Consider the following 55,213-nt stretch of genomic DNA (forward strand, 5'->3'; position numbering starts at 1 on the left):
GCTCGGCATGATCGGCCCGGCCATCGGTGTTTGCGGCCACGGTCTGGCTGCTCGGCAACTGGTGGACGGCGAACCTGATGTACGTCGGCCTGGCCTTGATGATTGGGGTGTCGATCTGGGACTTCGTGTCGCCGGCGCATCGCCGTTGCGGACCGGACGGCTGCGAACTCCCCGCCAAGCGCTTGTGAAAGACGGCTGACCGTGCGACACGGCGGCCACACGAATAAGGAACGATGGTATGAGCACTCTCAAAATCACCGGCATGACTTGCGACTCGTGCGCAGTGCATGTCAAGGACGCCCTGGAGAAAGTGCCCGGCGTGCAATCAGCGGATGTCTCCTACGCCAAGGGCAGCGCCAAGCTCGCCATTGAGGTCGGCACGTCACCCGACGCGCTGACGGCCGCTGTAGCTGGACTCGGTTATCGGGCACGCTGGCCGATGCCCCTCAGTTTCGACGCCGGGCGGATTGCTCGACAAGATGCGCGATCTGCTGGGCAGAAACGACAAGACGGGTAGCAGCGGCGCATTGCATATCGCCGTCATCGGCAGCGGCGCTGAAGGCCGTCGAGCAAGGCGCACGTGTCACGCTGATCGAGCGCGGCACCATCGGCGGCACCTGCGTCAATGTCGGTTGTGTGCCGTCCAAGATCATGATCCGCGCCGCCATATCGCCCATCTGCGCCGGGAAAGCCCGTTCGATGGCGGCATCGCCGCTACCACGCCGACCATCCAGCGCACGGCGCTGCTGGCCCAGCAGCAGGCCCGCGTCGATGAACTGCGCCACGCCAAGTACGAAGGCATCTTGGAGGGCAATCCGGCGATCACTGTGCTGCACGGCTCCGCCCGCTTTAAGGACAATCGCAACCTGATCGTGCAACTCAACGACGGCGGCGAGCGCGTGGTGGCATTCGACCGCTGCCTGATCGCCACCGGCGCGAGCCCGGCCGTGCCGCCGATTCCCGGCCTGAAAGACACTCCGTACTGGACTTCCACTGAAGCGCTGGTCAGCGAGACGATTCCTAAGCGCCTGGCCGTGATTGGCTCATCAGTGGTGGCGCTGGAGCTGGCGCAGGCGTTCGCCCGACTCGGAGCGAAGGTGACGATCCTGGCTCGCAGCACGCTGTTCTTCCGCGAAGACCCAGCTATAGGCGAAGCCGTCACGGCCGCATTCCGCATGGAGGGCATCGAGGTGAGGGAACACACCCAGGCCAGCCAGGTCGCGTATATCAATGGTGAAGGGGACGGCGAATTCGTGCTCACCACGGCGCACGGCGAACTGCGCGCCGACAAGCTGCTGGTCGCCACCGGCCGCGCGCCCAACACACGCAAGCTGGCACTGGATGCGACGGGCGTCACGCTCACCCCGCAAGGCGCTATCGTCATCGACCCCGGCATGCGTACAAGCGTGGAACACATCTACGCCGCAGGCGACTGCACCGACCGCCGCAGTTCGTCTATGTGGCGGCAGCGGCCGGCACTCGCGCCGCGATCAACATGACCGGGGTGACGCGGCCCTGAACCTGACCGCGATGCCGGCCGTGGTGTTCACCGACCCGCAAGTGGCGACCGTAGGCTACAGCGAGGCGGAAGCGCACCATGACGGCATCAAAACTGATAGTCGCACGCTAACGCTGGACAACGTGCCGCGCGCGCTCGCCAACTTCGACACGCGCGGCTTCATCAAACTGGTGGTTGAAGAAGGCAGCGGACGACTGATCGGCGTGCAGGCAGTGGCCCCGGAAGCGGGCGAACTGATCCAGACGGCCGCACTGGCGATTCGCAACCGGATGACGGTGCAGGAACTGGCCGACCAGTTGTTCCCCTACCTGACGATGGTCGAAGGGTTGAAGCTCGCGGCGCAGACCTTCAACAAGGATGTGAAGCAGCTTTCCTGCTGCGCCGGGTGAGGACAAGGAGGTGTGCGATGAGCGCCTACACGGTATCGCAACTGGCCCATAACGCTGGGGTGAGCGTACATATCGTGCGCGACTACCTGGTGCGCGGCTTGTTACGGCCGGTGGCCTGCACCACGGGCGGCTACGGCGTGTTGGGGTTTGGGGAGCAGTGGAACCAAAAACCAACGTAAGGCTTAGCTAGAGTTCACCGCTGCCGAAAATAGGGGCGGTTATCCAGACTTTGTTTTACTGAACGACTTTTCTGCACTGCTTTTCATGCGTTTGGACGGCCTGGCGTCAGTGCCTGCCAGGGTTCGACAAAAGGATGGTTTTCCCGAACTAACCAGACGCCACAAGGGTTTGCGGGCAGGCGCTGGGCTTAAGTGCGGATTCCACGCCATTCGGACACTCAGCCCACGCTGATCCGGACACCTGTTCCACGATCATTCGGACAGGCAGTCGGAGCGCAGCGACGCAGGGGTTGCATTGTTAGTCTGAGGCGCCCGGCGCCGTCAATTTCTTCACCCGCTTTCTCATCGACTCGCCCTTGAGGTTGATCCGGTAGGCGTTGTGCACCAGGCGGTCGAGGATGGCATCGGCCAGGGTTGGATCGCCGATCAGTTCGTGCCAGTTGTCCACGGCATTTGGCTGGTCACGAGGGTCGAGCGCTGGCCGTAGCGGTCGTCCAGTAGCTCCAGCATGTCGCGGCGCTGTTCGGCGGTGAACGGGGCCAGGCCCGAATGGCACTTACTTAATCGTTAACCGATTGATCTAGAGAAGAAAGGCTGCTCTTGGTCTACGGTGATAGTTGCGAACACACACCGAGCCCAAGGAGCAGCCCAGATGAATCCTAGGCGCCAAGCCGCCATCCTTCAACAGCGCCGTACGCATCACCTCGCATCCAATGCGGATGCCTATGCGTTCTTCAATCTGCTGACCGGCCCGAGCTGTTTGACCAGGTCGAATCGCTGCTGCCAGACCACAGAGAGCGTCTGTTTCCGCCGACCGAGACGCTATCCATGTTCATGGCTCAGGCTCTGAGCGCTGATCGGTCCTGCCAGAGGGCGGTCAATGAGTTGGCGGTCAAGCAGTTACGAGCAGGGTTGAAGCCATGCAGTACACACACCGGCGGCTACTGCCGTGCCGTCAGCGCTTGCCGGTGGAGATGGTTTCCAGTCTGGTACGTAACACCGGCAACTTGATCAGCAGCAACGCCGATCCGGGCAATGGATGGGGCCCCCGTTCGGTTGGTAGACGGCACGACAGTGGTGATGCCCGATACCCAGGCGAACCAGGATGCCTACCCGCAATCGCGAGGGCAAAAGCCTGGGCTTGGTTTTCCCATTTGCCGGATGGTCGGCATCGTCTGCCTTTCCAGCGGAGCCTTGCTGAATGCAGCCCTCGGGCGCTTCAGAGGCAAGGGTGGCGACGAGCAGACGCTGCTGCGTTCGATGCTCGACACCTTGAATACTGGGGATGTTTTGCTGGGGGACGCCTTCTACGCGACCTACTTTTTACTCTGTGAATTGCAGCGCAGAGGTATTGATGGCGTGTTCGAACAATATGGTGCTCGCCGACGGAGTACTGACTTCCGGCGAGGTACGCGTCTTGGCACGCGCGATCACCTAATCACCCTGGAAAAGCCTCGCAAACGGCCCGCCTGGATGAGCCAGGCCAGCTACGAGCAAGCGCCTGATCAGTTGGAGGTCCGGGAGCTGAAAGCGGGAAACAAGATCCTGGTTACGACGCTGGGCTGCGCTCGCGAAACCCCAAAGCGGCTTTGAAGGCGCTGTTCAAAGACAGGTGGCACGTCGAGCTGGACCTGCGCAATCTCAAGACCACGATGGGATTGGAGATGTTGAGCTGCAAAACGGCCGCCATGGCAGTGAAGGAGCTGTGGGTTTATCTATTGGCGCACAACTTGATCCGGCTGCTCATGGTGCAATCGGCATCAATCGCGGACTGTCTGCCACGCCAGCTGAGCTTCAAGCACACCCTGCAGCTGTGGCTTGCTTGGCGGCAATTTGATGGATCGGATATTGATGAGTGCTTCCATCAGCTTCTGATGCTCATTGCCCAACAACGCGTAGGTGGCCGGTCAGGCCGAATGGAGCCGAGAGCAGTAAAGCGAAGGCAGAAACCCTATCCATTGCTGACCGAGCCCGCCAAGCGGAGCGCAAGGAAATCAGGAAAAATGGACATCCAAGGAAGGGCGGCCGCGAAAACTGAGTGCAACACCTGACCTTTCCGGTACGGTGCTGCCCCTATGTCCTATTCCGAACTCAGCGTCGAAGAGCGCGCCATCATTCAACTCAGTCAAGCTCAAGGCTTCAGCCTGCGCGGCATTGCTCGCCTGATTGACAGGTCGCCCTCGACCATCAGCCGAGAGCTGAAGCGCAATCGAGGCAGTAGTGGTGCTTACTCGGCCCGCTGCGCCCAGCAACAGATGAACATTCGGCGCCAGGTTTGTCGCCCCAAGCGCAAGCTTGTGCCGGGCAGCGAGCGCTTCGAACTGGTGGCCCACATGCTGCGTAAGCGTTTGTCTCCCGAGCAGATTGCCGGCAAGCTGCGCAGCATGACCATACCCAACCTCAGAGATGCCTACGTCTGTCGTGAGACGATCTATAACGCGATCTATGCCTTGCCGGTCGGCGAGTTGCGCAAGGAGCTGATCGTCTGCCTGCGCCAAGGCAAGACGACGCGCCGGCCGCGCTCTGGTGGCGTGGATCGGCGCGGCCAGATCCCTGAGATGGTCAGCATTCATGTTCGCCCGCCAGAGATCGAAGACCGGCTGATGCCGGGGCATTGGGAGGGCGACCTGATCAAGGGTAAGGCCAACGCCTCGTCGGTAGGCACGTTGGTGGAGCGCACCAGTGGCTACCTGATGCTGATGAAGATGAACGACGCAACGGCGACCTCGGCGATGGAGGGCTTCAGTGCAGCGCTCAACAGCATGCCGCTGGCGATGCGCAAGAGCATGACCTACGACCAGGGCGGGAGATGGCGCGGCATGCTGAAATCACCCAGCAGACAGGGGTCGCTATTTACTTCTGCGACCCGCACAGCCCTGGCAGCGCGGTAGCAACGAAAACATCAACGGCCTGATCCGCCAGTACCTGCCCAAGGGGACTGACTTGTCGGTACACAGTCAAGAGCAATTGAATGCCATCGCCTTGGAGCTGAATATGCGCCCCGTAAACGCTTCGATTTCAAGTGCCCGATCGAAGTCATGGGCGAGGTGATGCAGGAAGCCATGGCTATGCGGCATCATGCTCCAGCTTCAAATCAATAACCGTGTTGCACTCAGCTTCTGCAACCGCCTACCCTTGTCTTACTTTATTTTTTAGGAGCGGTAAAAACCAATGGCCCACGAACATAACCATAACACCGAAGCCATAGGCGATAAGCGTTTAATCGCTGCCATTGGCGTTAATGCTGCGTTAACTCTGGCACAAGTTGTTGGAGGAATACTTTCTGGCAGCTTATCGCTTATAGCTGACGCGCTACATAATTTGAGCGATGCCGCATCACTGGTTATTGCGCTAATCGCGCGTAAGATCGGTCGCAGGCCGCCGGATGCTTTTAAAACCTTCGGCTACCGACGCAGTGAAACCATAGCGGCCTTAATCAACTTGGTCTCGTTGATTATCATCGGTCTCTACCTTATTTACGAGGCTATAGGTCGGTTATATTCCCCTCAGCCTATTGAGGGTTGGACAGTGGTCGTGGTGGCGGGAATAGCCTTGATTGTAGATATCGCCACGGCCTTGCTCACCTACACAATGTCTAAGGACAGCATGAATATAAAGGCGGCATTCCTGCATAATGTATCGGATGCACTAGCCTCCGTCGGCGTTGTTGTCGCCGGGACATTGATTCTTTTGTACGGCTGGTACTGGACGGATACTGTAGTGACATTGATGATTGCTGGTTACGTGCTCTGGCAGGGCTTTAGCATGCTGCCTAAAACCATTCACTTGTTGATGGAGGGCGCACCAGAAGGAGTTTCCATCGCCGATATAATCAACGTCATGGAGCAAGTAGACGATGTTGAGAGTGTTCACCACGTACATGTTTGGGAAATCGCGGAACATACAATTGCATTGGAAGCCCACGTTGTCATAAAGAAGGCTAGTCTGCCTGATATCGAACGAGTGAAGACCGATTTAAAACGAGTACTCCATGAGCAATTCAAAGTCAGCCACTCGACACTTGAAATGGAGCTAGACGGCAGTGTTTGTATCGACACCAGGCAGGCCGACAATCATCGCAGCGAAGCATAAGCCTGCTTTGCTTTTACCGCTGTCACCTGACAGTTAGCTCGATATCAACGGAGCGAATTCGCGTGCGTCACTCGTTGGCGCTATGCCCTTGACCTTAGAAATGCTAACGGCATGTGGCCAAAGTAGCTCGCCACGAGGAGATCAGGCTAGGTCGTGGCACCTTCAGCAGGCTGCCGCGACGAGTAAGCCCCGCCAGTCGCTACCGCCGCCGACGCTCAGAGCCAGCGGCGGACTCGTGCACGGTAGCGGGCGAATGATTCGCCGAACAGTGCTTCCAGCGCCCACTCTTCGGGTGTGATCTGGAAACGGTTCATGTAGGGGTTTGGGGAGCAATGGAACCAAAAACCAACGTAAGCTCTGAATCCCACCGTAAAGGGGCTTTCCGATCTCCAGCTCACCCGCCAGGCATTACTCTCTGATCAGTGCCTCGATGATCGGGCAGATCGTTCCGCCGTCTCCCGCATCACATTGCTGCACCAGTTCGCCTAACAGTTGCTGCATGACGACCAAGTCGGCCATCTTCTGCTCGATCAACGCGAGCTTGCGTGCAGCCCGTGCTCGCGTTTCGGCACAGGCGCACGACTCATCCAGCGTCAGCAGTCCACCGACTTCCGAGAGCGTGAAACCCAGCGCCTGAGCCCGCTTGATGAAACGCAGTCGCTTCACCATGTCCACCGGATAGCGCCGATGGCCACCCAAGGGTTTGGCTGGTTCATCCAGCAGCCCGCGTCGCTGGTAGTAGCGGATCGTCTCGACGTTCACCCCGGCGGCGTCTGCCAGCTTGCCAATGGTCAGCTCTGTGGCCATCACTTTCTCCTTGATTCCGTACTTTGGTACGGAGTTTAGAATAGCACCTAGGCAATCAGGCTCAGGAGATGGGAATGGGGATGCAACTCACCGGGAAAGGCTCGCTGGTCGCGAGTTCGCTGACCGCCATCGGTGCGTCGGTGTGCTGTGTCGGGCCACTGGTGCTGTTGGCACTCGGTGTCGGCGGTACGTGGGTGGGCGCTCTGACCATGATGGAGCCACTACGCCCCCTCTTCATCGGGTTGACTCTACTGTTCCTGGGATTGGCATTCCGCAAGCTCTACCTGGTGCCACAGGTTTGTACGCCAGGTACACCCTGCGCCGATCCGCGCACGCTCGTGCGACAGCGACTCGTGTTCTGGATCGTCAGCGTGCTGCTGCTCGGCCTATTGGCCGTGCCGTGGCTCGCCCCGCTGTTCTACTGAAGGAGATTAACCATGCGCAAACTGCTGATCGCCGTGCTTTTCGCCTTGCCCTTCGTGGCGCTGGCGGCTCCCCCGAAAACCGTCACGCTCGACGTGCAGAACATGACGTGCGGACTCTGTCCGATCACGGTCAAGAAGTCGCTGGAGAAGGTGTCCGGCGTGAGTGACGTCCAGGTCAATTTCGACCAGAAGACGGCGACCGTCACCTACGATCCCGATAAGGCCCAGCCCGAGGCACTGACTGAGGCGACCGCGAACGCGGGATACCCCTCCACAGTGCAGAAGTGAGGTCACGATGAGCGCCATTGTCCTTGAGTCCGTGCTGACTTGCCCGCGCTGCGGCTTCGCCAAGCCGGAAACCATGCCCACGGACGCCTGCCAGTTCTATTACGAGTGCAGCAACTGCAAGGCGCTGCTGCGCCCAACCCAGGGGATTGCTGCGTTTTCTGTTCGTTCGGCTCGGTGAAGTGCCCGCCGATCCAGCAGCAGCTTGGGTGTTGCTCATAGCGTTTAGGGGGATCACAGGTCGTCGTCTGGATTACGCAGTGGCCGCAGCTCGCCGCGCGCAACTTCTTCCGGTACCGCAAAGGAATACCGCCCGAGCATGTTGATGTGCTCGTAGATCAGCGGCGATAGCCGGGCCAAATCCTCTTCCAGCACTGGATAGCCGTGCTGCTTGAGCCGTTCCACGGCCGCCGTCATGTAGAGGGTGTTCCACAGCACGATGATGTTCACCACCAGGCCCAGAGCACCGAGCTGGTCTTCCTGGCCTTCGCGGTAGCGCTGGCGGAGCTCGCCGCGTTTGCCGTGGAACACGGCGCGGGCCAGGCTGTGCCGGCCTTCGCCTCGGTTCAACTGGGTCAGGGTGGCGCGGCGCTTGGACTCGTCGTCGATATAGGTCAACGTGTGCAGAGTCTTTTCGATCCGCCCGAATTCGGCCAGCGCCTGGGCCAGCCGGGTGGGTCTATCTCCCGTTTGCAGCGTGCGCATGATGCCAGTCGCCGGCACCCGGCCGAGTTTGAGCGAGCCGGCCAGGCGCAGCAGGTCGTCCCAGTGCTCGGCGATCAGGTCGAGTTTGACCGACTGGCGGGCCAGCCCGTTGAGCTTGCCGTAGTCCGCGTCCGGGCGCGTGCGCCAGAAGCGGGTACCGCCGACATCGGCCAGCCGCGGACTGAAGTGGTAGCCAAGTAGGCGGAAGAGCCCGAACACCACATCGCTGTAGGCCCCGGTGTCGGTCATGATTTGCGTCGGCTGCAACTCGGTCTGCTGTTCCAGCACGACCGCCAGCAACACCAGGCTGTCGCGCAGCGTGCCGGGCACGGTGATGGCGTTGAGGCCGGAGAATTGGTCGGAAATCAGGTTGTACCAGGTGACACCCCGGCCGGTGCCGAAATACTTCGGATTGGGGCCGGCATGCACGGTGCGCACCGGTACGACGAAGCGCATGCCATCGGCGGAGGCGACCTCGCCGCCACCCCAGACTTGGGCCAGTTCCAGTTGGCTTTGCGCTCCGACCAGGATGGCGTTAGCCGCTGACAGGGTGTCGTCGCGGATATAATTCTGGCTGACCCAGGACAGCCGGTCACGGCGCAGCGCCGGGTTGTCGGTGCGGATCAAGGGCTCCAGGCCGGTGTTGCAGGCCCCGCCCAACAGCACCGCGCAGAGGCTGGTGACCAGGTTGTCGGCGCGTGCATTGCGTTCGGAGACATGGGTGAAGGCCTCGGAAAAGCCAGTGCGGGCGGCGATTTCCAAGAGGATTTCCGGCAGATCGACACGCGGCATCAGGTCAGACACGGCCGCCCGCAGTTGCAGCAACGAGCAGGGCTCGTCCAGCTTGTCCAGCGCCCCGAGCGACAGTTCGGTCTTGCCCTCGGTGTTCTCGCTCAGTTGAATCGCCGGGTTGTCGGGCAGGCGCGCGGCTACTGCCAGCCAGGTTGCATCCAGCTCGACGGACAAGGCGTCCAGGGTGGTTTTGGCGTCGATGGTCAGGCCCAGTGACCGGCAGATGATCGGTCGCGCCGCCAGCCATTCGGCACCGTCGAGCAGGCCAAGGCGCGGGTCGGCATAGCGCCAACTGGGCGAGACGAAGACATCGCGGCGGCGCAGGGCCGTGCGCAGCGCATCGAGCGTGCAGAACACATAGGCACCCATGTCGAGGGAGCCATCTTCGCGGGTGATGTGCTTCTGCCAAGCCTTGGCCACGATCTCCTGCGGCGCGTCATCCTCTGGCTTCCGGCGCGGCAGGTTCAGTTGCAGCCACTCCAGACTAGCCGCCACGCCCTTGCCGGCCGGGCTGAAGCCGAAGCGGATGTGCTTGAGCAGGTCGGGCAGGAAGCGGCGCACGCTGCGGTAGCGCGCTTCCAATGCAAGAAAATAGACGTCATCTACCGGGCGGATCAGCGCGTTGACCTCTTCCAGGGCCTTTTCCAGGGTGGTCCTCGGCAGGTCGTTGAACAGCCGGGCGCGCACGTTGTCATCGCTGATCGAGCTGTCCAGCACGACCTTGCACGCGGCGGCGAGCGTCGCGGCCGACCGATCCAGGTCTTTCAGGCTGCGCATGCGGGCTTTCTTGTCGGCCTTCTCCGCGTTGCTGAACAGGTCGCGCAGCAAGGCCTCCAGGACTTCCAGTGCGTCGTCGTGCGCAGTCGCCTCCAGGCAGAGTGCGAAGGCCACCAGTGTCGCCATCCGCCGCGACGCCGGCAGCCGATTAATCGCGGTGACCTTGGCCGTGTTGGCGAAGCGGGCCAGGGCGGCGATACGGCTGGGAGGGATGTGCGCCGCCGCCGGCAAGGTGATGCCGATGCCGCGCACGTCATCGAGCCGGCGCAGTGCCCGAATCAACGCGGGGCCACTGACCATGACCGGGCCGGAGCGCAATTGATCCAGCCGGGAGCTGCGGTTGCCTTCGGCCACCGTCAGCAAGTCTTGCAGTTGCAATCGCTGTTCCTCAGTCACGCTGCGGCCCAGCGTAAACCAGAGGCGTTCTTCGACCCGACTGCGCAACTGGGCGATAAAGCGCTCTAGTTGAGACACACCAGGCAGGAGGACTTTCTGTGTGAACAGCCACGAGGTGGCTCGCTCAAACAGCACTCCCGGCCGGTCGGTGCCCGTCCAGCAGAGGGCATACAGCCAGCGGCTCAAGCGAAAGCCGATGCCCGGATCGGTGAAATGACGATAGCCAAAGCGGTTCTGAATATCGGTGGCATGTATCCAGCGGCGATGATCGCTATAGCGCTGGAGGCAGTCGGGGTCTGGAATCGCCAGTTGTCGGCAAAGCACCTGCAGGACTTCCACCGGCACGGCGGCGGGCTTGTCCGGCAGAACGCCAACGAAGCGGACGGTGGTCAGCAGAACGGCATAACCCAGACGGTTATGGTTACCCCGCAGCACCTGGATGGCTTCACGGTCTTCATCGCTCAGGTGGAAGTAACGTTCCAGCTCTTCACGGCTGGGCGAATCAACATAGCGGCCAAAACCGTCGCGTTGCTCTTGAGTCAGAAAACCGACCGGCATTGATCACAGCACCTCGACGCAGAACACGGCGGGCGTGACGATCCGCGTGCGTTCGATGTGCCCGCGTTGCAGCAGGCCGGCGCGGCGATCACCGGTTACCAGGTAGTCCGCATCGCCCGCCAAGGCCATGGCCAGCAAAAACGAGTCATCCGGATCATCGGCTTCGACCTCGATGGTCAGGCGCTCCAGTACCACAGCCCGTTGCAGGTTATTGATCATGGCGCCCACCTTGGCGGGCTGTAGGATGGCCTGAAGCTTGGGATAGCGGCTGGCTCGACGAATTTCATCGAGTTGCATCCGCGAGGTCACCACCTCGAAACGCGCCGCCCGCCAGGCACGGTAGATCGCATCGGGCGCGCCATGTGGCGAGATCAGGGCGCTGAACAGGATGTTGGTATCCAACACGACCCGCATCAGCGCTTACGTGCCCAGTCGAGCGCTTCGTCAACCGCGTTGGTCAATTCTGCCTCACTCAGATGGGCGTTAGCGGCCTTGGCCTGCTCAGCGCTCAGCTCCAGGATGTGTGCCCGTACCGCTTCTTCGATGAAGCGCGACAGGTCGCCCTTACGGCCGCCGCCCTGGCTGGCCAGAAACATCCGAAGCGACTGGTCGGTGTCGGCCGAGACGGCGACATTCCAGCGAATGGTATTCATAGCGTTCTCCGCTAATAGGTGTTTGTGTGTTTATACGCCAATCACAAAGGGCGATGCAATGGTTCGACAAAACGAAGGTTTTGCCGAACTCTATCGAGGAATGGCTCGGTTCGTTAAGCTCCCCGCGCTACGGTTCAAATAACTGGTACGCTTAATCAAAGTTCAACTATTACTAACGTAGTCGAGTAAACAGTACTTTTGATGAAGATCGGTTATGCGCGAGTGAGCACTCGGGATCAGAAAGCCGACCTACAAGTCGATGCCCTGAAACAGGCCGGGTGCGAACGCATCTACCAAGACATCGCCAGCGGCGCGAAAAGCGCCCGGCCGGAGTTGGACAAACTGCTGGCCAACGTGCGGCCGGGTGATGCCGTGGTGATCTGGAAGCTGGATCGCCTTGGGCGTTCCCTCAAGCACCTGGTCGAGTTGGTCGGCGAGCTGGCAGAGCGCAAGGTCGGCTTACAGAGCCTGAATGACCCCATCGACACCACCCACGCCCAAGGCCGCCTGGTGTTCAACCTGTTCGCCTCGCTGGCGGAGTTCGAGCGCGAGCTGATCCGCGAGCGGACTCAGGCGGGTCTGTCGGCCGCACGGGCGCGTGGCCGGATCGGTGGCCGTCCCAAGGGCCTGCCAGCCAAGGCTGAGGCCACCGCCATGGCGGCCGAAACCCTCTACCGCGAAGGTCGCCTGAGCGTCAGCGCGATCGGCGAGAAGCTGCACATCTCCAAGAGCACGCTGTACAGCTACCTGCGCCACCGTGGTGTCGAGATCGGCGCGTACCAGAAGAGCGCCAGGTCACGCGACCAGCAGCCTTCGGCCGCGTCGCCGGCAGAGCCGCCCGCCGCCGAGCGGGTGGCCACCGTCACCCTGCGCCTCGCGGTGGTGAATAACAGCAAGTTCGTGCGCGGCCGGAAGCGGGCCACGGAGAACATTGAGCGCTACTGCCTGGAGCCCTATGGCATGAAGCGGCTGGATGCCGGCCACTATGAGTTGACCATTCCGTATCGGAGCGACGATGAGCTGGACAAGAGCGTGCATGACCTGCTGACCGAGATCAGCCAGGAGGCCGACATGCGCAACTGTTTTGTCGAGATGGGCGCCTGGGAAGAAGACACCGAAAAGCGTTGGTAGGGCTTACGTTGGTTTTTGGTTCCATTGCTCCCCAAACCCCGTGTTCGACGATGCGGCCTTGCAACGGCTGTGCTTCGTGCGCGCGGCCTTCGAGGCGGGTATCGGCCTGGATGCCCTGGCGCGGCTGTGCCGTGCGCTCGACGCAGCGGACGGCGCACAAGCCGCAGCGCAGCTTGCCGTGCTGCGCCAGTTGGTCGAGCGGCGGCGCGCGGCGTTGGCCCATCTGGACGCGCAACTGGCCTCCATGCCAGCCGAGCGGGCGCACGAGGAGGCATTGCCGTGAACGCCCCTGACAAACTGCCGCCCGAGACGCGCCAACCCGTTTCCGGCTACCTGTGGGTGCGCTGGCCGTGTTGACCTGCCCCTGCCATCTGCCGATTCTCGCCGCCGTGCTGGCCGGGACGACCGCCGGTGCCTTCCTTGGCGAGCATTGGGGTGTTGCCGCGCTCGCGCTGACCGGCTTGTTCGTTCTGGCCGTAACGCGGCTGCTGCGCGCCTTCCGGGGCGGATCATGACGAGTTCGCAGCCCGCCGGATGGACGGCGGCCGAGTTGGCGCAGGCGGCGGCGCGCGGACAGCTTGACCTGCATTACCAGCCGCTGGTCGATCTGCGCGATCACCGGATCGCTGGCGCGGAAGCGTTGATGCGCTGGCGGCATCCGAGGCTTGGCCTGTTGCCGCCCGGCCAGTTCCTGCCGCTGGCCGAGTCGTTCGGCCTGATGCCGGAAATAGGCGCGTGGGTGCTGGGCGAGGCCTGTCGCCAGATGCACAAGTGGCAAGGACCGGCATGGCAACCGTTCCGTCTTGCCGTCAATGTGTCCGCCAGCCAGGTTGGGCCAACGTTCGACGACGAGGTAAAGCGGGTGCTGGCCGATATGGCCCTGCCCGCCGAGCTTCTGGAGATCGAACTGACCGAATCGGTCGCATTCGGCAATCCAGCCCTGTTCGCCAGTTTCGACGCCTTGCGCGCCATCGGCGTGCGCTTCGCCGCCGACGACTTCGGCACCGGCTATTCCTGCCTGCAACATCTGAAATGCTGCCCCATCACCACATTGAAAATCGACCAATCCTTTGTCGCCAGGCTCCCGGATGATGCCCGTGACCAAACTATCGTGCGGGCGGTGATGGGGTCATGCCGAGATAAGGCAAAAATTAGGACATTCGTTCTCTAAATTATTGTATTTAAACGAATATTAGAATCCCTTCTCAGCAAAGACTGCTTCGCGCCCAATCGCTTCAGCCATCCATGGAGGAAGCTTGGATCTATGCGATTTCAAGACCTGCCAATCGCTATTCGACAGGCACGTGCGCAGCTTCGCGACTGCCTCTTGGGCGTGGGGTTTGCCCAACCAGGCAAGTGCACGTACAGCGTCGCCAGCAATGGTCGCTCCGAGGGCGACCTGCCACTGTGGCGCATGTTCGATTCTCACCTGAATTTTGCCTAATTGCAGGGTTCTCGGCCGTCCGCTGGTGATAAATACTTCCTTAATCGACACCTGCTGCGTCAGCCCTAGAAGGGGTCATGCCGAGATAAAGGGAAAATTCACTCACTTCCCTCCTATCCGCATGTTTTATAAAGACTTTTCAGGACGTAACTGAGTCTTGCCGAGATAAGGCAAAATTAGGACATTCGTTCTCTAAATTATTGTATTTAAACGAGCATCAGAAGCCCTGCTCAGCAAAGACTGCTTCGCGCCCAATCGCTTCAGCCATCCATTGAGGAAGGTTTGATCTATGCGATATCAAAATCTGCCAATCGTTACTCGACAGGCACGTGCGCAGCTTGGCGACTGCCTCTGGGGCGTGGGGTTTCCCCAGCCAGGCAAGCGCACGTACAGCGTCGCCAGCAATGGTTGTTCCGAGGGCGATTTGCCAATGCGGCGCATGCTCGATTCTCACCTGAGCCTTGCCTAGCTGCAGGGTTCTCGGCCGTCCGCCGGTAACAAATACCTCCCTAATCGACACCTGTTGCGTTAGCCCTAGAAGGTTCGCTGCGCGGGCACCGCTTAACGCGATTACCTGATGGCTTTTCGAAGCTATCGCACTGATAACCTTCTCCGTCGCCGGCGCGCGTTTGCCGAAGCGCCCGGTGACCGGCGCCACATAGAGGCCGCGTGAAATCCGCATTAACTCCCCGCCCTTGGCTAATCGAGAGAATGCTTGGTCCACCGAAGCACGGTCAGCCAAGTGAAGGAATTCGTTTGGTGCAAGGATGCCTCCTTCAGGAAGAAGCCTGCTGTGTTCGATGATTGCCGCGGAAAGGGATTTCATGGATGGCTGGTTTTTGAAATATGTCAGAAACCTAGCAACAATCCTGACACTGATCAACGAACTGCGGCGCGGCAATCGGCAGTCGGAATAGGATTCGCGCCCAATCGCTACAGCCATCCAGAGAGAAAGGACGGATCAGTCGCTTGGTTGCACTCGCAGAAGAGCGTCGAACACGATTCGCAACCCGCCTGGGCGGTTAATAATTGATCAATTATCTATGTCGAGATAATTGCAGATAATTCCCGCAATCCGTGGCCGACTCGAGATCGAAAAATTGGAAAAAAGGACGAATTAGAGGGCCTGCGGAGGCTGCCAGCTAGCCGACAGGCACCGGCTCTGAATAGCCCGTCTTCACGCCCTGAGTGGCGGCGTAATGGCGGGTTTGGAAAGCCAGGACATCCTGCATCTGCTTGCTGACGTCCTCCTCCAACCCCCACTCATAGGCTAGCTTGTCGAGCTTGTAGCGAGAGACTAACTGGGTCGCCCGCGGCGAGCGTTCAGCCGGTTTCAGGTTCGACCAGCTGCTGACAAAGCCTTTTAGGCGCGCGGCTTTTTCCGTTGATACACAGGGAAAGCGACGCAGCAGGTCGACCAGATAGAGGGCTCGCAGCTTCTGTTCAGGCTTGCGCAGCTTGCCCGCCACTTCACGCTGCAGTACCGGCACGAGGTCGCGCTCTTCGTACCACAACTGTTTGGCGAGCTCCACAAGAGCATCGGACGCAACTTGGCTAAGGCGCTGCTGGGTGACAGTCTCCAGGAGCGCGCCAAAGCTTTGTTTACGATCCAGACGTGGCATCTCGCCCATCCTCCAGGTACTTCGCTGTGACCAGCTTCAGGCAGCCTAGCATTGCGCTTCGGTTGCCCACGGCATAATCGATTGCCTCTGTTGCCAGTGTAACAAACTGGCCGACATCGACACGGCCACATTCGATGAGCTGTTGGATATCAAATTGATCGTTTTCCGTAAAGCGGCCGAGTTTGGATATTGCTAGATCCACGCCGGCGGCAACGAAGATATGCAGCGGCTGCTCACCCTCGAAACCCTCCATGGGGATGGCGCGCTCGCGGTAGTCCTCGTGCAGTGGCCCGAGGGCATTGGTGTAGTTCTGATCCAGATAAACCTGCAAGTCGCGGCCGTCTCTGTCCTCATAACCCTCTGGCGGTGTGTAGACGGCCATGATCTCGTCCTTGCGCAGCACGCGGGCAGCCTCGATCTCCGCATCGATGTCCGCACTACCACGCGCATGGGTGAGCAGGTGCACCGCGCAGCCGCCGAAGACGAAGACCTTGAGCGAGCCTGGTGGGTTGCCATCCAGTAGCGGCAAGGCCCGGGCGAACAGATTACCAATGGCCTGGCCTAGCGGTGTAGTCAAACGGACAGGTTCGGCGGCCCCTCATTGGCAGTCTCAAGTAGTGTCATCTTCACCTCCACTCAGCACATGGACTCAGTGTGCCGGTTCATGTGCTCGGTGCGCTATCGCTGTTCGCAAGCGGCGCCCCGAGTAGCTTCAACTGTGCATTGGCTTCGATCAGGTGCTCCTGCAGGCCCTGCGCCTGCTGCGTCTGGATCACAGAGGCTGTGCCCAGCCGGGATACCTCCTCCTGCAATGTGCAACAACGCTGTTCCAGGGTTTCATTCGAGCGCTCGGCACCGGCCAGCGCGTTCTGCGAGGCATCCAGGGCCTGAGTTTTCTGCGCCAGTAGCTGTTGCTGCGCATGTTGCTCTTTTTGCAGTTGCCGCGCCTCAGCTAGCAGACGCGCATTGTCGCGGTTCAATTGGGTCAGCTCGTCCTGCTTGATTATCAAGGTCTGCTGCAATTGCCGCAGTTCCAATTGCAGCTGCTGTACCTGCGTCTCGTGTCGACGTTGTTCCTGCTCGCGCTGCTCCTTGCTGGCCTGGCGATAGTGCTCCAAGGCGTCGCGTGCGTGCTGATGCTTTTCCTCCAGCGAGCGAATCTGCCCATCGCGGTCCTGCAGGCGCTCCTCCAGGTCGCGGTTGGCCTGCAGCAAGCGGGCATTCTCGATCTGGGCCTGTTGGCGTTGCTGCTGCTCCTGCTGTAGTGCTTGCTGGGCAGTCCGGAGCTGTTCCGTGAGCCCGCTGCTCAGGCTTTCCAACTGCTGGATTCGGCCTTCGGCCAGCCGAGCCTGGTTCTGGAAATCGAGCCGTTCGCGTGCCAGATGTTCGCGCTCCTGGGCCACGGTGGCCTGCGCATCCTCCTCTAGCTGATCTGCCAGTTGGCCGACCAGGTTGGCCAACTGTTCGCTGAGCGGGATTGAGCCCGCATCCCGGCCGCGCTCGGCGTCTTCGAGCTCTTTCAGGTAGCGGTGAATGGTGGTTTTCGAGCCGGTATTGCCCAGCTCGATGCGCACCGCATCAATACTGGGGTGAATGCCGCGGGCGAGGAGGGCATTCCTGGCTTTCTGCACGACAGCTTTGTTGATGCCACCGCGGGCCATAAGTGGGACTCCTGACGATTTCGTTCTGTGGTACGTACCATGTAAATACATAGCACTTTATCAAAAATTTCCTATCTATTCTCTTCGTATTCTAGAATTGGGTAATCATGAATTATCAAGTGTCAGAGCGTTTTGGGTCATGATTTGTGTCCAAAGCCAGTACACCCAGGGGCGGCAGCGTGAATGACAAGGTAGAGCGCTATCTGCAGGCCGGCACACGGGCCAATACCCGGCGCAGCTATCAGCAGGCCATTGAGCATTTTGAGGTCAACTGGGGTGGCTTCCTGCCTGCCACCAGCGATGCTGTCGTTCGCTACCTGGTGGATCACGCCGGCACCTTGTCGAGTAATACGCTCAAGTTGCGCCTCGCAGCACTGGCTCAATGGCACGTCAGCCAGGGCTTCCCCGATCCCACCAAGACGCCGCTGGTACGGCAGGTATTGAAAGGCATCCGCACGCTGCATCCGCGCCAGGAGAAGCAAGCTGAACCCTTACAACTGCGTCAGCTTGAGCAATGCGTCGCTTGGCTGGAGCAGTCCGGCGAGCAAGCGCGAGCGGACCATGATTTGCCGCGCTTGATGCGGTGCTGGCGGGATCGTGCATTGCTGCTGATGGGCTTCTGGCGAGCCTTTCGCAGTGATGATCTTTGCCGCCTGCGGGTTGAGTTCATCCAGGTTCGGACCGGGGAGGGGATGGAGCTGTTTTTACCCAGCAGTAAAGGGGACCGTGATAGCCAAGGGCAGACCTTCCGTGCGCCGGCGTTAGCCAGGCTTTGTCCGGTACACGCCTATGTCGATTGGATCAGTGTGGCCGGGATCGCTCACGGCCCGGTGTTCCGCAGTATTGACCGTTGGGGACGGCTGGGTGACATCGGGTTGCACCCGAACAGCGTGATTCCTATATTACGATCAGTGCTGGCAGGCGCTGGGCTTCCCGCCGAACTTTATAGCAGTCACTCTCTACGCCGGGCTTTGCGACCTGGGCTACCCGTAGTGGCTGGGATCTTAAAGCTCTAATGGCGCATGTCGGCTGGACAGATGGGCAATCTGCAATGCGTTACATTGAGAGCGTTGGAGTGTTCCCTGGGCAACTGAGTCCGGCGGCGGGGTTAGCTGGTGATACGGCGAGTCTGCCTGAGAAGCTCCAACCAGTGGGTCAGCGACAGGTGGGAGTACCGAGCCACTAGCGACTCAACCTATTGCTGCGCGTTAGCGGTGCTCCGTCATTCTGGTTAGGTGACTAGTGTCTCGCTAGTTCTGCTCTTAGCGCTGACTGAAGAAAGGGAGTATTATTCTCGCGCTTGCTCCGAGAATTAGTTGGCCCATGGCCTCCCCTTGGAGACACCCGAAGACCCGCCCATCAAAGGCGGGTTTTTCATTTTATGGCCCATAACGGCTATAAATGGACACTGCCCGGTCTTGATTAAGCGGATCTACATCGGCTTGGCAATTCTGGTCGTCCTGGGTGCGGCGTTGTTTTTCGCCCTGGTCTGGCGGCCGACCATCGCCCCCATCGCTCCGGGCTCGGTTGCGGGCTTCCCCGCCGAGCTGGTTGCCAAGGGTGAAGCCTTGGCCGGCGCAGGCTACTGCGCGACCTGCCACACGGTGAAGGGCGGACAGCCCTATGCCGGCGGCTATGGAATGCCTACCCCCTTCGGTGTCATCTATTCGACCAACATCACACCCGACCCGGATAGCGGAATCGGCCGCTGGTCCGAGGCGGCATTCATGCGTGCGATGCACGAAGGCGTCTCTCGCGATGGTTCGCATCTTTATCCCGCATTCCCCTACGACCACTTCACCAAGGTCGCCGACGAGGATGTGAGGGCACTCTATGCCTTCCTCATGACGCGTGAGCCGGTGAGCGCGCCGGCGCAGCGCAATACCCTGCCGTTCCCCTTCAACATCCGCGTCCTGCAAGCCGGCTGGAAGCTGCTGTTTATGGACCAGGGCCGCTATCGGCCGGTCGCCGGCAAGAGCGAAGCATGGAACCGCGGCGCCTATCTCGCCGAGGGCTTGAGCCATTGCGCCGCCTGCCACACGCCACGCAACGTGCTGGGCGCCGAGAAAGCCGCTGACGACAGCTACGCGGGCGCGATGATCGAAGGCTGGTTCGCGCCGGCACTGACGGCTGCCAATACCACACCGCTACCCTGGACCCAAGACGAGCTGTTCACCTACCTGCGCAGCGGAGCGACTGCCCTGCACGGCGTTGCCGCGGGCAAGATGTCGGACGTCGTGCACGACCTGGGCAGGCTTCCCGACGCCGATATCCAGGCAATAGCCGTCTATTTTGCCGACCTCAACGGCTCCTCCGCACTGAAGACAGGCAGCGATGAAGCGCTGGCCAAAGCGCTGGCGACCTCTGCTCTCGGCAGCCGCCTGGAACCCGACGCCGGAGCCGTCCTGTACTGGGCAGCCTGCGGGTCATGCCACTACAAAAGCGCAACGACGCCTCTCAGCGTGCGACCGGAGCTTGCCCTCAACAGTGCGCTCACCGCGGCCACCCCCGACACGTTCATCCATATCGTGATGGCTGGAATAGGTCTGGAAGAAGGCATCCCCAACGTGCTCATGCCGGCTTTCTCGCAGGCGCTGAACGATGGCGCTGGATTACTGTGCGATCCGCCATGGCAGCATTTTCTACCGGTACCAGTGTGGACAACGGATGCTCCGAAATAACGAACCCCCAGGGTGCTGAGACAGATGACGAGGAAACCCAACAAGGAGGTCAGTTAGGATGAGCACCATCCGGATGGTCTGATTGTCTGGGTCAAAGCCCGCTTCTCGAAGCCTTTCCGGTGGCGGCATCTGATCGCTCCAGGCACCGCAGCATTTTGCTAACGCATCCACCTGGTCAGGCGGAAGGCCAATCGCCTTGCCGATATCTCTGATAGCGCCCGCAAAATGGTAGGTCGAGGCTACGCAGGTCAGCGCTGCACGCTCCCGTCCGTAGCGATTCCTGATAATTTTTTCTAGCGCTCGACGTCAGGCGCACGCGCCCTTTTTCGAAAATCCGCACTGCCTCAGGTCGACTAGCTGAAGCCAATAGAAAGGCCAGCCTCACCAGGGCCCCGGTATTCCAAAAAAATCGTATGGACGGTCGGCGATCAGCAGGCCAGAGCCGGCATTGCATCGAGCATCTGGTTCGAAGGCCTTCGTTCCGGATTACTCCGGCGGTAGTAAGACCAATCGCCACGGGGTCGGGAAAAATTCCCGGCAGCACCGGGAATTTTTCCCTGTCGGCGGTGCGCGGAAGCTCTCGATAATCAGTTCTGGCAGTTTGCCAGCCGACATCGGCCAGCATGGAGAGTCGCCCGCAAACCCGCCCCGGCACGATCCGCCAAACAAGAACAAGGAATGCCCATGCAATATCAGATCTGCCGCAGCTGGACGCCCCGTCGCACGCTGCTTTCGCTCGCCGTTGCCGGCTTGTTGCCTGGTTTCGCCCAGGCTGAGGAGCCACTCGAGCTCAAGAGTGATGAGGTTGTCGCCACGACTCCGCTGCCCGGCATCGATCTGCCGAAGGATCGGGTTCCGGCCAACATTCAAACCCTGGACGACGAGCGCCTGCGCAAGCTGGGAGGGCAGTCTCTGGCAGAAAACTGCAGCGCGGTCTGCCGAGCGTCAACCTCAACGAGACCCAGGGCAACCCCTATCAGGCAGACCTGAATTACCGGGGCTTCACCGCTTCGCCGCTACTGGGCACGGCCCAAGGCCTATCGGTGTTTCTCGACGGCGTGCGCATCAATGAAGCGTTCGGCGACGTGGTGCACTGGGACCTTATTCCCCAGACCGCCATCGCTGGGGCGGCTCTGGTGCCTGGCTCCAACCCACTGTACGGCCTCAACACACTCGGCGGCGCCCTGGCGCTGGAAACCAAGCGGGGCGACACTCATCCTGGCGGCGCGGCGCAACTCTACGGCGGCTCCTTTGGCCGCTACGGTGGCTCAGTGGAGCATGGCGGCCAACATGAGGAGTTTTCCTGGTACTTGGCGGCCGAAGGGATGGATGAAGACGGCTGGCGCGACCATTCGCCGTCTGAGGTAGGCCAGCTGTTCGGCAAATTCGCCTGGACCACAGACAGCACGGACCTGGCCCTGACGCTGGCTCATGCTGACAACGATCTGATTGGTAACGGACTGATCCCGAAAGCATGCATGAGCAGGACCGCGACGCGATTTTTACCTATCCCGACCAGACTGAGAACCGTAGCCACCTAATGGCGTTTTCCGGCAGTCACTGGCTGAGCGATAGCGACCGGCTGTCCGGCACCGTCTATTTGCGGCGCACCCGCACAGCGACCCTTAACGGTGACGGAAACGATGAGTACGAAGACGAATATGAAGAGTGGGAAGACGACGGCTTCCTGGCCGGCGAGGGTCCGGAAACCGGCGTGCTGAACCGCACCCGTACTAGCCAGCGCGCCTACGGCCTGGCCCTGCAGTGGTCCCGTCATGCCGGGGCCCACCAGTTCGCCTTTGGCCTGTCCCACGACAACACCCGCGCTAGCTTTCACCAGAGCGAGCAAGGCGGTGAGCTGACCGATAAGCGCGGCATTCTTGCCACCGAGGCCGAAGACCCAGCCAATAGCCTGTTGGGTCGCACCCGCACTTCCAGTCTCTACGCCACCGACACATGGTCGCTAACCGACGCGCTGCAGCTGACCGGCTCGCTACGCTACAACCGCACCCGGGTAGTCAACACCGATCGCATGGGAGATGACCTCAATGGCGATTTCACCTATCGCAAGCTGAACCCGGCGCTGGGGTTCGCCTGGCAGTTACAGCCCGCGGTGACCCTCTACGGAGGTTACTCCCAAGGCAATCGGGCGCCGACGCCGATCGAACTGGGTTGTGCCGATCCGGAAAATCCCTGCAGCCTGCCCAACGCCATGGCCGCCGATCCATTCCTGGAACAGGTCGTCACTCGCACCCTGGAATTTGGCGTGCGCGGCCAGCTGGCCAGCGGCACCGAATGGAACGTCACGGCCTTCCGCAGCCTTAACCACGATGATCTGCTGTTCGTCGGAACCGGTGGTAGCAAGGGTTACTTCACCAACTTCGGCCGCACAAGGCGCCAAGGTATCGAGCTGGGCCTGGCCGGCGAGCAAGGGCCGGTCGATTGGCGGGTGGATTACACCTACTTGCACGCCACGTTACAGTCCTCTGCATGCATCCTGGCCGAGAACAACAGCACCGAGGGCGAGGGCGGCTGCCCGGATGACGAGATTTACATCTCCCGTGGCGACTACCTGCCAGGGTTGCCGAAACACAACCTCAAGCTCGGCTTGGACTGGAATCTGAACGATCGGCTTCGTATCGGTACAACTGTGCTGGCGTATTCCGAGCAGTATGTGCGGGGCAATGAGAACAATCGTCATCAGTCCAACGACGAGGTCGAGGGCAGCGGCACACTGCCGGGTTATGCGGTGGTCAATCTGAGTGCCGATTACCGCTTCGCTCGTGACTGGACTCTGTTCGGTCGGGTCGACAACCTGTTCGACAAGCGCTATGCCACGAGCGGCGCCTTGGCCGAAAACCCTTTCGTAGGCGCTGGCAATGCCTTCGAAACCGACCCGGAGGAGTGGCGCCACGAGCAGTTCATCGCGCCCGGTGCGCCGCGTGCTGGCTGGTTGGGCGTACGTTACGTTTGGGATGCGTTGTAAGCGTAAAAAACGACGGCACAGGGAGGTGCGTGTCGACGATAAAATCATTGGCCGGACCTCTCAGCAGTCGCGGAGAGGTCAGCCAGATCTCGGTTCAAGCTGCAACACAACGTGCGAAAGGACATCCAGCGCCGGATAGACGTTGGGGCAGGGATGGCGAAAGGAACCCGGCAATCCTTCGTTGAGTATGCATTTCAGGCCGGACGGTCCGTCGTCCAGGCCGAGCCTCATATCACTCGATCCAGTAGCAACGCTCGCGACTGCGCATCCAATGCAAGAAATACCATCAGCGCGGCATAGGCATCGTTGGCGGCATAACGCTGCTGCGCTTCGGCCAGATTTTTGTTAGCCCAGTTGGAAGTCGACACGCTGCGTGACTTGCTTATACCGGCACCCAGTACCGCCGCCACCGCACCGCGAAGCCCGACCTGACCCTTCTTGCCGTGATATCTCAGCGCCGAACCAAGATCGACGCTGTGCCGCAATTCGATCCCCAACCGGGTGCGTAGACGGCTGCGATCGGACGCCAGACCGAATCCGACTTTCAATACTTGGTCCGTCTCCAGCACCCGCTTAGCGGCCTCGACGCAACCGGGTATTCCGATCTGAAAAAGATAGGCTTTTGTTGGCGTTGCGAACTGAATGAGGTGAGGCCCGCTGGACAGCTCGCCTACTGTGAAGGTGGGTTTGGATTCGGTATCGAACCCGATCTGTGCAAAGGTCAGGATGTCGTCGACGGCCTGGGCGAATTCCTCGGGCGTCGACGGCGTGACGATACGGTCGAGGGCGAGACCGTCGAAGCGGGGCAGGCGCTCGAGGTCGGTCAACTGGGGAATGCGGATATCGATAGGGCCTCCACTTCAAGCCGCTGAATCGTCGCCCTGGGAACGGGCGCGCACCTGCCATTAAAGCGCATGGCGCGCTGGTTCGATGCACCCGTCGTATTACTTCTCCCAGTCCACTGGGCAATCGAAGCAACCGTCCATATTGCTGCCTTGAAAGGTTGCATAGTGTCGGCGTGCGCCAGTCAGGGTCGCGTTGCCGAGATTGGCATCGTTGAGCTTGCCTTCCTGCAAATTAGCGTCGGTCAGATTCGCATGGTCGAGGTCGGCCTTGCTTAGCCAGGTCATTTCCAGGTTGGCGGCGGTGAGGTTGGCACCATGCAACTTCGCACCGCTCAAACGAGCGAATTCGAGATTGGCCGCAGTCAGGTTGGCCCCATTGAATCGCGCGGCCTGCGCGAACAGTCCCCAACCCTGAATGGCCACCAACGCGCAGGTTGGCTTGTTGAAGACTGGCGCGGGTGAGGGTGGCGCCGGTCAAGTTGGCCTTCTCCAGATTGGCCAGGTCGAGATTGGCATGCCTCAGGTTGGCCCCGGTGAGATCGGCGCCGGTCAGATCCATCTTGCGCATGTCCTGGTTGCTCAGGTCGGCGCCGCGAAGATCGGCGTTGGCACATTTGCTTTCTGGCTGGATGACACAGCCATTGATGGTGGGCGGCTGGTCGTCAGCGTGCAGCGGCGCGCTGAGGATCACTGCGATGGGCAGCAGATAGCGGGATATGTTCATGGCGGTTCCCATGTTCGATAGGTGAAGAAAGAGCAGCCGGCTCAGGCGAGGACCGTCAGGCCAGGAGAGCGCCAACTCTGTAGGCCAATCCAGTTCATGTCCCGCCAGCTGTTCCGTGTGCGGCTGTGCTCGCTCATCGAGCACAGCCGGCGTCTTATCGTTTGGCGGTCTGGTTTTCCCAACTAGGGATTCGAAACGCCCAGAACGAGCCGCCTTGAGCAACCGGCTTGGTCAGCACAGCCATGTCGCCGCCCCACAGCGGCACAGCGCCGCCGTAGCCAACGGTCACGCCAATGAACTGCTCGCCGTCCTGTTCCCAGGTGATCGGCGGCGCGATGATTCCGCTACCGGTCTGGAATTTCCAGAGCTCCTCGCCGGTTTTCGCGTTGAAGGCCTTCAGGTAGCCATCACCTGTACCGGTGAACACTAGGTTGCCCTTGGTGGCGAGGACGCCGGCCCAGAGCGGCAGCGGTTCCTTGTGCTCCCAGGCGACCTTGCCGGTGGTGGGGTCCATGGCACGCAGAATCCCGACGTGATCGTCATACATGCGCTTGATGCGGAAGCCTTGGCCGAGGTAAGCGTTGCCTTTCTTGTAGCTGACCTCCTCGGTCCAGTAGTCCTCTTTCCAATGGTTGGCGGGAACGTAGAACAGGCCAGTATCCTGGCTGTAAGCCATGGGGTTCCAGTTCTTGCCGCCGAGGAAGGGCGGTGAGACTTCCACTGATTTGCCGTGCGCCTCGCCGGGCTCAGGCTTCGGCGGGCGCTGGCCCTCGTTCTCCACCGGCCGCCCGGTCTTCAGGTCGATGTGGCTGGCCCAGGTGATGTTGTCGACGAAGGGAAGGCGTTCTGCAGTTTGCCGTCCTCGCGGTTGACCACATAGAAAAAGCCGTTGCGGTCGGCGTGGGCCGTGGCTTTGACGGTCTTGCCATCTTTGTTCTTGTAATCGAACAGGACCAGCTCATTGTTGCCGGAGAAGTCCCAGGCATCGTTCGGTGTGTGCTGGTAGAACCACTTCACTTCGCCAGTGGTGGCGTCGACGCCAACCTGCCCAGAGGTATAGAGGCTGTCGTAATCCTTCGGATCTCCGCCATCGGCGGTGCGTGCCCAGCCGTTCCAGGGCGCCGGATTGCCCGCGCCGACGATGATGGTATTGGTTTCGGCGTCGAAGCTCGCGCTCTGCCACGGAGCGCCGCCGCCCTGGCTCCAGGCTTCCTTCTTGCCGGTGGGTGAGTTCGGGTCATCCGGCCAGGAGGGCGCCTTGATGTCGCCGGTCGGCGTGCTCTCCTTGCCGTTCAGTCGGCCAACGTGACCTTCGACGAAGGGCCGCATCCAGACTTCTTCACCCGTGTCCGGATCGCGTGCGAACAACTTGCCGACAACGCCGAATTCATCGCCGGAGCTGCCGTGGATTAGCAAAACCTTCCCGCTCTTCTGATCCTTGATCAGGGTGGGCGCGCCGGTCATCGTGTAACCCGCGCCGTGCTCGCCGAATTTCTTCTTCCAGACGACCTTGCCGGTGTCCTTGTTCAGCGCCACCACCTGAGCGTCGAGGGTGCCGAAGTAAATCTTGTCGCCGTAGATAGCAGCGCCGCGGTTGACCACGTCGCAGCAAGGGCGTTCTGCTTTATCCCGAAGGCATGATCAAGCTCAACGAAAGTGCCGCGGCGGTACTGGCTGAAGTTGATGGGGCTCGCACCGTCGGCGCCATCGTCGCCGATCTGCAGGCGCGCTTCCCGGATGCAGAAGGGATTGAGGAAGATATCGTCGCGTTTCTGGAGGTGGCCGTTGAACGGTTCTGGATCGAGCTTCGCTAAGCCCGGCTTTGAGCCCGGTCCGCCGCTGTGGCTGCTGGCGGAGCTGACTTATCGTTGCCCGCTGCAATGCCCGTACTGCTCGAACCCGCTGGATTTCGCCCGCAGCAAGGACGAGCTGAGCACTGCCGAGTGGATCGAGGTGTTCCGACAGGCCCGCGAGATGGGCGCGGCGCAACTGGGCTTTTCCGGCGGTGAGCCGCTGGTCCGGCAAGATCTGGCCGAGCTGATCAAAGCGGCGCGAGACCTCGGCTATTACACCAATCTGATCACCTCGGGCATCGGCCTGACCGAAGAGAAGATCGCTTCGTTCGCCGACGCCGGGCTCGACCACATCCAGATCAGCTTTCAGGCCGCCGATGAGGAGGTGAACAACCTGCTCGCCGGCTCGAAGAAGGCTTTCGCGCAGAAGCTCGCCATGGCACGAGCGGTAAAAGCGCATGGCTATCCGATGGTGCTGAACTTCGTTACCCACCGGCACAACATCGACAACATCGAGCGCATCATCCAGCTGTGTCTGGAATTGGAAGCCGACTTCGTGGAGCTCGCCATCTGTCAGTTCTATGGCTGGGCCGAACTCAATCGCGCCGGGCTGCTACCAAGCAAGGATCAGTTGGTGCGTGCCGAGCGCATCACCAACCAGTGGCGCGACAAACTCGCCGCCGAAAACCATCCCTGCAAGCTGATCTTCGTCACGCCCGATTATTACGAAGAGCGTCCCAAGGGCTGCATGAACGGCTGGGGCAACCTGTTTCTCGACATCACACCGGACGGCACAGCGCTACCTTGTCACAGCGCGCGTCAACTGCCGATCAGCTTCCCTAACGTTCGCGAGCAGAGCATCGAGCAGATCTGGAAGCATTCTTTTGGCTTCAACAAGTTTCGCGGTTTCGATTGGATGCCCGAGCCTTGCCAATCCTGCGGCGAGAAGGAAAAGGACTTCGGCGGCTGCCGCTGCCAGGCTTTCATGCTCACTGGCGATGCGGCCAATGCCGATCCGGTGTGCAGCAAGTCTGCGCACCACGACAAGATTCTTGCCGCCCGCACCGAGGCCGAAGAAGCGCCACGCGGGCTTGATGAGCTGACCTTTCGTAACGAGAAGGCATCGAAGCTGATCCTCAGGGTATAAGGTCATCGATCGACGCCTAACCGACTGGAACCGTTTGGATGACCAAGACCGCAATCCCCTATGGCTTCTGGCCCAGCGACTGGACTGCCGAAGATGCCGCCTCTGCAAGTTGTGACTTTGCCGAGCTTCGCGCTGGCCATGGGGGCGTGTTCTGGGTTCAGTACGATCCGGCCGATGTGCGTTCCACGTTGTGGTATTGGCACGCTCGCGGCTTGCGTAGCCTCACGCCGCCCGGGTTCTCGCTTCGCAGCCGTGTATACGAATACGGCGGCGGTGCCTTCTGCCTGACCGACGCCGGGGTTGCGTTCGTCAACGAGCAGGATCAGCAAATCTACCTGCAGGGCCTATCTACGGACGCAGCGACGCCGCCCATCGCGCTGACCGATGACGACGCTTGCCGGTACGGTGATCTGCAGTTCGACACGCGCCAGCGGGCCATTCTCGCCGTGGAAGAAACCGCCGAAGAAGCTCGCTCAGAGCATCGTCTGGTCAGCGTTTCGCTGGTTGATGGCAGCCGAAGCGTACTTATCGAGGGGAGCGACTTTTACTCGTCACCGACCTTGGATGCGACAGGCCAACGTCTTGCCTGGATCGAGTGGCAACGCCCCGAACAACCTTGGACGTCCACCAGCCTCTGGATTGCCGAACGTACCGAAAATGATCGCTGGGGAGCGCCGCGGTGCCTCGCCGGCGCAGCGGGAAATGAGTCGCTGCAACAGCCGCGCTTCGCTCCGGATGGCGCCTTGTATTGCCTGACTGACCGCGAAGGCTGGTGGCAGCCTTGGAGAATGCAGGACGACAGCCTTGTTCCGGTAACCGGCGCGGCTGCGGCTGGGTGTGATCATGCCCCGGCGCCCTGGCAGCTGGGAACGGTGAGCTATCTACCCTCGGCGGACGGCGCTTTGCTGTTGACACGCATAATGGATGGCTACGGACTGTTGTTCGAACAAGACAGCCAAGGTAATGAACGCCAGCTGGCGATGGAATTCAGCCGTTGCCGCCAACTTGCTGCCGGCGAGCGACACTTTTACTGCATAGCAGGCTCGTCGGGCCTGACGCCTGCCGTGTTAGCAATCGACAGGGTTACCAGCTGCATCGAAATGCTCGCCGGAGGCGAACAGCCTTTGGCGGCCGATCAGTTGTCGTGCCCCCAGGCGTTCAGTTTCGCTACCGGGCAAGGCGAGGTGGCGCACGCATTTTTCTACCCGCCGAGCAATGCACAGTGCCAAGGTCCTTCACAAGAACAGCCATCGCTCGTGGTGTTCATGCATGGCGGGCCTACGTCCGCCAGCTACCCGGTCTTCGATCCGCGCATCCAATATTGGACTCAGCGCGGTTTCGCCGTGGCTGATATCAACTACCGCGGCAGCAGCGGTTTCGGGCGTGCTTATCGTCAGCAGTTGCGAGGCGAATGGGGTGTGATCGAAGTGGAAGACGCCTGCGCCGCGGTACAGGCGCTCGCCACGAACGGCCAGATCGATCCGACGCGAACGTTCATCCGGGGTTCGAGCGCGGGCGGTTACAGCGCGCTCTGCGCACTGGCTGCTAATGCTGATTTTAGCGGCGGTGCCAGCCTCTACGGCGTCAGTGATCCGTTGGCGTTGCGCCGGGTTACGCACAAGTTTGAAGCCGATTATCTGGATTGGCTGATAGGCGATCCAGAGCTCTACGCCGAGCGCTACCGGCAGCGGACGCCGTTACTCAATGCGGGGCTGATTCGGGTGCCGGTGGTCTTCTTTCAAGGCGGGCAAGACGCGGTGGTGCTACCCGAGCAGACCGAGTCCATGGTTGCCGCTCTGCGCGAACGAGGCGTGACAGTCGAATATTGTTTTTATCCAGAAGAGCGCCACGGCTTCCGGCAGGCGACCAACCTGGCCGATGCGCTGGAGCGGGAATGTCGCTTCTATCCGGAGCTTCTTCGCTGAGCCGGCTGGCATTCATGGCCGTATGCACCGTTGTGGATTGCTTTGATCGTAGAAAACAGTAGGCTTGGCGAACGTAACAAAATAATAACTATAGGCCGTTGTATGAGCCCCAATCTTAGTCTGCAGCGCAAATTCGTTTCCCCCGAGATCGTGTTTGGTGCGGGTTGTCGGCACAGTGCTGGCAACTACGCGAAGAACTTTGGCGCACGCAAGGTGCTGCTGGTTTCCGACCCAGGTGTGGTTGCCGCAGGGTGGATCGGCGACGTCCAGGCAAGCCTGACCCGCCAGGACATTGACTACCATCTGTTTACCCAGGTCTCGGCCAATCCTCGTTCCGAGGAAGTGATGCTGGGCGCTGAGGTCTATCGCAACGAAGGCTGCAACGTCATCGTCGCGGTAGGCGGTGGCAGCCCGATGGACTGCGCCAAGGGCATCGGTATTGCGGTCGCACATGGTCGCAACATCATTGAATTCGAAGGCGTCGACACGCTGCGCGTGCCGAGCCCGCCGCTGATTCTGATCCCAACCACGGCCGGCACCTCCGCAGATGTTTCGCAGTTCGTGATCATCTCCAACCAGACCGAGCGGATGAAGTTTTCCATCGTCAGCAAGGGCGCCGTACCCGATGTGTCGCTGATCGATCCGGAAACGACCCTCAGCATGGATCCGTTCCTCTCGGCCTGTACCGGCATTGATGCGCTGGTGCATGCCATCGAAGCCTTCGTCTCGACCGGCAACGGGCCGCTGACCGACCCGCACGCATTGGAAGCGATGCGCCTCATCAATGGTCATCTAGTGCAGATGATCGCCAATCCGGCAGATATCGAGCTGCGCGAGAAAATCATGCTCGGCAGCATGCAGGCCGGGCTGGCGTTTTCCAATGCGATTCTCGGTGCAGTGCATGCGATGTCCCATAGCCTTGGCGGCTATCTCGACCTCCCGCATGGCTTGTGCAACGCAGTGTTGGTCGAGCATGTAGTGGCGTTCAATTACAGCGCTGCGCCCGAGCGTTTCAAAATTGTGGCGCAAACATTCGGCATCGATACGCGCGGCATGACCCATGCGCAGATTCGCGATGGTCTGGTCGCTCATCTGGTTCAGCTCAAGCAAGCCATTGGTTTCAACGAAACGCTGGGGTTGCATGGCGTGAATCTTTCGGACATCCCTTTCCTGTCGCGGCACGCTATGCAGGACCCCTGCATCCTGACCAATCCTCGCTGGCCTGCTTGGGCTTGGCACGCATTCGGCTCGTAAAAGTCACTATCCAGAACTGGTTGCGCGCCTCGAAGAGCTGGAAGCCGAGCGCAATCGCTACAAATGGCTGTTCGAACATGCAGTGCATGGCATCTTTCAAGCCAGCCTGCAGGAAGGCATCCGCGCGGCCAATCCCGCATTGGCAGGTATGCTCGGCTACGACAGCCCCTCGGACGCGCTCTGGGGGCTAACCGATCTATCGCATCATCTATTCGTCGGCGGTGAGGAAGAGCTGAACCGCATCCGCCGCATTCTTAGTGATCAACGGGGCCTGTTTGGCTATGAGACCCGCTTGCGTCGCAAGGACGGTAGCGCGATCGACGTAATAATGAACTTGCTGCTCAAACCGGATGAAGATGGTTTGGTCGAGGGTTTCGTTGCCGATATCACCGAGCGCAAATTGGCTCAGCTGCGGTTGCTGCAGCTCAACGAGCAGTTGGAACAGCGCGTCGCCGAACGAACTGTCGAACTGCGCAAGGCCCGTGATTCTTTACAGAAACGGTGAGGAACCTTGGGCCTCGGAAAGAGGCATCAGCCAGTTCCAGATATTAAAAAGCAATCTGCGTCACCTCAGCGCAAGCGGCGAGCTACCTGATCCCTATGGCCTTGATTTTCAAGAGTCTCCACTTTAAAAGACAGATTTCCAGTCTTTTAAAGTCACCCACAATCGCGTAGACGTTTAACCTAGAGACTTTCTGCCGCCTTCCTGTCCTAGGCTTCGCATAATAGGGATTATGTTAAACCAAGTTATTGATTTAATTGAGGTTTATCCGAACAGATCCTGAGTGCGTGGCTCATCCTGGTACTCGGCCGAGCTGGCTTCCTCCTCCAGATCCTCCTCAGCCATCGCATCTTCCAAAGCATCCTGCAGGCTCTTTGGCCAACCGTCATTGCGCAGGAGCTGCAGGTCATCGGCATCTGTGAAGGTCAGCCGCAGGGCCGTGACCGCTTTGCCTTCCTTGATAAAGTCCACGTTGACGTTCAAGCCGGCCTTTTGCCGAAGCTCTTCGACTGCAGGGTCAATTACGCGCTGCCGCAGGTTGTTGAAGCGCTGGTAAGACTCGCCCAGGGCTAAACGCTCTCGCAATTCGTCTAGGCGCATGTAGACCCAACCCGTGCTCTTGAACTGCATAAGCATCTCGAACAGCCGGAAGCTGTGAGCCGAATCCAGGCGTGCAACACGCCACAAGTCGTAACTTGTCACATGGCTATGAAGTCGAGAAAGGTAGGGCCTAACGCTATCGGAAAACACCAGCTCTACCCTGCCCTCGCCTTTTACGTATTCGCACTCCTGAACCCAGCGGATTTCTCGAATCCCCATGTTCTTACCTGATCCACGGATCGAGGTGATCTTGGAGTTGAACAGCATTTTGGCCGCGTCCTGCATCTGCTCGTAGGCCTGGCCTGGCGTGATGCCGTAGATGTGGGCGTAATCGACAGCCATCACCGAACTGGCCTTAGGCATAGGTTTTCGGGGGTCGATTTGAGCAATAGCAGCTAGGATCAGGCGTTGCTCGGCCAGAGTGAGGCGATACGATGCGGACACCAGGTCGTTGTGCTTGGTGACCTTAACGCTCGACTCTGTTTCAGTAATTTCTGGCGCGTCCATTAGCAAAGATCCTGATTAAGGCTGGAGTGAGACTATCCGAACACGGCTCGTCATACAACTACGCGCACAATGTTCTGTAGTCGATAAAAATGGGGGGCAAGCTGCACACAATCAGCTCAGCTGCCGCAGCATTGACACGGAATTTGTAGCAATTTGCGCTACGAGGCGGGGACACGGAATTTGTAGTCGATACAGTATCGCAACCCGGAATTTGTAGCAGTTGGGTTGACCCGGACCGCTCCCTCTCCCCTTTCTAAATCTAGCTTTCGGACAACCAATGGCCGGAATTTGTAGTTTTATGGGGCCTAAACCAGGACACGGAATTTGTAGTCGATGCCGCTGCTCAACCCGGAATCTGTAGCAGTAGCAAAATCGGCTTAGTCGGAATCTGTAGTCGTAAGCGGATCTGAGAGCACGGAATTTGTAGCAGATGGCAGAAATCGTGGCCTACCGGCGCTGCGGGAGCCAATAAATTAGTTTTTCGTTATAGATCAATGGCTTATATGATTAATCAGAGGTGAATTATTAATCTGGATGCCATGTGTCCAGATAACGCAGCACAAGCGATGGAGAGCATGGTAGACCCGGAATTTGTAGCTTTACCAAGATCGGGAACGCGCAGAGTCGAAACATGACGACCGCCCCATGCCACCGCCCAGTGCCAGATCACCCGTTTCCCAACAAGATGACGACTTTTACCGGCAAAAACCCAGTAAGAAAGCTAATATTGGGAGCACGATGCAGCTCATTTTCATCACACGGAATCTGTAGTCGTATAGCCTGCAAACAGGGCCTGTGGATAACAGGCGGAATCTGTAGCAGCAAGCACGGAATCTGTAGTCGTGGGACACGGAATCCGTAGTCGTCAAAGTCGGAATCTGTAGCACGCTACACGGAATCTGTAGTCATTGCTCCTCTGGAGCCCTAGTGCAACGCGGCTTCCAGCTCTTTAAAAACAAGAGAAAAACAAGAGAAAAACAAGTTAAAAAGATTTAAAAGGGAAAAGCCTTCAAATTTCTCTGGAATCAAGAGCGAAAAGCCAGATCAAAAGCAAACAGCGAATGGCACGTTGGTAAGACTGAGTGAGCCCTCGAAGCCGGATCTTGGGTTATCCAAACTCCGTGAGAACCTGCTAGCAAGTCCCAACCAGGAGCAGGCATGAACACCTTTCGCCAACCGACCCAAGATCACATATGCAGCATCGTCGACATGGCCCGCAGAGGCGAGCTGCTGCAGCTGCACAGGATCAACCTCACCGGAGCTGATGAAGATGATTCCGAGACGATGCGAACAGAGATCATCGCATCAGCGATATCAGCAGCAGGCAACCTTGGATTCCCCATTTTCGTCGTTGAGTACCACGACGATGACGACATAGCCATTAACCACCTGCTCAACCTGTTCGAGGCAATGCGGTCGAGCGGCAAAGCAACTACTGACCAGGTGGCGAACTGGAGACGGCAGTTGATCGTGGCAGTCAAATAGCACTACCCTTCCCCGCATCACAAAATTCTCATTGGTAGTTTTTACCGTTAGCCACCCCGCCACCCTGCGGGGTTTTTTTTGGCCTGAAAAAAGCGCAAACGCCAGACGCACGCAGGATGACGACAGGTCTTGCAGCAGTAGCTTTAGGGTGAAGCACTGGAGCACCAAATAGGCACCAGATGACGACAGGGGCTTATCAAGCCCCCTGCCCTATCACCAGAACTACACAGGATGACGGCGAATCGAGACGGCTGGCGTGGTTATGCTGACGCTCGCCTTGATAGGTCACTTGAGCCTTCAGCTCACTGTGAACATAGAAAATTCGCCTTATCGCTAATCTGTAGCCAAACCATGTTGCCGCTGACCGAAAACTGACCCAGTAGAGGCTGTTCTGCCGACTGAAAACTGACCCAGGTGTTCAACTGCTTCTGCTCAATTATTGAGCAGGAGAACACAGGGTGATCAGTATGGAAATGATGGGCAAAATTCGGCGGATGTATTTCCGCGACAAGCTGTCGCTGCATGAGATAACTAAGCGTACCGGGTTGGCGCGCAACACCATCCGCAAGTGGGTCAGGGAGCCGGAGGCCAAGCAGCCGGTGTACCAGCGCCGCGCGGTCTTCAACAAACTCAGCCCTTTTCACGCCACGCTGGAGCAGGCGCTGAAGGCCGATTCGCTGCGGCCCAAGCAACAGCGGCGCAGTGCCAAGGCGCTGTTGGCGCAAATCAAAGCCGAAGGTTACGACGGTGGCTATAGCCAGCTCACCGCGTTTGTCCGTGCCTGGCGTGGTGAGCGGGGCAAGGCGTTGCAGGCCTTTGTGCCGCTGAGCTTTTCCTTGGGCGAGGCGTTTCAGTTCGACTGGAGCGAAGAAGGTCTGCTGATCGGCGGCATTTACCGGCGCATGCAGGTGGCGCACTTGAAGCTGTGCGCCAGCCGTGCGTTCTGGCTGGTGGCTTATCCGAGCCAGGGCCATGAGATGTTATTCGACGCCCATACACGCTCGTTCGGCGCCTTTGGCGGCGTGCCGCGCCGGGGCATCTACGACAACATGAAGACCGCCGTCGACAGGGTCAATAAGGGCAAAGGCCGCACGGTGAATGCGCGTTTTGCGGTGATGTGCGCGCACTACCTGTTCGATCCAGACTTCTGCAACGTCGCCGCTGGCTGGGAAAAGGGCATCGTTGAAAAGAACGTGCAAGACAGCCGCAGGCGCATCTGGCTAGACGCCCAGGACTGCCAGTTTCACTCCTTCGAGGAGCTCAATGCCTGGCTGGGCCAGCGCTGCCGCGCGCTTTGGAACGAGCTGACGCACCCTCAATACAGCGGGCTCAGTGTGGCCGAGGTGCTGGAGTTGGAGCGCGCCGAACTGATGCCTGTACCAGCGCCCTTCGACGGTTACGTCGAACGGCCTGCGCGGGTTTCCAGTACCTGCCTGGTCAGCGTCGGGCGTAACCGCTACTCGGTGCCCTGTGAGTACGCCGGTAAGTGGGTCAGCAGCCGGTTGTATCCGACCCGCATCGAGGTGGTGGCCGATGATGCGCTGATTGCCAGACATGCGCGTTTGCTGGATCGCGACCAGGTCAGCTACGACTGGCAGCACTACATCCCGCTGATTGAGCGCAAGCCTGGCGCGCTGCGCAACGGAGCGCCCTTTGTTGATCTGCCAGCGCCGCTGCGTCAGCTCAAGCACGGACTGAAACGTCATGCCGGCGGTGATCGGATCATGGCGCAAGTCCTGGCCGCCGTGCCGGTCGCCGGACTCGATGCCGTGCTGGTAGCCGTTGAACTGGTACTTGAGAGCGGCAGCCTGAGCGCCGAACACATCCTCAATGTCGTGGCGCGCCTGACCGCGAGCGAGCCACCGCCCAGCATCGAGACCCACTTATCGCTCAAGGAAGCCCCCGTCGCTAACACGGCGCGCTACGACCGCCTGCGTGGCCAGACCGAGGAGATCAGTCATGCGTGATCTTATGGCGGAACTCAAGGAGCTGCGTCTGCACGGCATGGCCACTGCTTGGGCGGAGTTGACTGCGCAGGGTGAGTCGAACACAGCCTCGTCCAAGTGGTTGCTTGAACACCTACTGGAACAGGAGCACACGGATCGTGCCATGCGCTCGGTGAGCCACCAGATGAACATGGCCAAGCTGCCGATGCACCGCGATCTGGCCGGCTTCGACTTCAGCGCCTCCAGCGCCGACGCTCGCTTGATCAGCGAGCTGGCCAATCTGAGCTTTACCGACACCGCGCAGAACATGGTGCTGATCGGCGGCCCAGGCACCGGCAAAACCCACCTGGCCACCGCACTGGCCGTGTCCGGCATCACCCGGCATGGCAAGCGCGTGCGCTTCTACTCCACGGTCGATCTGGTCAATCTGCTGGAGCGCGAAAAACACGATGGCAAAGCCGGGCGGATCGCCCAGGCACTGCTACGCATGGATCTGGTCATCCTCGACGAGCTGGGGTATCTGCCCTTCAGTCAGGCCGGTGGCGCGCTGTTATTTCACCTGCTGTCCAAGCTGTACGAACACACCAGCGTGGTGATCACCACCAACCTGAGCTTCGCCGAATGGTCGAGCGTGTTCGGCGACGCCAAGATGACCACAGCCTTGCTGGATCGGCTTACGCACCACTGCCACATCGTCGAAACCGGTAACGAGTCCTATCGCCTGCAACACAGCAGCTTGGCGGCCCAGGCCAAGATCAAATCACGGGAGCGAAAGCGTAAGGGCGGCCAGGAACCGGAGGACGATGAGCCGTTCTGATTTCATAGTGACGACGGCCTGCTGCATGGCTGCATGTGGCAGGTCTTCAACAGCTGAACTGGGCTAGCGAAGGAGTGGGTTCAAAAGCAGCTGCGCTGGTAGACTTATCCACAGTTGCTGGTAACAAAATCAGCAATCCACCCTGGGTCAAATTTCAATCGGCAGGGTGGGTCAATTTTCCATCAGCGCCAACAGCCAAACCATCCAGATAGAGACCCAAACTGCATTTTCAGGCAGCGAAAATGGCTCCAATTTCACTAGGAGCCATCATGGACCAGAAAAAAAACCATCAATTTGGCCAACCACAAATTCACCAGCCCGCTGGCAACTCGGCGACTCGTAATAGGTGAATCCTGGCTCGAAGACGCTAAGCGCAACCTTGCACTGACTAGCTCGTTTGGCATGTCGTTCACGAATGGTCCGATCTTCCAAGTACCTCGGATGATGGTTGACCTTCCTGGAGTGTTGACCGCTGAAGTAGCGTTCAACCGCTTCAACATGCTCGATGTCTTGGTCGCTAAGGTTCAGGAAGAGGCCTACTTGGAAATCGTTAACCAGATGATGGCAACGCTTGAGCCCCACGCCAGAGTCCAACCTGATGGCATTACGTTCGACCTGGGCGGTCTCCAGATTTGTGCTGAACCACAGGGGTATGGTCGATCTCCGTGCCTGACCTACATGACATCCTCGTTCGCCATAGCTCGTGCAAAAGCCCGACACGACGATCAGGTCAGCGAAAGCGTGGCCTGAAACGAAAGAAATTCATGAGACGCCCGAAAGGGCGTTTTTTTGTTGGGGGAATGTTTAACTATCGAAAATCGATTCAAACATGACCCGAGCTTGCGTTATCAGAGCAGTGAGGTAGAGTTGGCAGGTAAAAATACGCATCGGAGATGCTATGGATTTCGATACCCTGCCTTATGCTGACTTTGATCAGATTTTCTACGCGCCTCAGTTCGCAGCTGATTGCCTCGGCATAACCACGAAAGCCCTTCGTTCTTTCGAGGACGAGCCTGGCATGGAAGTTCGTCGGATGAACAGGGGCTCAGTTCCTGCTCGTGTCTACACCCCGGCCGACCTCTTCAAGATCGCCTCGATTCGACGCAGCAAGGGGCTGACGAAAACCCTCCAGCGACCCCTGACCATATCGACCTTCGTTCAGAAAGGCGGTACCGCTAAGACCACGACTTCTGTGAACCTTGCCATGTACCTTGGGTTCATGGGGCTCAAGGTTCTACTGATCGACAACGATCCTCAGGGTGATGCAACGTCGATGCTTGGCTACGATCCGGACCTGACTCCAGAGGAGCTGGTGGATCTGGGTATTCCGGCTGACCGCGCGGTGAATGGAAGCCTCGGCAACATCATAGCCACCTCGTCCCTGTTCGCCCCGAAGGGGTTGGCCGATATCATCAAGAAACCCTTTGGTGAATACGGCCCACATCTGCTGCCCGCCGAAGGCCTTTTGGAGGACATGGAGGTTGCCATCAACGCCTCAGCCAATCAGGATTTCCGCTACGCACTGTTCATCAGCAAAGGGCGTAAGCGTGAGCTCCCGCAAGCAGACCTCAGTGGCTATGACGTCATTCTGTTCGACAATGCCCCAAGCGGCTCGCTGATGACCCGCAACAGCATGGTCGCAAGTGACATGATCCTCTGCCCTATCCGGATGGATAAATTCTCCTGCCGTGCCCTCGCCCGCCTGGGCAATAAGCTGCAGAGTTTTGCTGAGGAGTACCAGCGCTCCCCTGATGTCGCTGCTATCCCCACTATGTTCATCAAGAACAGGCCTCGTGCAATGGCTCACCTAGCGGCTCTTTCCCAGATGTTCCCTGGCAAGGTAACCGAGGGGAAACTTTACTTCTCCGAGGACTACTCGAAGGCCCTTGAATCAGGCCTTCCTGTACTGGGTTGGAAGGGTGCGTCAGAAAATTCTGCCGGTGCAATGCGCAGTGTTTTCGGGGAGATCCTGGAGCGCCTTGTTCAGATGTGAAGTGGTGGTCCATGCTGGACCACCCTACCCTGGTCCAGCATGGACCACTTTGTTTTAGGGATTGGATATGCCAAAAGAAAGCCGGAGATTGGGAGTAGATCGGCCAACAACACCGCAGGTATTTCAGGGTGTTGTTGCCCCTGCTGAATTTCCCAAGGCCAAGCTCGATGTTTCGCTCGACTCCATCCTAGAGCAGCAAACTCGCCATGCTCATGATTATGCGCTTGCTGCTGAGCAGCCTGCTGTTGCTGGCAACTCTGAATTCATGGATGTGCCGGTCGACCTGATCGACCCCTCTCCTTTCCAGCCGCGTCTGGATATCACCGATGACGAACTTCAATTGCTGGCGAATTCGATATCGGTGGCTCGTCGTGTCAACCGGCCGATTTCTCTGCGCATCAAGCCTAACGGCCGATACGAGCTGATTGGAGGCGAACGTCGCTGGCGCTCCGTGAAACTCCTTGGCTGGGAAACGATCATTTCGCGGATTCTCGATGTCGATGATGCCGAGGCTCAAGTCCTCGCACTCGCCGATAACGAAGGGCAAGAAGGGCTTACAGACTTCGAGCGCGGTCGTGCCTACAAACAGATCCTGGATCGCGGTGAGGTTACATCTATTCGCCACCTGGCGAGCCGTGTTGGTGTAAGCCACCAGTCAGTTATGCGGTGCTTAAACCTCACTAAGCTGCCGCAAGATTGTCTTGAATATCTGACTCTGCACCCTCGCCTTCTCGGCAGCACCCTCGCCTCTGAATACGCAGCAGCCGGTGAGAAACACCCAGACCTTGTACTTGAGGCTCTACACAAGATCGATCAGGAAGGCATATCCCAAGAACAGGGCTTGCGCTGGATTAACCAGGTACTCAAGGATCGAGAGAAGCCAATTCTGCCTAGTGCTTCACAAGAGAAGTCCATTAAATTTGCTGGCGGCCTGGAGGGTTCACTTGTTGTCAGTAAGTCTGGTATCCGGATCAAGGTCCCAAAGGGTGTTGATATGGAGAAAGTCGAGCGTGCGATTCTTGATGCGTTAATGACCGAATAGATTCCGCTCTATCCAGTGGTCCAGCATGGACCACCGGCCACCTCTTACTATCCGTGGTCCATACTGGACCACCCTCCCCTCGATTTGAATGGTCCATGCTGGACCACGCAAAAAATCGACCTCTCGCAAATTTGCGTAAAAAAAAACAGACAAAATGTACTGTTTTCTGGGGCCAATTTCTGTGAAAGTCTGTCAATAGATATATTATTGAAATGCCGAAAGCATAGGCTGAAGGCAAATTCTGACCGCACAGTTGCAGCCGGCAGCTACGAGCTTCTAACACCCGCGAGACATAGATCCATCATGAAAAAATCAGCGCAAGTCGTTGGGCGTCATCCGGCATGGGTCAACCCACCTGAGCCAGGGCAAGATTTACGCGATCTGGAATGGGGGTTGTCGAAGTCATGTCCGATAAATCACTCCGTTTTACCAATGAGAAACCAGACCCAGAAGCTCTCGAAAAACTGATCGATGAGCTAGAGGATTTGATTTGAGCTCCATGCTCGAATGACTGAAATCTGTTGGTAATCCATCCAGATTCCGCCTCCTAGAGAGGCGGCTGTCATCTACCGTTCCAGTGAATCTTTAACTGGAGCGTGTCATGTTCACACAGCAGCTCGAATACCACGAACTGTCATCCCTATTCCCTCTCATTACCGGCGACGACTTTGCTCTGATGGCTAAAGACATCGAGGCAAACGGTCAGCTAGAGCCCATTATTCTGTACAGCGGCAAGATTCTTGATGGACGCAATCGCTATCGGGCTTGTAGAGAGCTAGATATAGAGCCGCAGACAACTGTATACACGGGCGATGATCCGCTCGGCCTCGTGCTCAGTCTTAACATGCACCGCCGACAGTTGACAGTTGCCCAGCGCGCGATAGTCGCAGCCGAAATGATTCGCCGTAAGAGAGAGATTGAGACCGGGGAACCGGGCGCAGAAGAAGATGCCGGCCGAACCGACACTCCACTCCCTGGTGTCGAAGATGCGGCTAAAGCCCTCGGCATCAGCCCGCGATTTGTATCTGCAGCGCTGCGTGTGTTCAAGGATGGAACCGAGGAGTTATGCGAGGCGGTTAAACGCGGCGATATTCGCGTCTCAGCAGCAGAGCAAGTGACGAAGCTCGACCAGGATCAGCAACGCGCTCTTTGTGAGCGTGGCCCGCGCGCGATAGCAAAGGCTGCACGAGAGTTACGAGAGGCAGCCAAGAACAAAGCGAAGCCATCGGTACCCACTGCTGAGGTCGTCAAAGAGCCGGAGCCTTTGAATCTGGTCGAACCAGAGAAGCCCGCCCAGATAAACACCCCAATAGAGCCCCTGGAACGCAAGCCGTCAGCCCAACGGATGTTCGAGCTTTCTGAGGAAGGGATGATGGGGGGCTGGGACGCGGAATCTGTAGCAGAAGAAATCCTATGCGATCTGGAAGACGGGCTCGACACTCAAGCACTGCTATTTGCTGTTGAGGTGGCGCTCAAGCTCAAAGAACGCTTGGCGCTTCGTCAGCACCGCCGATAAGGGGTTGGGATTCCTGGCAGTCATGTTTGCATGTCCCCCCCGGTGTCAGGCTAGTTGTCGCCTGAGCTGATTTATCAAAACGATAGATCGGGGGCGTCAAAGAGAGCTGTAATGTCGAGCTATTCACCTGAGCGTAAAGCGGCCCTTATCCGTAAATTACTGCCGCCGCAAAACATGTCCGTGGCCGAGTTGTCGCGCCAAGAAGGCATCTCCCAAGCCACCCTGTATGCTTGGCGCACAAAGCTCAAAGCAGGAGGCGCGGTAGTGCCCGGAGACAAGAACAACGCCGATGACTGGCCGGCCGAAGCTAAGTTTGCGGCTGTGCTACATGCCGCTGCCTTGAGCGAGATCGAGCTCAGCGAATACTGCCGCAGCAAGGGCTTGTACCCCGAGCAAATCAGCGCGTGGCGCCAAGCCTGCATCACGGGCCAGATGTCCGCCAAAGCGCAGCTCAAGGCAGAGCGAGATCAAGCACGGGCCGACAAGAAACGCATTACCGAACTGGAGCGCGAGTTGCGGCGCAAGGACAAGGCGCTGGCGGAAACCGCCGCCATATTGGTACTGAGAAAAAAGATGAATGCCTTCTGGGGAAACGACAGCGAGGACGTTTGACCTCGCTGCCAGAACGGCAACAACTCGTTGAACGCTTTAACCATGCCGTCGCCTCTGGCGCGCGCAAGGCGGTGGCCTGCGCAGAGATTGGCCTGTCGCTGCGCAGCCTGCAACGCTGGGCGCTGATGCCTGTTATACAGGCCGATGAGCGCACGACCACGCTACGTCCACGGCCGCTCAACGCCCTGAGTCCTGATGAGCGCCGCGCCATTCTGGAGGTGTGCAACAGCCCGCCATTCGCCAGCTTGCCGCCGAGCCAGATCGTGCCAAGGCTGGCCGACCAAGGCCGTTACCTGGCCTCAGAGGCCACCTTTTACCGTGTCCTCAAGGCCGCCGATCAGCAGCACCAACGCGGCCGCAGCCATGCGCCGCAGAGGCACGCCGCGCCGACCACGCACAGTGCAACGAAGAGTAACCAGGTCTGGTCATGGGACATCACCTATCTGCAATCGCCGGTGCGCGGGCAGTATTACTACCTGTATTTGATCGAGGACATCTACAGCCGCAAGGCCGTGGGCTGGGAGGTTTACGAGCAAGAAAGCGGCGAGCGTGCGGCCGAACTGATGCAGCGTACCGTGCTCGGCGAGCGCTGCGTGGGCCAACCCTTGGTGCTGCACTCGGACAACGGCGCGCCGATGAAATCGGTGACACTGCTGAGCAAGTTGTACGATCTGGGCATCACCCCCTCGCGCGGACGACCGCGGGTGAGCAACGACAATCCCTACTCAGAATCGCTGTTTAGAACCCTGAAATACTGCCCGCAATGGCCGCAGGATGGCTTTGCCGATTTGGACGCAGCACGCAGCTGGGTGCGCGACTTTATCCGCTGGTACAACCATGAGCACCGCCACAGCCGCATCCGCTTCGTGACCCCGGCGCAGCGCCATCGTGGAGAGGATCAAGAGGTGCTGGCCAAGCGTCATGTGCTGTATCAGCAAGCCCGTTTTAAACACCCGCATCGCTGGTCAGGTGCAACGCGAAATTGGCAACCAATCGGCACCGTCACACTCAACCCGGAAAGGGAGCAGCCGGCACTGAAAATAGCAGCTTAAAAACACGGCTGACGCGACAACTACCTTGCAAAACGCCGGTCCATAACGACAAACAGATCCAGGAGATCACCTCATGCAGCACAACATGAATAAAAGTGAACTGGCACTCGACCTCACCCAAGATCGTGGCCATGAAACTACTAACGATTCTGACGGTTCGCCCTTGGTCGAAACCAACACGGAATTTGTAGCATTACAAGGCGGCAAGCCCTCTTCGGGCAGCAACCCTCCGGCAGGGAAGGGTGCCGAGGTTGCCGTGGCTCAAGATGATAAAGCCAAGAAGCAACCTGAGTCGTTCGCTGTGCTGCAGTCGGGGAAGGCAGCAGTAAAGCTGTATGAAAGCCTCATCGGTTTCGACAAGAATGCAGAGACCCAGCGAGCGACCCTCCGCGAGCTGCTGAACAAGCAGTCCAAAGTAATGGAAAACAAGATGCTCGGTATCAAGCCAGCCGAGGGTGAAGACTTCGACAGCATCTCGAAGCGGCTGCGCAAAGAAAACAACCGGATGGATGCGATGCTCGATGGAAAAGACTCCCTGGTGACATCCACGCGCAAGGCTATTGATGCAGCCATTGAAGCGCTGAACCAAATGCAAACACGAATCATTAAAATGGAGGAGGAGGCTTAGCCTTCCTGAACACTATGAAAACACTGAAGGGATACGCCTTCTACCCGCTGTGTGGCTGCACAGGGTTCATGGCAGGATATTCGCTCCTGGTCGCGGCAGGTGTGGTGTGATGAGTCGAGCACTTCTCATGGCGCTATTTGCCCTTCCTTTGCTGGCACAGGCAGCCATGTTCGACGCGACCGTTGTGGCGGTGTCGGACGGGGATACCATCACGGTGACCGTGCCGAAGCCGTGCGAGCCAGGAGAGAGCTGTTTTAAGGGCAAGAAGGCTTACCGGGTACGCCTGGCAGAGATCGACGCACCTGAGCGAAAACAGCCCTATGGGATTGAGGCTCGTGATGCTCTGAGAGGAGCAGTGCTGGGACAGAGTGTGCAGGTTGATGATCAAGGTCAACGGAGCTATTCGAGGATTGTGGCTCATGTCTATATGGGCGACATCTGGCTTAACCGCGCTATGGTAGTTGACGGCTATGCCTGGGTTGATCCCCGTTACTCTAAATCGCCGGAGCTGGTGAAGCTCGTAAAGAAAGCAAAGGCAGACCAAGTGGGTTTATGGCAACTTCCAGACGAAAAAATTGTTCCACCGTGGGATTGGCGTAAATCGAAAATGCGTTGATGCTTGAATTAATAGGCCACTTGCCTACCGTTATTTCAGGAAAAACTATCTGTTAAGGAGTTTGCATGTCGCTTTTGAATCAATACCGCGAAACCGAGCTGGCCTTGGCCGAACTGCAAGATCGACTGAAAAAGCTCAGCTCGGATGATCGACTGAAGGCCGAAATCGAGTTCGAGAATAAGTTGCGCGCGCTGATGGCTGAGTATGGAAAATCGCTCCCGAACGTGATCGCTATTCTTGACCCGCAAAGCGTCAAGAACGCTGTGGCAGAGCCTGCGAAACGCCGTGAGCGCCAGGTTAAGGTCTACAAGAACCCCAATAACGGGGAGGTTGTTGAAACCAAGGGCGGCAACAACAAAGTCCTGAAAGCATGGAAAGCTGAACACGGTGCTGCTGTTGTAGATGGTTGGTTGCAAGCGTAACTAACCTGGAGGGTTAATCATGGCTCAACTGCTATGGCGTGAACCTTGGTGGGCCAAGCGCCCACAACCTGGACAAAGTGACCTCGATGTCGAGTGGGGTTATTTGGAGCGCTACGATGATGGACAGTTTGTGTTTAACCCTTCACAACCAACTCTGCAGGAAATCAAGAACCGCAAGAGTTGTCGATTACCGATAACTGAGGAAAAGACCGGCGCATAGCCGGTTTTTTCATTTGGGTTTCCCAATAGTGGTCGTAAGTTGATTCTGAGTTAATCCAGAGACGAGCGCTATGTCAGAGTCAACCGCAGGCCAGCTTACGCTGCGCGATATCAACGCCAAGCTGCAGGGCGCTGGGTTGGATATTCTTCGCCCTGAGCAGATCAAGTCCATCGGTGCGTACACCACCCGTGAAAGGTTCGTGCAGGCCTTGAGGTGGTACCGGCCAATACCAGCGCCGTTCAGTTCCTGCGAAACATCATCACGCGCGTAACAGCACCCAACCAAGAAAGTGCTGCAGATGAGTCAGCATCGGTGCGTGAGGTACAGGACGAGACCGCCAAGCCGATCCAGGGCCAGCGTCCACAGGACAGGGCCTCTTTCCATGTCTACGGCGGTAAGGCGGCACTGTGCTTTGAGGCTGACCTCACCCGCAACGAAGTGCATACCATCGCGCTCGATGCTGCGACCGCGACCGGCCCCAAGCAGTACAACTGGGGGAAAAAAGTTCGCCTTCAACTGACCCGCAGCGAGCTTCCCATCGTCACCGCTGTGCTGCTGGGCGTGATGAAGCGGTGCGAGTTCAAGAATCACGGCCAGGACAACAGCAAGGGCTTCTCGATGGAGCGGCAGGACGGCGGCAAGGTCTTCATCAAAGTGTTTGCCAAGGACGAAGGCGTCAAAGCTGTTCCGGTTGAGGCCCCTGACGTGTTCTTTGTAACCTCGCTATTTCTGCGCCAGTTGCAGGCCAACACCCCTTGGATGGATGCAGCCGGCGTTGCTGCGCTGATCCGCGCTACGCAAGGGGCATCATGATTAGGGCTGCTGCTGCGGCAGGGCCGGCTTGATTCAAGCGGCTGGTAGCCAAGATGGACAAGTAAACGATGAGTAGTGGGCGGCCAGCAAGGTGACGCCCCTCTTGAGTTAAAGCGGTTTATGCCCGCTGAGCAATGGCAACATCGCGGCGCTGCAATGGCGTACGCGGAAGGCCGAATACCGCGTTGGGCGTCGAGACGAGGAGAGGGCGCGAGAAGACGTAGCCCTGATACCAGGCGGAATTCTTAACTGGGGTCATCACTTCGATGTGGGTCAGGCATTCTAGCTTTTCCATGATGAGCTGGATGTCATGATTGCGTGCGTAGTTTATCGCCGCATCCAACCAGTTGAGGTTTTCCTGCTCCTGAAATGCTGCCAGATCAATCTTGCAGAAGTTCCACGGGTGCAGGGACAGCCTGGCTTGATCGGCGAACTTGGTCCCGAAATCATCAATAGCGACTTGTGCGCCTGAGAATTCGATCTCATGCAGCTTGCGGCTCAACTCATGTCCGGAGAGGTTGCTCGCTTCTGGGATCTCAATGACGAGCCTTGCCTTCATCTGGTCGACGATCCCCGCAATCTCAGCACAGAATGCAGTGAAGTAGTGATCGTTCTGCAGGGTTGCTGGGGAGACGTTGACGAACGTGGGGACAGTCGCTTGACGCAACTCCTCGCAGGATGCAACCAGCCGCAAAACCTCGATATCGAGTGCGTACCAGGACTCTGGCGAGCAACCGCTCATGAACGCAACTGGTGATAACTCACTGTTGCCGATCTGAAGCCGAGCAAGGACTTCGGCAGCGACGACAGTCCCATCTAGCAGGTGAACGCTTTGCTTTGCAATCCTGAGCATGATGCCCCCTTGGTAGAACCGTAAACGCCGTGCCGGATAGCTGTTGCCGGCTTGCTAGCGAATCTGATGCTACGCAGGAATGGGGCCAAATGAGCTTGAATCTGGCTGGAAAGCTGCCTGATTAAGATGGGTTAAGGGTGCCTCAGGCCGCTCTGGCCACACCGCTAGCCTGGATGAAATCGGCCCAGTCGGCCATCAACTGGCGACGCTTCTCCAGCAGATCGGCACGGTTGTATGCCGCTTCAACTTTGCTCTCCAAGGTGTGGGCCAGGGCCATCTCGCATACCTCTCGCGGATAGTTGGCGTAGTCGGCCGCCCATGTCCGGAAGCTCGAACGGAAGCCGTGGGGCACTACCTCGCCGGCCTGCAGCTCGTAGAGCACGCGGCCGATGGCGTTACCTGGTAATGGCCCAGTGCGCCACTTGTTGAGGAACACATACCGGGCGTGCTTACCCTCCTGCTGCTTGAGCACCTGGATCATGGCCTCGGTCAGAGGTACACGGTGCTCACGGCCAGCCTTCATCCGCGCGGCTGGGATGGTCCAGATACGAGCCTTGAAGTCGAATTCAACCCACTCAGCCCGGCAGACTTCTGTGCTCCGGCAGGCGGTGAGGATCAGCAGCTCTGTTGCGCGTGCTGCGGGGGAGTCCAGGCTGTCCAGCTTGTGCATCAGTCCACGGATACTTTCTGCTGGCATTGCCGGGGAGGGCGGGCTTTGTGCTTCTGCTTGGGTAGGAGCTTGTCCAGGTGGCCCCGCCAGCGTGCTGGGTTATCCCCCGTGCGGCTGCCGCGTGCTTTTGCCGCGTCGAGGATCAGCTCGATACGGTTGCGAAGTCGGGAAGCGGTGACGGGGATCTTGGCCCAGATGGGTGTGAGGACATCCACAACCTGGTTGGTGTCGATCTGGTCGATGGGCAACGCGCCAAGGGCAGGGTAGACATGCTTCGCCAGACTGTTGCGCCACTGTTTGGAGTGCTTGTCGCTCCAGGATGGCGAATGTGTGCGGACGTACTGCTCAGCCTCGGCCTTGAAGTCCACTCTACGGCGACGTGCGTGAGCCTCTGCAGCCTTTGCCTCGTCACGCCGTGCGAGCGGATCAATGCCTTGGGCCAGTTCGAGGCGAGACTTGTCCGCTTGAAGTCGCGCGTCCCTCAGTGACACATCCGGGTAGGTGCCAACCCCCATGTCGCGGCGTCGGCCGAGAATGCTGTAGCGGAAAATCCAGCTCTTGGAGCCGGTCGATGTGACCTTGAGGAAAAGCCCCCGGCCGTCCTGGTAGGTGCCGGGCTGCTCGATGTCTTTTACAAAACGAGGGGTTAGTTTGCTCATGCCTGCTGCCCCGGCAGAACGCCTTCGGTCATTGCGATATACGCCAGTTGCTCAAAACCGGGGGCAGCGAAGCCAGGCAGTGTTGGGTCAACAATGACTGTGATTCTGGACGGCGGAATTGGATTCGTGGAGTACAGCTCGTAATCAAGGTCTTGTTTCAGCTCCAGACCGAACGAGTCGATTAGCAGCACTGAAAGGGCGTCAGCTTCTTCAAGCTCATTTCCCATCCACCCGGAAAGGGCATCTTCGAGCGCAGCAACCGATGGGAAGAAAAACGTCCGGTTTTCGACCTCAGCACAGGCGCTGGCCAGGGTGCCGATTTGCGGTATCAGACCAAGCTCTAGAATCTTGGCCACGTTCTCACTGAGGGTGACGTGATAAATGGCGTTATCCACTAGAAGAGACTCCTGGGAGGAATGTTTCCCGAGTGAACCGGGCGAGGGCGGGTATTTGTACGGGTAGTGGCGAAGATTGCGCCGCTATGTACGGGGATAAATTATCCCCGTACAGAATTAACCCAAGCCCCGGCATGCAACAACTCTAGCACTGTACGAAATTACAGCCCCACATATTAACCCACAGCAGATAAAAAATGGCCCGCTCGTGCAGGCCATCATGGGAATGGGGGGGAGGCTATGGGGGTGACTGGCGATTCTGTCGTGAAACCCTACCAACCAGGTTGCTCTTCACGCTCCCAGTGCATCGCGCCTTCGAGGGAGAAAATTCGCCGCACGAATAACTTAATACTTCAAAGTATTAGTTAAGATTTCGGCTACGCGATCACCAGAAAGAACCAACAAAGTTTCCGAACAAAAGTTGCAGCCAAGTACAAATTGGCACTGAACTTCGCTGAGTCGCAGCCGGCCATCCGGCACGCCACCAGTCGATGTGTAAAAAGTTTGCCAGCCAATATCAGTGCTCTCACATTTCTTGCACTTCTTAATGTCAGTTGCGGTGATACTCATTGTTTAGTCTCCGTGACAAGGCAGTCGCTACACAGGAAAATTCGCTCTACTTGCTTCCTTGGGTCATGTGCGTGAGGCCCGCAGTTCATGGTGCAAGATTTAGTTGCGGGGTCAAACTTCGCAAGTTCAACTGGGTCAGCTCGCGGCCACTCAATTTGAATTGGGGTTGTGTTCGCTTTGGCTATTTTGCTGGCCACAGAATGGCTCCAGTTATATATGGCTTTTATAGGAGAGGAGAAAGCTGGAATAAAACTAGCTTATATGTCCAGTTGCTCAGAAGTGGCGCTGATGTTTGGTACAGAAATAATCTCTCCAGCCCCCCAAGCTCGAACAAAGTTAGCCGTCCGCCCTTAAAGCAGCCGCCAGTGTCCAGGTACACGACATTGCCCAGCGTGGTTACTTCCTCGACAACAGAGTGACCGACTAACACCTTGTCGATGCCAGCTACAGGGGTTGTATCACGGTCTTCGAGGCGGGATCGCCGCCAGATTGCCTCCATGATGTGGTGGTTGCGGTAGGAGTCGCCCAGCTCGCCCTCCAGCGCCTCACGAAACCGGGACCAGGAGTGATGAGTGCATTCACCATGCACGATGCCGAATCGCTCACCATCGCGGCCTTCGACCTCGATGGCTACGGGCATCTGGTTGAGAAGGGTTGCCATGAGCGGCTGCACTGCCTTGGGAAGCTCGTAGAACCATGCGCCACCGTGCCGTCGATGGCCTGCAGGCTCGTCGATCAACCCGCCTTCAATACACCAGTGGTCGTGGTTGCCGCGTACCGGGATGAACCACGGGTACCTCATCCAACGAATCGCAGCAGGGGACTCCGGGCCTCGATCCACCAGGTCACCGACAGAAAAGAGCCTGTCGGTTTTCTCGTCGAACCCGACCTTTGTCAGCAGGCTACGCAGGAGGGAGAACTCACCGTGGATATCGCCCACGACGAAATCCCGCCCCACCTGGTTGGGGCCGTAGCATGCGAATAGAAGGTTGTTTGAGAGGTAAGCTGGGCGGTGGTGCTCTGCTGCATCAGCAGGCGTGCCTGATGTGTCGGGATAAGCATGCGAGGCTCCTTGAGTTGATATCAGGAAGCCTCGCACGAGGGTGGGGAAACCCAAGTCGGGTCAGGCTGCAGCGTAGTGCCGGGAGATGCTTTCGTTCATGTTCTGGGCGATAGCTGAGTATCGCGCGGTGGGCTGGGCCAGCAGACGGCGCAGGCCGATTTCCTCGCCAGTGGTTTCACACCAGCCATAGTCGCCATCATCAATGGCTTTGAGGGCGCGTCGGATCTCTAGGATCTGGCCGTGCAGACGATCCAGGGTGCGGGTCAGGTTCTGCCGATCTTCTTCAATGTTGGCCAGGTCTGCGGGATCAGGCGCGTTACCCAGGTTGGCCAGTGTTTCACGCGCTTGAGCAGTGGACTCCATCGCAGAGCCCTGCTTATCCAGCAAAACCTGGCGGAAAAAATTCTTCTGGCAGTCGTTCATGTAGGCATCGGCCGGCATAGCGAGGATGTCTTGAGGGGTCATGCTCAATTCCTTGTTCGGGTTATGGGTTGCAAGGGTAGGGGAGTCGGATCAAGGGCGGGCGCTATATCCCGCCACATTTCGTACAGATAGGACTGGCTCAGCGCTTGGTGGCCTTGAGCAACAGCACGCTGATTGAGGTGCCCGAGAATGCGTTTTCGATAGGCTCGCTGAACTCCAGATCAAAGGCCGGCAGCAGATCAACGGCATGACGGCGGGCGCTCATGGGCAGAACAGCGCCGATGCGGCCACCGTCCTCCAGCAGAGTGCTGGCGTGCTGCAGATGGGCCTGCCAACGGCCTTCGGAGTAAGGCGGGTTCATGGCGATGACGGAGAACTTGCCTGAATTCCAGGTGAGAAAATCGCCCTCGATGACGTTGTGGCCTTTGCGGCGCAGGATGTCGCAATGCAGCGGGCTGATTTCGATGCAGCGGGTGCGATCCTTGGGCATCAGGTCAGCAATCCCACCCTGACCGGCTTGAGGCTCACAGCAGGTATCAAGCAAGCCGATATCGAGCCAGTCAATCAGGCGCTCGGCAACGGTCACCGGGGTGGGGTAGAACTGGTGGCTCTTGTGATCGGGGATGTACCCGAGTGCGGCGACCTCGTGGATAAGATCCAGGGCATCAAAATCGAACTGCCAATACTGGCTTCGCTGATTGACCGTGCAGTTGGTCAGCACGCCCCCCAAAGCCTGCATGACGGTATCGACCTCAGCTATCAGGTGCTTGCTGCGGTCGCGCTCGTAGAAGGGAACCGCTACGGCGTTACGCACTGGGATATGGTCGTAGTCGCGGCGGAAGCTCTCGGATTTGACGATTTTGTTGTACTGGGAAAGGGTCGCCAGAACAGCGCCTACCGCGTTGGAGAATGGGCGCTCGAACAAGGGCTTTGATGCGAATGTTTTGCCGTTGGCTTTTACCTTTGCCGGGCGCTTGCGGAAGCTCTCCGGGATGGCGGCCGGGTGGAGGTAGGCCAGCACGCTGTTGAGGCGATAGGCCATGTCAGGATGCACTTCGAGATGGGCGGTACCGACCTGGTAGGCGCGGACGCGGAAGGCCCCGCCATCAGCTTCCAGCCATTCGCCACGCGAGGCGCGGGCTGTTTTCAGCAGCTGGCCGGTAGAGGCTCGGGACGGATCATCGCGGCCCATGAACTTGGCGATTACCAAGCGAAGATCGTGTACCACGCCCTCCCTCTCGTGGTCAGTGCTGCCCCACTCATTGAAGACTCCGCTCATGATCATGCGCTTAGAAAAGCCTTCCGGCACATTGGTGACGTGCTGCTTGGACAGGCCTCGAAAAATCCCATCGACCCGCTCAGCCAGGAACTCAGCACGGCGAGCCAGGAGCCCTTGCACCGTGGCGCGCAGGTTATCGAGGTTGAACTCTGGCATGTCCATCTCAGGGTTCTTTCCTCGCTGGTACCCATGCTCACGCCAGGCGTTAAGGGTTTCAGTCCATTGCGAGCGGCGAGCCTGGGGCATGTACTCCATTAGGTCGGTCTGGCGCAGCGCGCGGTCCCAGAAGTTCGCCGTCAGCTCATTGAGCGCGCCTTCTAGGTTGAAGATTTCGGTGAAGGAGTTGAGGTGCCGCAGAGAGGCGTTGTGACCGTATTTGTCGCTGCCGTTGCCCTTGAAGAAGAAGCCCATCACGCCACTGACGTTTTCTTGGGTAATGATGCCGTGGACTTCGATGATGCGCTCGCGCAGGCGGATATGCTCGCTGGCCAGCAGGGTCAGAGCATCAAACTGGACCGGGGCGTAGAACTGATCGAGGACATCGCCCGCGATGATGTGTTGGGCGTCATGGCTGAAGTCGTGGGGTTGGGTGTGCATGTGCATCGCCTCCTTGGTGATGCCTTCAGCCTCTCACCGGCCCAGAAAATCCCAAGCGCCAGAGGAGGCCGGAAACACGCATCACCGCGGAGCATTGGAGAAGATAAAATCCGCCTCAGATCACAGCTGTTTCAGCTGTAAAGAGCGTGGTTGTAGGGAACAACTTCGTCGATATCATCCCAGGCATCGCAACAGTTACTCTTGCCTCGAATGTGCTTCAGAACCTCTACCAGCTCCTGCTCCCGCGCAGCGGCACTGACCTTTACAGCTGCCAGCTCATCAAGCAGATCGTTGACGCCAGAACCGCCGAAAGGGCCTAGGACGCTGGCGGCATCGTTCCAAGCGTCAGGCTCGTGACCGACGCCCTCACTCAGGTACTGCCAGCCCTCCTCAGTCCTGCGCAGCTCTAGGGTGCCAAATTGCATGGTGGTGTGTTCGCTCATAGGGATACCCTCAATCAATATTTTCTGCCTGGTTTCAACGGCGCGAGAGCCAGCGAATCACGGCGCTTTCTACGTCCACATCTTCGGCGTAGAGCATCTGCGCCAAGCTGCCCTCGCTGATGTCCTCCAGGCGTTCCAGCCAGACACAGCCGTCCCAGTCTGGGCCGGTATCAACGTGAAGCTCTGCCAGCCAGCAGGCTGCTTGATCGGCGTTGCTCAGCAGGGTGCTGTAGCCGATAGAGATAATCGAGCGATCCAAGCGCTCGGCATTGGCTTCTGCGTAGCGCAGGATCGAGTGGAGCAGCAGGCCTACGTCTTCGAGGTCTTTGGTGCGGGCATTGGTCGTAATCACTGGGGAAACCTCCTTGGTTTTGCCTCACAATGCCAGCCTCCGGCAGAATCCCAATCCTACGGGCTATGATCAACGCACAAACATCAAGGACCAAGGACATGGCAGACGACAAGCTGAAGTGGCGGGTAACCCCCGAGCAAATTCTGGAGACTATGCGCTACTTCAGCGCTGCCGAACTGCGCACCCAGCAGTCCAAGCTATCGGGTGCAGCTACCCAGCTGGAAAAGCTGCTGGGGGGCCGGCTGAGCCACCTACTGACCCCAGACGAGGCTGAAATTATCCGTCAGGCTGCTGACCTGGTTCGCCAGCTCAATACCCGTGTTGAGCACGCTAAGGAGATAAAGAATCGGGAGGAAAAACGTAAGGAGAAGGCCCGGCAGCTTCACCAGGTTGCCATCGATAAGGCCTTGGACAAAACGCTACCGGCCATTTCGCGGGACGCCACCGACATCGGCGCTCGAATCCTCTCCATGACTGAGCTGCTGCTGGCACTTCACGCAGAAAAGATGACCCTCACTTTCATGAGCAAGGATGAGCTGGTGGCGGACCTTCGGCGCAAGGTCGACAGATACACAGCCCGCAGTGAATCGCTTTGGGAGGTTGCGGACTATATCTACCGTGATCTGAGGAGCGGCCTGGACGCCAACCTTGGTTGGGAGCGGGACCACCCGCCGCAGGAGCGACTGTCTGCCATGCTCGATCTTGCCCGGCAGCGAATAGACGGTATCCGCAAGTCACATGCTGAATTTTTCGCCTACCTGCAGGCCCAGGTGGCAATCGAAGAATCGACAAACGTCGAGAGGTTGCCGGTTAGGCCAAAGCGTCAGTGATCAGCTGGTAGGGGAGCGGTGCTATTGCTCCCTTTCATCGCCCTTCGCCTGCCGCTCTTCTTCGCGCCGTTGCAATGCGCGCTTCATGAACTCGATTGCCTTTTCGAGTGCGGCAACAGCCCAATCAGGACATGGTGTCGAGCTGGCCTTTTCGGGATCATTCACCCAGGATCTAACGGTGCGCGGCGAGCAAGGACGCTGAGTGACGGCAGCGATTAGGACAGCACTTTTCGCCTGCGTTATTCCGTTCTCTTTCAGCAAAGTCAGGAAGCGGTTGCGGTTGTCCATCTGATTTCGCCACGAGGAATAGGCAACATTGCCTAAGTAAGAGAGTAGGCAACTTTGCCTATCTGATCAAATCTAGCGTTTGGTACCGGCAGTGCAGTATACCCAACCAGAGAAGCGGCTCAGACCAAACAGGGCTGCGCGCTCACCGTCGCGGCAATTCGCGCATTGCTTGCCCGGCGCTCTGCGGCCATCTTTTCCTCGCGGGCCGCGCCAACGCCGTTGTGCTTCTGCACCACATAGATCAGGTTGAACGGGTTGTGAGGGCCACGCCAGGCCTCCCATTCGGCTTTGCAGGGGCCTCGCAGCTCAAGGGGCAGGGCGAAGTACATGGCGCGGGCTTTGCGCCACATCTGCGCCTCGAATGAGCGCATACGCCCCACAGTGAGATCATCTTGAGCTTGTCGGCGCTCCAGCTCGGTGTCCCAGCTGTGTTGCTGCTCGCGGATCTGTTCGCTGAAGAGGGGCAGAGCCTGCGCCTCGCGTTGCTGCTTGCGGCGGAAGGCCGCTGCCTTGCGCTCATTGACGCTAACCTCGCGGCGCTTCACCTGGAATGTGTTGTACTTCATGCCCGATCGCTCCCTTCTGCCAGCAATCCGAGCAACAGACCCAGCACCCCCAGAACACCCAGGCCAAAAGACCCAGGATGAACATACCGGCCGTCCCTGCGAGACCTCCAGCCAGCATCATAAACTCATCAGGGATCATAACCCCGACCCCTGCCCAGACCGTAACGGCCTGGATTCCGCCGAGGGCAAAGAAGACCCAGGCAATGAGGGCTGGAGCGAGGATTGAGGCTTTACGAGCAAGTGACATGGGCAACTCCGTGTTGGCCGCTGGAAGATGGTTCCAGGCTACGGCTAACAAGGAAAATCCCAAGCGAGTTGGGTCAGCAGCGGGGGGGCTTCAGCTTGCTCGGGTAGGGTTGGCTCAGGCCTGAGCCTGAATCCGACTTATGAGTAACCGGAACTGATGCCGAAGCTCGTTGGCTTGCTCGATGGTCATTCATCCGGGATCACTGGAAGTCCCGTAACATCACGGTCATTCATCAAATTTGATTGACACAAGTGTCGCCTTGTATATGATTGCAAGTGAGCGCGAAACCAGTGGCCTTCAGCGGCAATGACTGGCGTAGGAACCCCGGCGATGGCTGAACATCGGCGTAGGGTGAGACCTCCACACCCCTGCTTGAGGGTGTGTATATGAATATCAAGCAAAAATTCGAGGGCTACT

54 protein-coding genes and 11 pseudogenes are annotated in these 55,213 nt (G+C 58.7%); 39 read left to right on the forward strand and 26 right to left on the reverse strand.

Annotated features, from left to right (window positions below):
- From ACEPAJ_RS00375 to ACEPAJ_RS00395, 5 genes and pseudogenes are all read left to right on the forward strand, one after another.
- Positions 1–199 (forward strand): hypothetical protein (locus tag ACEPAJ_RS00375; protein WP_425912894.1); only part of this gene is annotated, 199 nt, incomplete at its 5' end.
- A 39-nt stretch (positions 200–238) separates the two neighbouring features.
- A complete protein-coding gene (locus tag ACEPAJ_RS00380; protein WP_425912895.1) occupies positions 239–517 on the forward strand; it encodes a cation transporter in 279 nt (92 codons plus the stop codon).
- On the forward strand, positions 480–1,499 hold the full coding sequence (locus tag ACEPAJ_RS00385) for an FAD-dependent oxidoreductase (RefSeq protein WP_425912897.1): 1,020 nt from the start codon (positions 480–482) through the stop codon (positions 1,497–1,499). Before ACEPAJ_RS00380 ends, ACEPAJ_RS00385 begins: the two co-directional genes overlap by 38 nt.
- 31 nt (positions 1,500–1,530) lie before the next feature.
- Complete coding sequence (locus ACEPAJ_RS00390) at positions 1,531–1,908, forward strand: pyridine nucleotide-disulfide oxidoreductase (protein ID WP_001376237.1); 378 nt, start codon at positions 1,531–1,533, stop codon at positions 1,906–1,908.
- Between the two features lie 17 nt (positions 1,909–1,925).
- A pseudogene (locus tag ACEPAJ_RS00395) lies at positions 1,926–2,048 on the forward strand (MerR family transcriptional regulator); the annotation flags it as partial.
- A 337-nt stretch (positions 2,049–2,385) separates the two neighbouring features.
- On the opposite strand, the pseudogene ACEPAJ_RS00400 reads toward ACEPAJ_RS00395, so the two are convergent.
- Positions 2,386–2,633: pseudogene (locus tag ACEPAJ_RS00400) on the reverse strand (ATP-binding protein); the annotation flags it as partial.
- Positions 2,634–2,739: 106 nt separating this feature from the next.
- Between ACEPAJ_RS00400 and ACEPAJ_RS00405 the strand changes: the two are divergent.
- From ACEPAJ_RS00405 to ACEPAJ_RS00415, 3 genes and pseudogenes are all read left to right on the forward strand, one after another.
- Positions 2,740–4,125: pseudogene (locus ACEPAJ_RS00405) on the forward strand (IS4 family transposase).
- Positions 4,126–4,162: 37 nt separating this feature from the next.
- Positions 4,163–5,188 (forward strand): annotated as a pseudogene (locus ACEPAJ_RS00410) (IS30 family transposase).
- A 70-nt stretch (positions 5,189–5,258) separates the two neighbouring features.
- A complete protein-coding gene (locus tag ACEPAJ_RS00415) occupies positions 5,259–6,179 on the forward strand; it encodes a cation diffusion facilitator family transporter (RefSeq protein WP_003463565.1) in 921 nt (306 codons plus the stop codon).
- Between the two features lie 408 nt (positions 6,180–6,587).
- On the opposite strand, the gene merR is transcribed toward ACEPAJ_RS00415, so the two are convergent.
- The gene (gene merR / locus ACEPAJ_RS00420) at positions 6,588–6,986 is read right to left on the reverse strand and encodes an Hg(II)-responsive transcriptional regulator (protein ID WP_003089120.1); all 399 of its coding nucleotides are present in this window, start codon (positions 6,984–6,986) and stop codon (positions 6,588–6,590) included.
- Positions 6,987–7,060: 74 nt separating this feature from the next.
- On the opposite strand from merR, the gene ACEPAJ_RS00425 reads away from it, so the two are divergent.
- The 3 genes and pseudogenes from ACEPAJ_RS00425 to ACEPAJ_RS00435 all read left to right on the forward strand — a co-directional run bounded on the left by ACEPAJ_RS00425 (position 7,061) and on the right by ACEPAJ_RS00435 (position 7,918).
- Entirely contained in the window at positions 7,061–7,411 is a 351-nt protein-coding gene (locus tag ACEPAJ_RS00425; protein WP_003089115.1) for a mercuric transporter MerT family protein, read from the forward strand.
- Between the two features lie 12 nt (positions 7,412–7,423).
- Positions 7,424–7,699 carry a mercury resistance system periplasmic binding protein MerP gene (gene merP / locus ACEPAJ_RS00430; protein ID WP_003150552.1) on the forward strand — a complete coding sequence of 92 codons (276 nt, stop codon included), beginning with the start codon at positions 7,424–7,426 and terminating at the stop codon, positions 7,697–7,699.
- 7 nt (positions 7,700–7,706) lie between these two features.
- Positions 7,707–7,918, forward strand: a pseudogene (locus tag ACEPAJ_RS00435) (GDCCVxC domain-containing (seleno)protein).
- A 12-nt stretch (positions 7,919–7,930) separates the two neighbouring features.
- On the opposite strand, the gene ACEPAJ_RS00440 reads toward ACEPAJ_RS00435, so the two are convergent.
- The 3 genes from ACEPAJ_RS00440 to ACEPAJ_RS00450 are packed head-to-tail and all read right to left on the reverse strand — an operon-like array spanning position 7,931 to position 11,577.
- Positions 7,931–10,924, reverse strand: a complete 2,994-nt coding sequence (locus ACEPAJ_RS00440) for a Tn3 family transposase (RefSeq protein ID WP_003299771.1) — start codon at positions 10,922–10,924, stop codon at positions 7,931–7,933.
- Between the two features lie 3 nt (positions 10,925–10,927).
- The gene (locus ACEPAJ_RS00445; RefSeq protein ID WP_003150546.1) at positions 10,928–11,338 is read right to left on the reverse strand and encodes a putative toxin-antitoxin system toxin component, PIN family; all 411 of its coding nucleotides are present in this window, start codon (positions 11,336–11,338) and stop codon (positions 10,928–10,930) included.
- A complete protein-coding gene (locus tag ACEPAJ_RS00450; RefSeq protein WP_003089107.1) occupies positions 11,338–11,577 on the reverse strand; it encodes a ribbon-helix-helix domain-containing protein in 240 nt (79 codons plus the stop codon). The genes ACEPAJ_RS00445 and ACEPAJ_RS00450 overlap by 1 nt, the downstream gene beginning before the upstream one ends.
- Before the next feature lie 201 nt (positions 11,578–11,778).
- Between ACEPAJ_RS00450 and ACEPAJ_RS00455 the strand changes: the two genes are divergently transcribed.
- The 4 genes and pseudogenes from ACEPAJ_RS00455 (at position 11,779) to ACEPAJ_RS00470 (ending at position 13,879) form a co-directional block, all read left to right on the forward strand.
- Positions 11,779–12,708 carry a recombinase family protein gene (locus ACEPAJ_RS00455; RefSeq protein WP_003150544.1) on the forward strand — a complete coding sequence of 310 codons (930 nt, stop codon included), beginning with the start codon at positions 11,779–11,781 and terminating at the stop codon, positions 12,706–12,708.
- Between the two features lie 40 nt (positions 12,709–12,748).
- A pseudogene (locus ACEPAJ_RS00460) lies at positions 12,749–12,991 on the forward strand (transcriptional regulator MerD); the annotation flags it as partial.
- A gap of 67 nt (positions 12,992–13,058) precedes the next feature.
- Entirely contained in the window at positions 13,059–13,223 is a 165-nt protein-coding gene (gene merE / locus ACEPAJ_RS00465) for a broad-spectrum mercury transporter MerE (protein ID WP_425912902.1), read from the forward strand.
- The gene (locus ACEPAJ_RS00470) at positions 13,220–13,879 is read left to right on the forward strand and encodes an EAL domain-containing protein (RefSeq protein WP_410924202.1); all 660 of its coding nucleotides are present in this window, start codon (positions 13,220–13,222) and stop codon (positions 13,877–13,879) included. The genes merE and ACEPAJ_RS00470 overlap by 4 nt, the downstream gene beginning before the upstream one ends.
- Positions 13,880–13,900: 21 nt before the next feature.
- Here ACEPAJ_RS00470 and ACEPAJ_RS00475 read toward each other — a convergent pair whose 3' ends face one another.
- From ACEPAJ_RS00475 to ACEPAJ_RS00495, 5 genes are all read right to left on the reverse strand, one after another.
- Positions 13,901–14,215, reverse strand: a complete 315-nt coding sequence (locus tag ACEPAJ_RS00475) for a hypothetical protein (protein WP_224490795.1) — start codon at positions 14,213–14,215, stop codon at positions 13,901–13,903.
- A 154-nt stretch (positions 14,216–14,369) separates the two neighbouring features.
- Entirely contained in the window at positions 14,370–14,978 is a 609-nt protein-coding gene (locus tag ACEPAJ_RS00480; RefSeq protein WP_045735839.1) for a DUF6088 family protein, read from the reverse strand.
- Positions 14,979–15,294: 316 nt separating this feature from the next.
- On the reverse strand, positions 15,295–15,774 hold the full coding sequence (locus ACEPAJ_RS00485) for a hypothetical protein (RefSeq protein WP_044727174.1): 480 nt from the start codon (positions 15,772–15,774) through the stop codon (positions 15,295–15,297).
- Entirely contained in the window at positions 15,755–16,351 is a 597-nt protein-coding gene (locus ACEPAJ_RS00490; protein ID WP_425912905.1) for a DUF6036 family nucleotidyltransferase, read from the reverse strand. The genes ACEPAJ_RS00485 and ACEPAJ_RS00490 overlap by 20 nt, the downstream gene beginning before the upstream one ends.
- Positions 16,352–16,436: 85 nt before the next feature.
- Complete coding sequence (locus ACEPAJ_RS00495) at positions 16,437–17,435, reverse strand: DNA-binding protein (protein WP_425912906.1); 999 nt, start codon at positions 17,433–17,435, stop codon at positions 16,437–16,439.
- A 179-nt stretch (positions 17,436–17,614) separates the two neighbouring features.
- On the opposite strand from ACEPAJ_RS00495, the gene ACEPAJ_RS00500 reads away from it, so the two are divergent.
- Both ACEPAJ_RS00500 and ACEPAJ_RS00505 read left to right on the forward strand, forming a co-directional pair.
- The gene (locus tag ACEPAJ_RS00500; protein ID WP_425912908.1) at positions 17,615–18,451 is read left to right on the forward strand and encodes an integrase; all 837 of its coding nucleotides are present in this window, start codon (positions 17,615–17,617) and stop codon (positions 18,449–18,451) included.
- A gap of 456 nt (positions 18,452–18,907) precedes the next feature.
- A complete protein-coding gene (locus tag ACEPAJ_RS00505; RefSeq protein ID WP_425912955.1) occupies positions 18,908–20,116 on the forward strand; it encodes a c-type cytochrome in 1,209 nt (402 codons plus the stop codon).
- On the opposite strand, the pseudogene dnaE2 reads toward ACEPAJ_RS00505, so the two are convergent.
- Positions 20,043–20,395, reverse strand: a pseudogene (dnaE2, locus tag ACEPAJ_RS00510) (error-prone DNA polymerase); the annotation flags it as partial. The gene ACEPAJ_RS00505 and the pseudogene dnaE2 sit on opposite strands and share 74 nt — an antisense overlap.
- 405 nt (positions 20,396–20,800) lie before the next feature.
- On the opposite strand from dnaE2, the gene ACEPAJ_RS00515 reads away from it, so the two are divergent.
- From ACEPAJ_RS00515 to ACEPAJ_RS00525, 3 genes are read left to right on the forward strand one after another with little or no spacing between them, the layout of a single operon-like run.
- Complete coding sequence (locus tag ACEPAJ_RS00515) at positions 20,801–21,106, forward strand: hypothetical protein (RefSeq protein WP_425912909.1); 306 nt, start codon at positions 20,801–20,803, stop codon at positions 21,104–21,106.
- Positions 21,052–21,657, forward strand: coding sequence for a TonB-dependent receptor plug domain-containing protein (locus ACEPAJ_RS00520; RefSeq protein WP_425912957.1), 606 nt, complete (start codon positions 21,052–21,054; stop codon positions 21,655–21,657). The genes ACEPAJ_RS00515 and ACEPAJ_RS00520 overlap by 55 nt, the downstream gene beginning before the upstream one ends.
- Positions 21,591–23,102, forward strand: coding sequence for a TonB-dependent receptor domain-containing protein (locus ACEPAJ_RS00525; RefSeq protein WP_425912911.1), 1,512 nt, complete (start codon positions 21,591–21,593; stop codon positions 23,100–23,102). Before ACEPAJ_RS00520 ends, ACEPAJ_RS00525 begins: the two co-directional genes overlap by 67 nt.
- A 227-nt stretch (positions 23,103–23,329) precedes the next feature.
- Here ACEPAJ_RS00525 and ACEPAJ_RS00530 read toward each other — a convergent pair whose 3' ends face one another.
- The 3 genes and pseudogenes from ACEPAJ_RS00530 to exaA all read right to left on the reverse strand — a co-directional run.
- Positions 23,330–23,929 carry a 3'-5' exonuclease gene (locus ACEPAJ_RS00530; RefSeq protein ID WP_178114095.1) on the reverse strand — a complete coding sequence of 200 codons (600 nt, stop codon included), beginning with the start codon at positions 23,927–23,929 and terminating at the stop codon, positions 23,330–23,332.
- A 117-nt stretch (positions 23,930–24,046) separates the two neighbouring features.
- A pseudogene (locus ACEPAJ_RS00535) lies at positions 24,047–24,671 on the reverse strand (pentapeptide repeat-containing protein).
- A 154-nt stretch (positions 24,672–24,825) separates the two neighbouring features.
- Positions 24,826–26,288 (reverse strand): annotated as a pseudogene (gene exaA / locus ACEPAJ_RS00540) (quinoprotein ethanol dehydrogenase); the annotation flags it as partial.
- Between exaA and pqqD the strand changes: the two are divergent.
- The 5 genes and pseudogenes from pqqD to ACEPAJ_RS00565 all read left to right on the forward strand — a co-directional run.
- Positions 26,285–26,485, forward strand: a pseudogene (gene pqqD, locus ACEPAJ_RS00545) (pyrroloquinoline quinone biosynthesis peptide chaperone PqqD); the annotation flags it as partial. The pseudogenes exaA and pqqD sit on opposite strands and share 4 nt — an antisense overlap.
- On the forward strand, positions 26,457–27,611 hold the full coding sequence (gene pqqE / locus ACEPAJ_RS00550) for a pyrroloquinoline quinone biosynthesis protein PqqE (RefSeq protein WP_148924243.1): 1,155 nt from the start codon (positions 26,457–26,459) through the stop codon (positions 27,609–27,611). The pseudogene pqqD and the gene pqqE, both read left to right, overlap by 29 nt.
- A 38-nt stretch (positions 27,612–27,649) precedes the next feature.
- Positions 27,650–29,536: an alpha/beta hydrolase family protein gene (locus tag ACEPAJ_RS00555; RefSeq protein WP_127839264.1), complete on the forward strand. Its 1,887-nt coding sequence runs from the start codon at positions 27,650–27,652 to the stop codon at positions 29,534–29,536.
- A gap of 102 nt (positions 29,537–29,638) precedes the next feature.
- Positions 29,639–30,790, forward strand: coding sequence for an alcohol dehydrogenase-like regulatory protein ErcA (gene ercA / locus ACEPAJ_RS00560; protein ID WP_425912913.1), 1,152 nt, complete (start codon positions 29,639–29,641; stop codon positions 30,788–30,790).
- A pseudogene (locus tag ACEPAJ_RS00565) lies at positions 30,747–31,286 on the forward strand (PAS domain-containing protein); the annotation flags it as partial. The gene ercA and the pseudogene ACEPAJ_RS00565, both read left to right, overlap by 44 nt.
- Before the next feature lie 270 nt (positions 31,287–31,556).
- Here the strand turns inward: ACEPAJ_RS00565 and ACEPAJ_RS00570 are convergent.
- On the reverse strand, positions 31,557–32,399 hold the full coding sequence (locus ACEPAJ_RS00570; RefSeq protein ID WP_069900647.1) for a replication initiation protein: 843 nt from the start codon (positions 32,397–32,399) through the stop codon (positions 31,557–31,559).
- Between the two features lie 1,158 nt (positions 32,400–33,557).
- Between ACEPAJ_RS00570 and ACEPAJ_RS00575 the strand changes: the two genes are divergently transcribed.
- The 13 genes from ACEPAJ_RS00575 (at position 33,558) to ACEPAJ_RS00635 (ending at position 45,561) form a co-directional block, all read left to right on the forward strand.
- Positions 33,558–33,884: a hypothetical protein gene (locus ACEPAJ_RS00575; RefSeq protein WP_069900646.1), complete on the forward strand. Its 327-nt coding sequence runs from the start codon at positions 33,558–33,560 to the stop codon at positions 33,882–33,884.
- Between the two features lie 467 nt (positions 33,885–34,351).
- Positions 34,352–35,851 carry an IS21 family transposase gene (istA, locus tag ACEPAJ_RS00580; RefSeq protein WP_425912959.1) on the forward strand — a complete coding sequence of 500 codons (1,500 nt, stop codon included), beginning with the start codon at positions 34,352–34,354 and terminating at the stop codon, positions 35,849–35,851.
- A complete protein-coding gene (istB, locus tag ACEPAJ_RS00585; protein ID WP_425912915.1) occupies positions 35,844–36,647 on the forward strand; it encodes an IS21-like element ISPst3 family helper ATPase IstB in 804 nt (267 codons plus the stop codon). The genes istA and istB overlap by 8 nt, the downstream gene beginning before the upstream one ends.
- Before the next feature lie 294 nt (positions 36,648–36,941).
- Positions 36,942–37,397, forward strand: coding sequence for a hypothetical protein (locus tag ACEPAJ_RS00590; RefSeq protein ID WP_425912916.1), 456 nt, complete (start codon positions 36,942–36,944; stop codon positions 37,395–37,397).
- A gap of 148 nt (positions 37,398–37,545) precedes the next feature.
- The gene (locus ACEPAJ_RS00595) at positions 37,546–38,640 is read left to right on the forward strand and encodes an AAA family ATPase (RefSeq protein WP_069900644.1); all 1,095 of its coding nucleotides are present in this window, start codon (positions 37,546–37,548) and stop codon (positions 38,638–38,640) included.
- A gap of 67 nt (positions 38,641–38,707) precedes the next feature.
- Positions 38,708–39,682, forward strand: coding sequence for a ParB/RepB/Spo0J family partition protein (locus ACEPAJ_RS00600; RefSeq protein WP_077750172.1), 975 nt, complete (start codon positions 38,708–38,710; stop codon positions 39,680–39,682).
- 601 nt (positions 39,683–40,283) lie between these two features.
- Positions 40,284–41,198: a ParB/RepB/Spo0J family partition protein gene (locus tag ACEPAJ_RS00605; protein ID WP_425912919.1), complete on the forward strand. Its 915-nt coding sequence runs from the start codon at positions 40,284–40,286 to the stop codon at positions 41,196–41,198.
- Between the two features lie 111 nt (positions 41,199–41,309).
- Positions 41,310–42,862, forward strand: a protein-coding gene (locus ACEPAJ_RS00610) for an IS3 family transposase (protein ID WP_236299687.1) whose coding sequence is annotated in 2 segments (ribosomal slippage) — positions 41,310–41,772 and positions 41,772–42,862 — 1,554 coding nt in all. Because the reading frame shifts where the segments join, the coding sequence is not laid out codon by codon here.
- 73 nt (positions 42,863–42,935) lie between these two features.
- A complete protein-coding gene (locus ACEPAJ_RS00615; RefSeq protein ID WP_069900640.1) occupies positions 42,936–43,490 on the forward strand; it encodes a hypothetical protein in 555 nt (184 codons plus the stop codon).
- 109 nt (positions 43,491–43,599) lie between these two features.
- Positions 43,600–44,106, forward strand: a complete 507-nt coding sequence (locus tag ACEPAJ_RS00620) for a thermonuclease family protein (RefSeq protein ID WP_202979498.1) — start codon at positions 43,600–43,602, stop codon at positions 44,104–44,106.
- Positions 44,107–44,171: 65 nt separating this feature from the next.
- Positions 44,172–44,528 (forward strand): histone-like nucleoid-structuring protein, MvaT/MvaU family, encoded by a 357-nt coding sequence (locus ACEPAJ_RS00625; protein ID WP_069900639.1) that lies wholly within the window; start codon positions 44,172–44,174, stop codon positions 44,526–44,528.
- 19 nt (positions 44,529–44,547) lie between these two features.
- Entirely contained in the window at positions 44,548–44,748 is a 201-nt protein-coding gene (locus ACEPAJ_RS00630) for a hypothetical protein (protein ID WP_069900638.1), read from the forward strand.
- A gap of 213 nt (positions 44,749–44,961) precedes the next feature.
- The gene (locus ACEPAJ_RS00635; RefSeq protein WP_425912921.1) at positions 44,962–45,561 is read left to right on the forward strand and encodes a hypothetical protein; all 600 of its coding nucleotides are present in this window, start codon (positions 44,962–44,964) and stop codon (positions 45,559–45,561) included.
- A gap of 118 nt (positions 45,562–45,679) precedes the next feature.
- On the opposite strand, the gene ACEPAJ_RS00640 is transcribed toward ACEPAJ_RS00635, so the two are convergent.
- From ACEPAJ_RS00640 to ACEPAJ_RS00680, 9 genes are all read right to left on the reverse strand, one after another.
- The gene (locus tag ACEPAJ_RS00640; protein WP_069900636.1) at positions 45,680–46,414 is read right to left on the reverse strand and encodes an EAL domain-containing protein; all 735 of its coding nucleotides are present in this window, start codon (positions 46,412–46,414) and stop codon (positions 45,680–45,682) included.
- Between the two features lie 142 nt (positions 46,415–46,556).
- On the reverse strand, positions 46,557–47,084 hold the full coding sequence (locus ACEPAJ_RS00645; RefSeq protein ID WP_425912923.1) for a tyrosine-type recombinase/integrase: 528 nt from the start codon (positions 47,082–47,084) through the stop codon (positions 46,557–46,559).
- On the reverse strand, positions 47,084–47,743 hold the full coding sequence (locus ACEPAJ_RS00650; protein WP_425912925.1) for a tyrosine-type recombinase/integrase: 660 nt from the start codon (positions 47,741–47,743) through the stop codon (positions 47,084–47,086). The genes ACEPAJ_RS00645 and ACEPAJ_RS00650 overlap by 1 nt, the downstream gene beginning before the upstream one ends.
- Complete coding sequence (locus tag ACEPAJ_RS00655; protein WP_069900629.1) at positions 47,740–48,138, reverse strand: hypothetical protein; 399 nt, start codon at positions 48,136–48,138, stop codon at positions 47,740–47,742. Before ACEPAJ_RS00655 ends, ACEPAJ_RS00650 begins: the two co-directional genes overlap by 4 nt.
- A gap of 793 nt (positions 48,139–48,931) precedes the next feature.
- On the reverse strand, positions 48,932–49,648 hold the full coding sequence (locus tag ACEPAJ_RS00660; RefSeq protein ID WP_425912927.1) for a metallophosphoesterase: 717 nt from the start codon (positions 49,646–49,648) through the stop codon (positions 48,932–48,934).
- Positions 49,649–49,831: 183 nt separating this feature from the next.
- Positions 49,832–50,236, reverse strand: a complete 405-nt coding sequence (locus tag ACEPAJ_RS00665) for a TraR/DksA family transcriptional regulator (RefSeq protein WP_069900627.1) — start codon at positions 50,234–50,236, stop codon at positions 49,832–49,834.
- A 97-nt stretch (positions 50,237–50,333) separates the two neighbouring features.
- On the reverse strand, positions 50,334–52,070 hold the full coding sequence (locus tag ACEPAJ_RS00670; protein ID WP_158080556.1) for a DUF4942 domain-containing protein: 1,737 nt from the start codon (positions 52,068–52,070) through the stop codon (positions 50,334–50,336).
- A gap of 131 nt (positions 52,071–52,201) precedes the next feature.
- Positions 52,202–52,513 (reverse strand): hypothetical protein, encoded by a 312-nt coding sequence (locus ACEPAJ_RS00675; RefSeq protein WP_069900625.1) that lies wholly within the window; start codon positions 52,511–52,513, stop codon positions 52,202–52,204.
- Positions 52,514–52,547: 34 nt separating this feature from the next.
- On the reverse strand, positions 52,548–52,865 hold the full coding sequence (locus tag ACEPAJ_RS00680) for a hypothetical protein (protein WP_069900624.1): 318 nt from the start codon (positions 52,863–52,865) through the stop codon (positions 52,548–52,550).
- Positions 52,866–52,930: 65 nt separating this feature from the next.
- Between ACEPAJ_RS00680 and ACEPAJ_RS00685 the strand changes: the two genes are divergently transcribed.
- Positions 52,931–53,695 carry a hypothetical protein gene (locus ACEPAJ_RS00685; protein ID WP_425912929.1) on the forward strand — a complete coding sequence of 255 codons (765 nt, stop codon included), beginning with the start codon at positions 52,931–52,933 and terminating at the stop codon, positions 53,693–53,695.
- Positions 53,696–53,716: 21 nt separating this feature from the next.
- On the opposite strand, the gene ACEPAJ_RS00690 is transcribed toward ACEPAJ_RS00685, so the two are convergent.
- Positions 53,717–53,983, reverse strand: a complete 267-nt coding sequence (locus ACEPAJ_RS00690) for a hypothetical protein (protein WP_069900622.1) — start codon at positions 53,981–53,983, stop codon at positions 53,717–53,719.
- 119 nt (positions 53,984–54,102) lie between these two features.
- Positions 54,103–54,549 carry a hypothetical protein gene (locus ACEPAJ_RS00695; RefSeq protein WP_425912931.1) on the reverse strand — a complete coding sequence of 149 codons (447 nt, stop codon included), beginning with the start codon at positions 54,547–54,549 and terminating at the stop codon, positions 54,103–54,105.
- Positions 54,550–55,213 lie beyond the last annotated feature (664 nt).

The sequence above is a fragment of the Pseudomonas sp. GWSMS-1 genome (assembly GCF_049847425.1).
Taxonomy (GTDB): domain Bacteria; phylum Pseudomonadota; class Gammaproteobacteria; order Pseudomonadales; family Pseudomonadaceae; genus Aquipseudomonas.

Excerpts from the sequence above, each read along its gene's own strand:
- ACEPAJ_RS00380 (WP_425912895.1), top strand. The coding sequence starts at position 239 with ATGAGCACTCTCAAAATCACCGGCATGACTTGCGACTCGTGCGCAGTG.
- ACEPAJ_RS00385 (WP_425912897.1), top strand. The coding sequence starts at position 480 with ATGCGCGATCTGCTGGGCAGAAACGACAAGACGGGTAGCAGCGGCGCA.
- ACEPAJ_RS00390 (WP_001376237.1), top strand. The coding sequence starts at position 1,531 with ATGCCGGCCGTGGTGTTCACCGACCCGCAAGTGGCGACCGTAGGCTAC.
- ACEPAJ_RS00415 (WP_003463565.1), top strand. The coding sequence starts at position 5,259 with ATGGCCCACGAACATAACCATAACACCGAAGCCATAGGCGATAAGCGT.
- merR (WP_003089120.1), bottom strand. The coding sequence starts at position 6,986 with ATGGCCACAGAGCTGACCATTGGCAAGCTGGCAGACGCCGCCGGGGTG.
- ACEPAJ_RS00425 (WP_003089115.1), top strand. The coding sequence starts at position 7,061 with ATGGGGATGCAACTCACCGGGAAAGGCTCGCTGGTCGCGAGTTCGCTG.
- merP (WP_003150552.1), top strand. The coding sequence starts at position 7,424 with ATGCGCAAACTGCTGATCGCCGTGCTTTTCGCCTTGCCCTTCGTGGCG.
- ACEPAJ_RS00440 (WP_003299771.1), bottom strand. The coding sequence starts at position 10,924 with ATGCCGGTCGGTTTTCTGACTCAAGAGCAACGCGACGGTTTTGGCCGC.
- ACEPAJ_RS00445 (WP_003150546.1), bottom strand. The coding sequence starts at position 11,338 with ATGCGGGTCGTGTTGGATACCAACATCCTGTTCAGCGCCCTGATCTCG.
- ACEPAJ_RS00450 (WP_003089107.1), bottom strand. The coding sequence starts at position 11,577 with ATGAATACCATTCGCTGGAATGTCGCCGTCTCGGCCGACACCGACCAG.
- ACEPAJ_RS00455 (WP_003150544.1), top strand. The coding sequence starts at position 11,779 with ATGAAGATCGGTTATGCGCGAGTGAGCACTCGGGATCAGAAAGCCGAC.
- ACEPAJ_RS00470 (WP_410924202.1), top strand. The coding sequence starts at position 13,220 with ATGACGAGTTCGCAGCCCGCCGGATGGACGGCGGCCGAGTTGGCGCAG.
- ACEPAJ_RS00480 (WP_045735839.1), bottom strand. The coding sequence starts at position 14,978 with ATGAAATCCCTTTCCGCGGCAATCATCGAACACAGCAGGCTTCTTCCT.
- ACEPAJ_RS00485 (WP_044727174.1), bottom strand. The coding sequence starts at position 15,774 with ATGCCACGTCTGGATCGTAAACAAAGCTTTGGCGCGCTCCTGGAGACT.
- ACEPAJ_RS00495 (WP_425912906.1), bottom strand. The coding sequence starts at position 17,435 with ATGGCCCGCGGTGGCATCAACAAAGCTGTCGTGCAGAAAGCCAGGAAT.
- ACEPAJ_RS00515 (WP_425912909.1), top strand. The coding sequence starts at position 20,801 with ATGCAATATCAGATCTGCCGCAGCTGGACGCCCCGTCGCACGCTGCTT.
- ACEPAJ_RS00525 (WP_425912911.1), top strand. The coding sequence starts at position 21,591 with ATGCATGAGCAGGACCGCGACGCGATTTTTACCTATCCCGACCAGACT.
- ACEPAJ_RS00555 (WP_127839264.1), top strand. The coding sequence starts at position 27,650 with ATGACCAAGACCGCAATCCCCTATGGCTTCTGGCCCAGCGACTGGACT.
- ercA (WP_425912913.1), top strand. The coding sequence starts at position 29,639 with ATGAGCCCCAATCTTAGTCTGCAGCGCAAATTCGTTTCCCCCGAGATC.
- ACEPAJ_RS00570 (WP_069900647.1), bottom strand. The coding sequence starts at position 32,399 with ATGGACGCGCCAGAAATTACTGAAACAGAGTCGAGCGTTAAGGTCACC.
- ACEPAJ_RS00575 (WP_069900646.1), top strand. The coding sequence starts at position 33,558 with ATGAACACCTTTCGCCAACCGACCCAAGATCACATATGCAGCATCGTC.
- istA (WP_425912959.1), top strand. The coding sequence starts at position 34,352 with ATGGAAATGATGGGCAAAATTCGGCGGATGTATTTCCGCGACAAGCTG.
- istB (WP_425912915.1), top strand. The coding sequence starts at position 35,844 with ATGCGTGATCTTATGGCGGAACTCAAGGAGCTGCGTCTGCACGGCATG.
- ACEPAJ_RS00595 (WP_069900644.1), top strand. The coding sequence starts at position 37,546 with ATGGATTTCGATACCCTGCCTTATGCTGACTTTGATCAGATTTTCTAC.
- ACEPAJ_RS00600 (WP_077750172.1), top strand. The coding sequence starts at position 38,708 with ATGCCAAAAGAAAGCCGGAGATTGGGAGTAGATCGGCCAACAACACCG.
- ACEPAJ_RS00605 (WP_425912919.1), top strand. The coding sequence starts at position 40,284 with ATGTTCACACAGCAGCTCGAATACCACGAACTGTCATCCCTATTCCCT.
- ACEPAJ_RS00615 (WP_069900640.1), top strand. The coding sequence starts at position 42,936 with ATGCAGCACAACATGAATAAAAGTGAACTGGCACTCGACCTCACCCAA.
- ACEPAJ_RS00620 (WP_202979498.1), top strand. The coding sequence starts at position 43,600 with ATGAGTCGAGCACTTCTCATGGCGCTATTTGCCCTTCCTTTGCTGGCA.
- ACEPAJ_RS00625 (WP_069900639.1), top strand. The coding sequence starts at position 44,172 with ATGTCGCTTTTGAATCAATACCGCGAAACCGAGCTGGCCTTGGCCGAA.
- ACEPAJ_RS00630 (WP_069900638.1), top strand. The coding sequence starts at position 44,548 with ATGGCTCAACTGCTATGGCGTGAACCTTGGTGGGCCAAGCGCCCACAA.
- ACEPAJ_RS00640 (WP_069900636.1), bottom strand. The coding sequence starts at position 46,414 with ATGCTCAGGATTGCAAAGCAAAGCGTTCACCTGCTAGATGGGACTGTC.
- ACEPAJ_RS00645 (WP_425912923.1), bottom strand. The coding sequence starts at position 47,084 with ATGCACAAGCTGGACAGCCTGGACTCCCCCGCAGCACGCGCAACAGAG.
- ACEPAJ_RS00650 (WP_425912925.1), bottom strand. The coding sequence starts at position 47,743 with ATGAGCAAACTAACCCCTCGTTTTGTAAAAGACATCGAGCAGCCCGGC.
- ACEPAJ_RS00665 (WP_069900627.1), bottom strand. The coding sequence starts at position 50,236 with ATGACCCCTCAAGACATCCTCGCTATGCCGGCCGATGCCTACATGAAC.
- ACEPAJ_RS00670 (WP_158080556.1), bottom strand. The coding sequence starts at position 52,070 with ATGCACACCCAACCCCACGACTTCAGCCATGACGCCCAACACATCATC.
- ACEPAJ_RS00675 (WP_069900625.1), bottom strand. The coding sequence starts at position 52,513 with ATGAGCGAACACACCACCATGCAATTTGGCACCCTAGAGCTGCGCAGG.
- ACEPAJ_RS00685 (WP_425912929.1), top strand. The coding sequence starts at position 52,931 with ATGATCAACGCACAAACATCAAGGACCAAGGACATGGCAGACGACAAG.
- ACEPAJ_RS00690 (WP_069900622.1), bottom strand. The coding sequence starts at position 53,983 with ATGGACAACCGCAACCGCTTCCTGACTTTGCTGAAAGAGAACGGAATA.
- ACEPAJ_RS00695 (WP_425912931.1), bottom strand. The coding sequence starts at position 54,549 with ATGAAGTACAACACATTCCAGGTGAAGCGCCGCGAGGTTAGCGTCAAT.